Source organism: Mesorhizobium sp. BH1-1-5 (assembly GCF_020165615.1).
Lineage (GTDB): Bacteria > Pseudomonadota > Alphaproteobacteria > Rhizobiales > Rhizobiaceae > Mesorhizobium.
Genome location: NZ_JAIUIM010000005.1, coordinates 282642 through 333334, shown reverse-complemented (window position 1 = coordinate 333334; position 50693 = coordinate 282642). Strand labels below are relative to the sequence as shown.

General features: G+C 64.1%; 48 protein-coding genes (1 of these 48 only partly in view). 26 read left to right on the top strand and 22 right to left on the bottom strand.

The genetic code is table 11. The annotated features are described in order from the left end of the window. The 3 genes from LB572_RS09535 to LB572_RS09525 form a co-directional block, all read right to left on the bottom strand. On the bottom strand, positions 1 to 804 hold an 804-nt coding region (locus tag LB572_RS09535), incomplete at its 3' end, for a homocysteine S-methyltransferase family protein (RefSeq protein WP_224667552.1). Further along, on the bottom strand, positions 801 to 3254 hold the full coding sequence (locus LB572_RS09530; RefSeq protein WP_224667551.1) for a GcvT family protein: 2454 nt from the start codon (positions 3252 to 3254) through the stop codon (positions 801 to 803). The genes LB572_RS09535 and LB572_RS09530, both read right to left, overlap by 4 nt. Positions 3255 to 3353: 99 nt before the next feature. Then, entirely contained in the window at positions 3354 to 3896 is a 543-nt protein-coding gene (locus LB572_RS09525) for a helix-turn-helix domain-containing protein (protein WP_412033548.1), read from the bottom strand. 280 nt (positions 3897 to 4176) lie between these two features. Here LB572_RS09525 and LB572_RS09520 point away from each other — a divergent pair, with 280 nt between their 5' ends. Then, on the top strand, positions 4177 to 4881 hold the full coding sequence (locus LB572_RS09520; protein WP_224667549.1) for a nitroreductase: 705 nt from the start codon (positions 4177 to 4179) through the stop codon (positions 4879 to 4881). 7 nt (positions 4882 to 4888) lie between these two features. Here the strand turns inward: LB572_RS09520 and LB572_RS09515 are convergent, their stop codons facing one another. From LB572_RS09515 to LB572_RS09495, 5 genes are all read right to left on the bottom strand, one after another. Continuing rightward, positions 4889 to 6331, bottom strand: coding sequence for an MFS transporter (locus LB572_RS09515; protein ID WP_224667548.1), 1443 nt, complete (start codon positions 6329 to 6331; stop codon positions 4889 to 4891). A 291-nt stretch (positions 6332 to 6622) separates the two neighbouring features. After that, entirely contained in the window at positions 6623 to 7210 is a 588-nt protein-coding gene (gene soxG, locus LB572_RS09510; RefSeq protein ID WP_140801738.1) for a sarcosine oxidase subunit gamma family protein, read from the bottom strand. 7 nt (positions 7211 to 7217) lie between these two features. Continuing rightward, positions 7218 to 10226 (bottom strand): sarcosine oxidase subunit alpha, encoded by a 3009-nt coding sequence (locus tag LB572_RS09505; RefSeq protein WP_224667546.1) that lies wholly within the window; start codon positions 10224 to 10226, stop codon positions 7218 to 7220. Further along, positions 10223 to 10501: a sarcosine oxidase subunit delta gene (locus LB572_RS09500; protein WP_140801669.1), complete on the bottom strand. Its 279-nt coding sequence runs from the start codon at positions 10499 to 10501 to the stop codon at positions 10223 to 10225. Before LB572_RS09500 ends, LB572_RS09505 begins: the two co-directional genes overlap by 4 nt. Before the next feature lie 14 nt (positions 10502 to 10515). After that, positions 10516 to 11775, bottom strand: coding sequence for a sarcosine oxidase subunit beta (locus LB572_RS09495; RefSeq protein ID WP_140801668.1), 1260 nt, complete (start codon positions 11773 to 11775; stop codon positions 10516 to 10518). A 192-nt stretch (positions 11776 to 11967) separates the two neighbouring features. On the opposite strand from LB572_RS09495, the gene LB572_RS09490 reads away from it, so the two are divergent. The 16 genes from LB572_RS09490 to LB572_RS09415 all read left to right on the top strand — a co-directional run bounded on the left by LB572_RS09490 (position 11968) and on the right by LB572_RS09415 (position 31364). Then, a complete protein-coding gene (locus LB572_RS09490; RefSeq protein ID WP_224667545.1) occupies positions 11968 to 14457 on the top strand; it encodes a mechanosensitive ion channel family protein in 2490 nt (829 codons plus the stop codon). A 291-nt stretch (positions 14458 to 14748) separates the two neighbouring features. Further along, positions 14749 to 15012, top strand: a complete 264-nt coding sequence (locus LB572_RS09485) for a hypothetical protein (RefSeq protein WP_095764911.1) — start codon at positions 14749 to 14751, stop codon at positions 15010 to 15012. A gap of 246 nt (positions 15013 to 15258) precedes the next feature. Continuing rightward, positions 15259 to 16692, top strand: a complete 1434-nt coding sequence (locus LB572_RS09480; protein ID WP_224667544.1) for a UbiA family prenyltransferase — start codon at positions 15259 to 15261, stop codon at positions 16690 to 16692. Further along, a complete protein-coding gene (locus tag LB572_RS09475) occupies positions 16692 to 18044 on the top strand; it encodes an FAD-binding oxidoreductase (protein ID WP_224667543.1) in 1353 nt (450 codons plus the stop codon). The genes LB572_RS09480 and LB572_RS09475 overlap by 1 nt, the downstream gene beginning before the upstream one ends. Positions 18045 to 18167: 123 nt before the next feature. Then, a complete protein-coding gene (locus LB572_RS09470) occupies positions 18168 to 18602 on the top strand; it encodes an EamA family transporter (RefSeq protein ID WP_140801663.1) in 435 nt (144 codons plus the stop codon). After that, the gene (locus LB572_RS09465) at positions 18599 to 19606 is read left to right on the top strand and encodes an NAD-dependent epimerase/dehydratase family protein (RefSeq protein ID WP_224667542.1); all 1008 of its coding nucleotides are present in this window, start codon (positions 18599 to 18601) and stop codon (positions 19604 to 19606) included. Before LB572_RS09470 ends, LB572_RS09465 begins: the two co-directional genes overlap by 4 nt. Positions 19607 to 19628: 22 nt before the next feature. Beyond that, entirely contained in the window at positions 19629 to 21104 is a 1476-nt protein-coding gene (locus tag LB572_RS09460; RefSeq protein ID WP_224667541.1) for an aspartate aminotransferase family protein, read from the top strand. A gap of 12 nt (positions 21105 to 21116) precedes the next feature. After that, positions 21117 to 22349 (top strand): hypothetical protein, encoded by a 1233-nt coding sequence (locus tag LB572_RS09455; protein ID WP_224667540.1) that lies wholly within the window; start codon positions 21117 to 21119, stop codon positions 22347 to 22349. Beyond that, complete coding sequence (locus LB572_RS09450) at positions 22346 to 23104, top strand: FkbM family methyltransferase (protein ID WP_224667539.1); 759 nt, start codon at positions 22346 to 22348, stop codon at positions 23102 to 23104. Before LB572_RS09455 ends, LB572_RS09450 begins: the two co-directional genes overlap by 4 nt. Positions 23105 to 23258: 154 nt before the next feature. Beyond that, positions 23259 to 25820, top strand: a complete 2562-nt coding sequence (locus tag LB572_RS09445) for a GcvT family protein (protein ID WP_224667538.1) — start codon at positions 23259 to 23261, stop codon at positions 25818 to 25820. A gap of 166 nt (positions 25821 to 25986) precedes the next feature. Continuing rightward, positions 25987 to 26751, top strand: a complete 765-nt coding sequence (locus LB572_RS09440; protein WP_224667537.1) for a site-2 protease family protein — start codon at positions 25987 to 25989, stop codon at positions 26749 to 26751. A 60-nt stretch (positions 26752 to 26811) separates the two neighbouring features. Then, positions 26812 to 27753, top strand: a complete 942-nt coding sequence (locus LB572_RS09435) for a phosphoribosylaminoimidazolesuccinocarboxamide synthase (protein ID WP_224667536.1) — start codon at positions 26812 to 26814, stop codon at positions 27751 to 27753. Positions 27754 to 27832: 79 nt separating this feature from the next. Then, positions 27833 to 28675: a DUF1194 domain-containing protein gene (locus tag LB572_RS09430; RefSeq protein WP_140801655.1), complete on the top strand. Its 843-nt coding sequence runs from the start codon at positions 27833 to 27835 to the stop codon at positions 28673 to 28675. 112 nt (positions 28676 to 28787) lie between these two features. Continuing rightward, positions 28788 to 29738, top strand: coding sequence for an ABC transporter substrate-binding protein (locus LB572_RS09425; protein WP_224667535.1), 951 nt, complete (start codon positions 28788 to 28790; stop codon positions 29736 to 29738). Between the two features lie 61 nt (positions 29739 to 29799). Beyond that, positions 29800 to 30576: an ABC transporter permease gene (locus LB572_RS09420; protein WP_224667534.1), complete on the top strand. Its 777-nt coding sequence runs from the start codon at positions 29800 to 29802 to the stop codon at positions 30574 to 30576. Then, on the top strand, positions 30573 to 31364 hold the full coding sequence (locus LB572_RS09415; RefSeq protein WP_140801653.1) for an ABC transporter ATP-binding protein: 792 nt from the start codon (positions 30573 to 30575) through the stop codon (positions 31362 to 31364). The genes LB572_RS09420 and LB572_RS09415 overlap by 4 nt, the downstream gene beginning before the upstream one ends. A gap of 17 nt (positions 31365 to 31381) precedes the next feature. Here the strand turns inward: LB572_RS09415 and LB572_RS09410 are convergent, their stop codons facing one another. The 3 genes from LB572_RS09410 to LB572_RS09405 form a co-directional block, all read right to left on the bottom strand. Then, entirely contained in the window at positions 31382 to 32320 is a 939-nt protein-coding gene (locus LB572_RS09410; RefSeq protein WP_254633786.1) for a GlxA family transcriptional regulator, read from the bottom strand. Positions 32321 to 32630: 310 nt separating this feature from the next. After that, complete coding sequence (locus tag LB572_RS34375) at positions 32631 to 32765, bottom strand: hypothetical protein (RefSeq protein ID WP_112099240.1); 135 nt, start codon at positions 32763 to 32765, stop codon at positions 32631 to 32633. A 350-nt stretch (positions 32766 to 33115) separates the two neighbouring features. After that, positions 33116 to 33301: a hypothetical protein gene (locus tag LB572_RS09405; protein WP_140801651.1), complete on the bottom strand. Its 186-nt coding sequence runs from the start codon at positions 33299 to 33301 to the stop codon at positions 33116 to 33118. A gap of 219 nt (positions 33302 to 33520) precedes the next feature. Here LB572_RS09405 and LB572_RS09400 point away from each other — a divergent pair, with 219 nt between their 5' ends. Continuing rightward, complete coding sequence (locus LB572_RS09400; protein WP_040981895.1) at positions 33521 to 34420, top strand: LysR substrate-binding domain-containing protein; 900 nt, start codon at positions 33521 to 33523, stop codon at positions 34418 to 34420. Position 34421: 1 nt separating this feature from the next. Here the strand turns inward: LB572_RS09400 and LB572_RS09395 are convergent, their stop codons facing one another. Together LB572_RS09395 and LB572_RS09390 are read right to left on the bottom strand one after the other, a co-directional pair. After that, complete coding sequence (locus tag LB572_RS09395; protein ID WP_224667533.1) at positions 34422 to 35384, bottom strand: alpha/beta hydrolase; 963 nt, start codon at positions 35382 to 35384, stop codon at positions 34422 to 34424. Between the two features lie 232 nt (positions 35385 to 35616). Next, positions 35617 to 35802 (bottom strand): hypothetical protein, encoded by a 186-nt coding sequence (locus LB572_RS09390; RefSeq protein WP_224667532.1) that lies wholly within the window; start codon positions 35800 to 35802, stop codon positions 35617 to 35619. A 293-nt stretch (positions 35803 to 36095) separates the two neighbouring features. Between LB572_RS09390 and LB572_RS09385 the strand changes: the two genes are divergently transcribed. After that, positions 36096 to 37118, top strand: coding sequence for an acyltransferase family protein (locus tag LB572_RS09385; protein WP_224667531.1), 1023 nt, complete (start codon positions 36096 to 36098; stop codon positions 37116 to 37118). A 127-nt stretch (positions 37119 to 37245) separates the two neighbouring features. Here the strand turns inward: LB572_RS09385 and LB572_RS09380 are convergent, their stop codons facing one another. Further along, positions 37246 to 39315 carry an ASKHA domain-containing protein gene (locus LB572_RS09380; protein WP_224667530.1) on the bottom strand — a complete coding sequence of 690 codons (2070 nt, stop codon included), beginning with the start codon at positions 39313 to 39315 and terminating at the stop codon, positions 37246 to 37248. Positions 39316 to 39404: 89 nt separating this feature from the next. Between LB572_RS09380 and LB572_RS09375 the strand changes: the two genes are divergently transcribed. Further along, positions 39405 to 39647 (top strand): hypothetical protein, encoded by a 243-nt coding sequence (locus LB572_RS09375; RefSeq protein WP_224667529.1) that lies wholly within the window; start codon positions 39405 to 39407, stop codon positions 39645 to 39647. A gap of 79 nt (positions 39648 to 39726) precedes the next feature. Here LB572_RS09375 and LB572_RS09370 read toward each other — a convergent pair whose 3' ends face one another. The 6 genes from LB572_RS09370 to LB572_RS09345 all read right to left on the bottom strand — a co-directional run bounded on the left by LB572_RS09370 (position 39727) and on the right by LB572_RS09345 (position 44401). Then, positions 39727 to 40701 carry a methyltetrahydrofolate cobalamin methyltransferase gene (locus LB572_RS09370; protein ID WP_140801647.1) on the bottom strand — a complete coding sequence of 325 codons (975 nt, stop codon included), beginning with the start codon at positions 40699 to 40701 and terminating at the stop codon, positions 39727 to 39729. A 142-nt stretch (positions 40702 to 40843) separates the two neighbouring features. Next, on the bottom strand, positions 40844 to 41935 hold the full coding sequence (locus LB572_RS09365; RefSeq protein ID WP_140801646.1) for a methylenetetrahydrofolate reductase: 1092 nt from the start codon (positions 41933 to 41935) through the stop codon (positions 40844 to 40846). Next, positions 41932 to 42522 (bottom strand): methylenetetrahydrofolate reductase C-terminal domain-containing protein, encoded by a 591-nt coding sequence (locus LB572_RS09360; protein WP_224667528.1) that lies wholly within the window; start codon positions 42520 to 42522, stop codon positions 41932 to 41934. Before LB572_RS09360 ends, LB572_RS09365 begins: the two co-directional genes overlap by 4 nt. Beyond that, on the bottom strand, positions 42515 to 42817 hold the full coding sequence (locus LB572_RS09355; protein ID WP_112099163.1) for a virulence factor: 303 nt from the start codon (positions 42815 to 42817) through the stop codon (positions 42515 to 42517). Before LB572_RS09355 ends, LB572_RS09360 begins: the two co-directional genes overlap by 8 nt. Positions 42818 to 42951: 134 nt before the next feature. Then, the gene (locus LB572_RS09350) at positions 42952 to 43734 is read right to left on the bottom strand and encodes a formyl transferase (RefSeq protein ID WP_224667527.1); all 783 of its coding nucleotides are present in this window, start codon (positions 43732 to 43734) and stop codon (positions 42952 to 42954) included. Positions 43735 to 43825: 91 nt separating this feature from the next. Next, positions 43826 to 44401 carry a DUF4893 domain-containing protein gene (locus LB572_RS09345; protein WP_140801643.1) on the bottom strand — a complete coding sequence of 192 codons (576 nt, stop codon included), beginning with the start codon at positions 44399 to 44401 and terminating at the stop codon, positions 43826 to 43828. Positions 44402 to 44527: 126 nt separating this feature from the next. On the opposite strand from LB572_RS09345, the gene LB572_RS09340 reads away from it, so the two are divergent. Then, positions 44528 to 45442 (top strand): NAD-dependent epimerase/dehydratase family protein, encoded by a 915-nt coding sequence (locus LB572_RS09340; RefSeq protein WP_224667526.1) that lies wholly within the window; start codon positions 44528 to 44530, stop codon positions 45440 to 45442. A 5-nt stretch (positions 45443 to 45447) separates the two neighbouring features. Here the strand turns inward: LB572_RS09340 and LB572_RS09335 are convergent, their stop codons facing one another. Then, on the bottom strand, positions 45448 to 46077 hold the full coding sequence (locus LB572_RS09335; RefSeq protein WP_224667525.1) for a DUF1638 domain-containing protein: 630 nt from the start codon (positions 46075 to 46077) through the stop codon (positions 45448 to 45450). Positions 46078 to 46130: 53 nt separating this feature from the next. On the opposite strand from LB572_RS09335, the gene LB572_RS09330 reads away from it, so the two are divergent. After that, complete coding sequence (locus LB572_RS09330; protein WP_041003961.1) at positions 46131 to 46265, top strand: entericidin A/B family lipoprotein; 135 nt, start codon at positions 46131 to 46133, stop codon at positions 46263 to 46265. A gap of 85 nt (positions 46266 to 46350) precedes the next feature. On the opposite strand, the gene LB572_RS09325 is transcribed toward LB572_RS09330, so the two are convergent. Further along, on the bottom strand, positions 46351 to 47049 hold the full coding sequence (locus LB572_RS09325; protein WP_140495658.1) for a corrinoid protein: 699 nt from the start codon (positions 47047 to 47049) through the stop codon (positions 46351 to 46353). Between the two features lie 272 nt (positions 47050 to 47321). Here LB572_RS09325 and LB572_RS09320 point away from each other — a divergent pair, with 272 nt between their 5' ends. The 4 genes from LB572_RS09320 to LB572_RS09305 all read left to right on the top strand — a co-directional run. After that, complete coding sequence (locus LB572_RS09320) at positions 47322 to 48896, top strand: trimethylamine methyltransferase family protein (RefSeq protein WP_224667524.1); 1575 nt, start codon at positions 47322 to 47324, stop codon at positions 48894 to 48896. A gap of 89 nt (positions 48897 to 48985) precedes the next feature. Next, on the top strand, positions 48986 to 49681 hold the full coding sequence (locus LB572_RS09315) for a 4Fe-4S dicluster domain-containing protein (RefSeq protein WP_224667523.1): 696 nt from the start codon (positions 48986 to 48988) through the stop codon (positions 49679 to 49681). An 86-nt stretch (positions 49682 to 49767) separates the two neighbouring features. Further along, the gene (locus LB572_RS09310) at positions 49768 to 50445 is read left to right on the top strand and encodes a FadR/GntR family transcriptional regulator (RefSeq protein ID WP_224667522.1); all 678 of its coding nucleotides are present in this window, start codon (positions 49768 to 49770) and stop codon (positions 50443 to 50445) included. Then, positions 50442 to 50693: the beginning of a CynX/NimT family MFS transporter gene (locus LB572_RS09305; RefSeq protein WP_140801637.1), read on the top strand. 1050 nt of this gene lie beyond the right edge of the window; only the first 252 of its 1302 coding nucleotides appear in the window; it begins with the start codon at positions 50442 to 50444; the stop codon falls past the right edge of the window. The genes LB572_RS09310 and LB572_RS09305 overlap by 4 nt, the downstream gene beginning before the upstream one ends.

Genomic DNA, 50693 nt, shown 5'->3' with positions numbered 1-50693 from the left:
GCCGGCGCCGGCATCGACCCAGCCTATGGCCTGGTCCGCATAGGCTTGCGGATCGAGATCGTGGCGGGCGTGCAGCACATCCACCGTCCCGCCATGCTTCAATGCCGCGACCGCGGTGAAGCCATTGGCATAGGCGCCGACCGGCCCGCCCAGGGCGGCGAGTTCGGGCAATGCGGCGGCGATGGCTTCGGGCCGGCAGCAGTTGAGCAGCCGGGCCGCGACCGGCAGGTCGCCGAGGGCGCCGACCGCATCGGCAATGGTCTCGCCGCTGCGCAGGCGCGGCGCGCCATGGTCGGCGAGCGTCCACGACACCCACACCGGCTTGCCGCTTTCAGAGGCCGCGGTGACCGCAGCCCGCGCCTCGTCGGCGGACGCCATGGTTTCGCAGAGGAACAGGTCGACGCCGTCAGCCTGCTCGGCAACGATGCGGCGATAGATGTCGAGCGTGTCCTCGAACGATATGGTCAGCGCCGGCGCGTAGCTGCCGAACAGAGGCGACAGGCAACCGGCGATCGCGGTGTCGCCGGCCTCGTCACGGGCCTGCTTCGCCAGCTCGATGCCGCGCTTCTGCAAAGGCTTGAACAGGTCCTCCGCCCCTTCGCGCGCCAGGCGCTCCGGTGTCGCCGAATAGGTGTTGATGGTGATGACGCGAGCACCCGCCTGGATGAATTCGACATGCAGGTCGCGCACCAGGTCCGGCTCGTCGATCAACACCCTTGCCGACCAAAGCGGCGTCGGCTCGGACTTGCTGCGCCGGACCAGTTCCTGGCCCATGCCGCCATCGGTAAGGATGACGGAGGTCATGCCCGCAACCTCTCATTCTTCGGATCCCACAGCGGCTCGTCGTTCTGGACGATGGCCTTGAAGCGATCGCCAAAGATTTCGACCTCGATCGCCGTGCCCGGCTGCGTGAGATCGGCGCGCAGCATGCCGAGCGCGATCGACTTGCCGACGCGGTGGCCCCAGCCGCCCGACGTCGTCTCGCCGACGATGCTGCCGCCGTGCCAGAGCGTCGACATATAGGGCGCGTCGCAGTCGCCGGGATTTTCGACGACCAGCGTGACGAAGCGCTTCTTCACGCCCTGTTGCTTTTCATTGAGCAGCGCCGCCTTGCCGCGGAAGTCGGGCTTGTCCCATTTGACGAAGCGCTCCAGGCCGCCCTGCAGGATCGAATAGTCGGTCGAAAGGTCGCCCTTCCAGGCCCGGTAGCCTTTTTCCAGCCGCAGCGAATCCAGCGCATACATGCCGAACGGCTTCAGCCCATGCATCTGGCCGGCGGTCCAGACAGCGTCGAAGACCGCAACTGTGTCAGCGACCTTGGTGTGAATTTCCCAGCCGAGTTCGCCGGCGAAGGAGACGCGCACCAGTTTCGCCCAGCGTCCGGCGACGGTCGTCTCCTGATGCGTCAGCCAGGGCAGCGCAAGATCGGCGCTGCAGACTTCGGCCAGTATCTTGCGCGAGTTCGGACCGGCGAGGATCTGGGTCGAGTATTCCTCCGTCCGGTCGGTCAGCGTGAAACCCGCGTCGGCCGGCATCCGCGATTTCAACCATTCGAAATCGTGCCACTGCGCCACCGCCGCGGTGATCAGCGTCATCTGGTCCTCGCCATGGCGCACGACCGACATTTCGGTGACGATGCGGCCCTTGTCGTCCGAGAAGTAGACAAGGCCGATGCGGCCGGGCTTCGGCACCAGGCCGGTGACCTGCCTTGCGAGCCAATCGGCAGCGCCCGGACCTTCGAGATTGAAGCGCGAGAAGCCGGGCAGGTCGAGGATGCCGGCGGCGTCGCGTACGGCAAGGCACTCCTCGCGCACGGCCCGGTGCCAGGGTCCGCCGCGACGGAAGGTCAGCGTCGATTCCTCCGAAGTATTGTCGCCGGGCTTGGCGTACCAGGTGGCGCGCTCCCAGCCATTATAGGCGTCGAACTGGCCGCCCAGCGCCTTGATGCGGTCATGCAGCGGCGACAGCTTGCGATTACGGCCCTCAGGCCAGGCGTGGCGCGGAAACTGGATGGCGTATTCGTTGCCGTAGATCTCCATGCCCTTGGCAACGCAATAGTCGGGCGCCGACGCAAAGCTGGTGAAACGGCGCGGATCGCAGGACCACATGTCCCATTCGGTCTGGCCCTCGGTGACCCATTCGGCCAGCACCTTGCCGGCGCCACCGCCTTGCGCGATGCCGAAGGTGAAGACGCAGGCCTCGAAGGCGTTCGGCACGCCGGGCATCGGCCCAATCAGCGGGTTGCCGTCCGGCGCGTAAGGGATCGGGCCGTTGATCACCTTGGAGAGGCCGGCGGTGCCGAGGATCGGCACGCGGGCGACGGCGTCGGCGAGATAGTGCTCGAGGCGGTCGAGATCGTCGGGGAACAGCTGGAACGAGAAATCCTCCGGCATCGGATCGTTGTGGGTCGCCCAGTGCGCGCGGCAATTGCGCTCATAGGGGCCGAGATTCATGCCGCTCTTTTCCTGGCGCAGGTAATAGGACGTGTCGACGTCGCGCAGCAGCGGCAGTTTTTTCCCCTGCTCCTTCGTCCAGGCGGCGAGCTCGGGGATTTCCTCGAACAATATGTACTGATGGCTCATCACCATCATCGGCACTTCGCGGCCGAACATCTTGCCGACTTCGGCGGCGCGGTAGCCGGCGGCGTTGATCACGATCTCGCAGCGGATCTCGCCCTGCGGTGTTTCGACCACCCATTCGCCATTCTCGCGGCGGACGCCGTTGACCGGGCAGAAGCGGATGATCTTGGCGCCCATGTCGCGCGCGCCCTTGGCGAGCGCCTGCGTCAGCTGCGCCGGGTCGATGTCGCCGTCGCTCGGGTCATAGAGCGCGCCCTTCAGCTCATGCGTCTCGATGAAGGGGTAGCGGCGCTTGATCTCGTCGAGGCCGACGACGTCGATGTCCATGCCCTGGTAGCGGCCCATGCCCTTGGCGCGCTGGAACTCCTGCATGCGTTCCTTGCTGTGGGCCAACCGGAGTGAGCCGGTGACATGGTAGTTCATCGGATAGTCGACCGCGTCGGCGAGACCCCGGTAAAGCTCGGTCGAGTAGCGCTGCATGTTCATCAGCGACCAGGACGAGGAGAAGGTCGGCACGTTGCCGGCGGCATGCCAGGTCGAGCCGGAGGTCAGCTCGTTCTTTTCCAGAAGCACGCAGTCGGTCCAACCCGCCTTGCACAGATGATAGAGCGATGAGCAGCCGACGACACCGCCTCCGATGATCACCACGCGTGCCGTGGACGGCAAACCCGCCATGTTTCTTCCTCCAAGCGTAAGCGCTTCGCGCTTCGATTTTTGTTTTGATGCATATCGTTATCCCAAAACCGCTTCGCGTTTTTGGGCGACATGCATTGGTCAATAGACAGGCGGTGAGACCACCCAGATGACGATCGCCGGCTCCGCGCCAGGATTGCGCCAGCGGAACGGCTTGCCCTCGAAGCGGAACGAGTCGCCTTCGCTAAGACGATGCCAGACGCCGTCGATCTCGATCTCGAACGTGCCCGACGCCACATAGCCCGCTTCTTCCGTCGGACGGCGCGCTTCTGTCTTCAGCTCCGCGCCCGGCGCGAAGACCGAACGCAGCATCTCGAAGCTACCGCCGAGGTCGGGCGACAGAAGCTCCTCCACCAGGCCGGATTCACTTGTGCCAAGCGAACGGCGGCTGCCGGCGCGCACGATCACGCCGCGCTCCTCTTCGACAGGCACATCGTGACTGAAGAACAGGCTGATCGGAACATCGAAGAGGCTGGCGAATGCCCTGAGGTCGCCGAGCGAGGGGATGGAAAGACCGCGCTCGACCTGGCTGACCCAACCGACCGAACGGCCTAACTTGAGCGCAATTTCAGCGAGCGTGAGGCCGCGCGCCTTGCGGAGCGCGCGAATGTCGCGGGCCAGCAGCCGTTCGCCATTGTCCTGCTCCGATTTGGTCGCGGTCGGGGTCAAAGGTTGCTCGTGAAAAAATCTGGATAAATTTCATGAGAGGGTAAAATCATGAAAAAATCAAGGAGATTTTCATAGTCCACAAGATTTGCTTGCGCGTTTTCGGCTGTTGATGCAAAGGCTCGCGCACGAGCGGCGAGTGGGGCGTCCGGTCGGGACCAGTTTTAGCTTATAGTCTGCGGATGGTCGTTAAGGAAACCGGGTTGCGGGTTTCTGGCCATGCCGAAAGGGACGACCCATGCTTGAGAAGAACATCCGGATCGCGTCGGATGCGGAGATCGTCGATGAGGCGATCGTGTCGCGCCGGTCGGTGCGCGCCTTCCTGCCCGATATGGTCGATGACGATGCGATTCGCGCGATCCTTGCCGTCGCGGCACGCGCGCCGTCGGGCACCAACATGCAGCCTTGGCGTGTCTACGTGACCAAGGGCGAGGTCAAGCAGCGCATCAGCGATGCAATCCTCAATTCCGGCATCCGCGCCGAAAAGGTCGAGTGGGACGAATATCGTTATTATCCCGACCAGTTCTTCGAACCATACCTCACGCGTCGCCGGGCCAACGGCTTCGGGCTTTATGGCGCGCTGGGCATCGGCCGCCGCGAGGTCGACAAGATGCGGGCGCAGCACGACCGCAACTTCGTCTTCTTCGACGCGCCGGTCGGCATGATCTTCACGATCGACCGGAGACTGAACCAGGGCTCGTGGATCGACTACGGCATGTTCCTGCAGAACATCATGGTCGCGGCGCGGGGTAGGGGGCTGCATACCTGCCCGCAGGCGGCCTTCGCGCCCTATCATCGCCAGATCAGGCCGGTGCTCGACATTCCCGACGAGGAGATCGTCGTCTGCGGCATGGCGCTCGGCTACGAGGACACATCGAAGCCGGAGAACGAGTTCCGCACCGACCGCGCGCCGCTCGAGGACTGGGTGAGCTTCGCGGAATAATGCCGGCCTAATCGGTGCTCATATGCGCGCCATGGCCGCTGACATGGGCGCCGTCCTGCGGCGTGAGCCGCAGATAGGCCGACAGCGCGCAAAGCGTGATCAGCCCTTCGATGACGAACAGGATGCGATAGTCGTTGACGCTCGCCTTGCCGCCGCCGGCAAGCAGCGACAACAGCGCCGCCGCCAAGCCGACGCTGACCGCCACCGCGAGCTGCCATAAGATGTAATAGAGCGCGCTGAAGCGCGCGAGCTGCTCGGGCACGATGTCCGAATAGGAGAGATTGCCGGTCGAGGCCCATTGCACCGAGCGGAAGACGCCGAAGGTGAAGATGTAGGCAAGCACGATCCAGGCCGGCAGGCTCTCCTGCATCAGGGCAAAGCCCGCGACCAGCAAGGCGACGATCGGTGTGTTGGTGACCAGCACGCGCTTGAAACCGAAGCGGTTCAACAGGCGCGGCATGAAGAAGCGCATCGCCAACGATCCGATCGCGGCGACGAAGGTCAGCGATCCGGCCTGCACCGCGCTCATGCCGAAGCCGAGCTGGAACATCAGCGGCAAGAGAAAGACCACCGAGCTCAGACCGATCGTGTCCAGTGCGCCGCCGGTGAGGAAAGCAATGCGGAAGGTGCGGATGCGCAGCAGGTTGAGGTCGAGCAGCGGGTTGCGCGCGCGCAGGCAGTAGAAGGCGGCAACCGCCAGGATGACGACCGCCAGCCCGAGCTCCATCGCTATGCTGCTCGCCGCCGCATCCTTGGCGGCGACCGAATCCATGCCGAAGACGAGCAGAGCCATGCCGCTGCCGACCAGCAGGAAGCCCGGAAAATCGAAGGGCGTGCGCACCGGCTTGGTCGTCGTGGGGAACATCGAGGCGGCCAGCAGCGCGGCGGTCAGCGCGATCGGGATGTTGATGTAGAAGATCCAGCGCCAGGAGACGTAGGTGGTCAGCGCGCCGCCGACGAGCGGTCCGACCAGCGGCCCGGACTGACCGGCGAGCGAGATATACATGTTGATCTTCAGCGTACGGTCGCGCGGGAAGCTCGACAGGATCACGACCTGGCCGAGCGTGCCCATCAGCGCGCCGCCGCAGCCCTGCAGGGCGCGCGAGCCGACCAGCATCCAGATGTTTTCCGAAAGGCCGCACAGCGCGGAGGCGCTGGCAAAGACCAGCAGCGCGAAGCAATAGACATTGCGCAGCCCGAAGCGGTCGGCCAACCAGCCGCCGAGCGGCATGGTGACGATGAGGCTCGCGACATAGACGGTGATCAAGAGGCCAAGCTGGCTTGGCGGGCGATCGAGGCTCTCGCCTATGCCCGGAAGTGCCGTCACTACGACATTCTGGTCGAGGCTGGTCATGAACACGCCGCAGGCGACGGTCGCCGGCAACAGCATCGACGGACCGCCCGCTGGAGCAAAGCGGGTCGTGGCCGTCGCCGAAGTCTCAACAGTCATGGAAGGGTATGGTCGAACTGGTTGCCTGAGCGGACGTTTGCCCCTGGCAAACGCCGATGATTCCTTATCTATCATCCCTGCTGGCCCAACGCTCAAGCAGCAGTTGTGGCGGTTCATAATGCCAGAATACCGGCTGGACCAAAGGTGTGTTGATATTCAGGTGAGACCGGCCTGCAAATGCCGGGTTCCTGCACTTCCGGTGCTCACATACTCAAGTACGCTCCGCTCCGGTTCTCGGAACCCGCCATTTTCGGCTCGGCCTGACCTGAATCTCAACACACCTTAGGTGCTCTACTGCACCTCGTAGCCGACTTCCTCCGAGGCGTGGCACAAGGCCTTCCAGAAGGAGCGCGCGAAGGAGCGGAAGACGTAGATGTCGAACTGGTCGGCGCCCGTGCGCTGAATCTGGGCGAAGACGTCGTGATGGTTGGTCGAACGCCCGGCGCCGAGCGGGAAGGCCGGCAAGGTGAAGTCGATGGCGAAGAATTTCGCCATCACCCATTCCGCCTTCGGGCCGGCGATGCGGATCGCGGTGCGGCCATGCGACAGGTCGGTGAGCGTGCCGATGGCCGGCGTGATCGATCCGGCGAAGGCCTGCGCCAGGCCCTCGGCCTCGTCCACCACGGTGAATTTCCCCGGCGCGAAGCCGAAAACGGCGCGGGCGCCGCTGCTCACGCCGCCGCCGGCGCCGTCTGGCAGAGCGAGCCCGGTGACCTTGCGGATGATTTCGATCAGCCGCTTCTCTTCGCCCGGCCAGGCGGCGAGCTGCAAGATCGAGCCCGGGCGCGTCTCGGACAGGATGACATCGACGCCATGTTCGAAATTGCCGTGCGAACCCGGATGGTACTCCGGCTCGAGCGGCGACTGGCGTTCGGGCAACTGGTGCTCAGCCATGCATGCGGCTCCCGTCCGGATCGTAGAAATGGTTGGAAACGATCTCGACCGGCCCGAACCGGTTGCGCAGCGGATCGGAGACGAAGGCGCGGGTCCCGTGACGCGCCTTGCCGCCCTCGACCAGGGCCAGCGCGATGTACTTGCCCAGCGCCGGCGAATAGCAGCAGGCGGTGATGTGGCCGAGCGAGTCGTGCGGATTGGCCTCGTCCAGTTCCTCGACGATATGCCCGCCGCCGTTGAGCGCTCGGTTGTCGAGCGCGATCACCCCGACCAGCTCCAGCCGGTCGGAGCCGATCAGGCCCTCCCGGTCCATCATGGCCGAGCCGATGAAGGGCTTCTTCTTCGACAGCATCCAATCGAGATGGAGGTCGCGCGCGGTGGTGCGGCCGTCGATCTCGGCGCCGGTGACATGACCCTTCTCGATGCGCATCGTGCCCAGTGCCTCGAGTCCGTAGGTGACCAGGCCGAAAGGCTTGCCGGCCTCGATCAAGGCCTCCCAGACGCGGGTGCCGTAGCCGGCGCCCGAATAGACCTCGAACGCCATTTCGCCGGAGAAGGACAGCCGGCAGATCATCACCGGAACGCTGGCGATCCGGCCATGGACGATGCCCATGAAGGGCAGGCTGGCGTTGTCGACTGCGGTGCCGGTGACGCAGGAAGCGAGTATGGCGCGCGCGTTCGGTCCTCCGATCGCCGCACCCGCCCATTCATCGGTGACGGAGGTGACGGTGACCTTCAGCTCCGGCCAGATGACGTCGAGGAAATATTCCAGATGCTGCATCACCTTGCCGGCATTGGCGGTGGTGGTGGTCATCAGGAAGTCCTGTTCGCCGAGCCGCCAGGTGGTGCCGTCGTCGAAGGCAAGCCCGTCCTCGCGCAGCATCAGGCCGTAGCGGGCCTTGCCGACCGCGAGCGTGGAAAACATGTTGGTGTAGACGCGGTCGAGGAACTCGGCCGCGTCCGGTCCCTGCACGGCGATCTTGCCCAGCGTCGACACATCGACGATGCCGGCGCTGTCGCGCGTGGCTCGTGCTTCACGCACATAGGCCTGCTCGACCGTCTCGCCGGCGAGGCCGTAGATCATCGGCCGGTACCAGAGGCCCGCGGAATACATTCTTGCGCCATTGGCGAGGTGCCAGTCATGCATCGGCGTCAGCCGCTCGGGCTTGAGGTCGCCGAAGCGTTCGGCGGCGAGCGAACCGATCGACACCGCCGTGTAGGGCGGGCGGAAGCGCGTCGTGCCGACTTCGGGGATCGGCTTGCCGAGCGCCTCGGCCATGATGGCCAGGCCCGGCACGTTGGAGTTCTTGCCCTGGTCGGTCGCCATGCCAAGCGTGGTGTAGCGCTTCAGATGCTCGACCGAGACGAAGCCTTCGCGATGCGCGAGCCGCACGTCCTCGGCGGTCACATCGTGCTGGAAGTCGACAAAACTCTTGCCCTTGGCCTTGATCTCGAAGACCGGCGCCGGATCGGGGTCGCCGGGGGCCGCCTCGACGACGGGCAGGGGAGCGGATGAAGCCGCGCCGCCAGCCGCCTGAAGGCCGGCCGCGCGGCCTTCGGCGATGGCTTCGGCAGTCGAAAAACTGCCGGTGAAGGCGCCGGCGCCGATCCATTGCTGATTTGGCCTGCGCTGCGTCGGCTTCGGCGGCAGGAAGGCTTGTCTCGCCGGATCCCATTCGGCCTTCGCGCCGACCTGGCTGGCAAGGTGGATGGTCGGCGACCAGCCGCCGGACATCAGAAGGCTGTCGGCATGGATGCTGCGTTCGTCGCCGCTCAGCGCCCCGCCCGTGGCGTCGAAGCGCTGCACCTTGAGGCCGGTGAGGGCCTTGCCGCCTTCGGTCGCGACCACGGCATGGCCGGCGAGCAGCTCGGCTTCCGCATCGCTCGCCAGCCGGCGCATCTCGTTCGAGACGTCGGCGCGGACATCGATGATGGCAACGACCGCGGCGCCGGCCTTCTTCAAGGCGACGGCCGAGCGGTAGGCGCTGTCATTGTTGGTGAAGAGCGCGATGCGCTGCCCAGGCAGCACGCCATATTCAACGGCATAACGTTCGGCCGCATGCGCCAACATGACGCCCGGACGATCGTTGCCCGGGAAGACCAGCGGCCGCTCGAAGGAGCCGGTGGCAAGAACCACCGTGCCGGCGCGGATCGCCCAGTAGCGCTGGCGCGGCTCGCCTTTGGCGGCGACTTCCTTGTGGTCGGTCACCCGTTCCAGCGCGGCCAGCGTGTTGCCGTCGTAATAGCCCCACACCGTGGTGCGCGGCAAAAGGCGGACATTGTCGTTGCCTTCGAGCTGCCCGACGGCGCGCTGAGCCCAGTCGGCGGCATGCATGCCGTCGATGGTTTCGCCCGACCAGTTGGCGGAGCCGCCGAAATTGGCTTCGAGATCGGCGAGAATGACGCGGGCGCCCTGATCGGCGGCGGCCTTCGCCGCCATCAGGCCGGCCGGGCCGGAGCCGACGACCAGGACGTCGCAAAATGCGTTCATGCGCTCGTAGCGCGCTGGGTCATGGGCGGTGCCAGCCTTGCCGAGGCCGGCGGCGCGGCGAATGAAATGCTCGCAGAACATCCAGAAGCGCGTGCCCTTCAGCGGTCCGACCACCGGTCCCATGAAGGTCTTGTAATAGAAGCCGGCCGACAGGATCTTGCCGCCGAGCTGGTTGAGGGCGCCGATGTCCCAGGCGAGCGAAGGCGTGCGGTTCTGGCTGACGGCGACGAGCCCGTCGTAGATCTCGACCATGGTGGCGGCAATGTTGGGCTCGCGCACTTCGCCGCGCAGCACCGTCACCAGCGCGTTCGGCTCCTCGACGCCGGCGGCGAGCAGGCCGCGCGGGCGATGGTATTTGAAGGAGCGGCCGAACAGCGTCATGCCATTGGCGAGCAGCGCCGAGGCCAGCGTGTCGCCGGCATGGCCTGTATAGGGCGAGCCGTCGAAGGTGAAGCGGATGGTGCGCAGCCGGTCGATCCGGCCGCCGGTCTCGGTGCGGCGCGGGCTCACGAGCGGCCCTCCGTCTTGTGGCCGCCACGCGCGAAGGCGGTGCTCAGGATCTCATGCGTTACGGTGTTGCGCACGACCCTCAGATGCGCGCGGCAGCCGCCGGAATGCTGCCAGATCTCATTGTGGTCGCCGGCCGGGTTCAGCCGGTCGTAGACATAGGCATTCCAGGCGTCGAGGTTCTGCGAGGCGGGCTGCGGCCGCTCGCGGTTGCCGTCGCCCTGGTAGGTGAATTCGATGACGTCGCGCGGCCCGCAATAGGGACAGGTGATAAGCATTCTCTTTCAAAACCCTAATGCAGCCGCGGGTTCGCGCCCTGGCCTTTGTCGTCGATGATCAAGCCACGATAAAAGCGGTCGAGCGTGAAGGGCGCGTTGAATTCGTGCGGCTCGTCCTTGGCTATTGTGTAGGCAAAGCACCAGCCGGAGGCGGGTGTCGCCTTGAAGCCGCCGTAACACCAGCCGCAATTGAGATACATGCCCGGCAGCGGACCGGCGGTGATGATCGGCGAGCCGTCCATCGTCATGTCGCACAGTCCGCCCCAGGAGCGCAGCATGCGCACCCGGGCCAGGCCGGGGAACAGCGCCAGCATCTCGCTCATCACCTCATCGACGATCGGCAGGCTGCCGCGCTGGGCGTAGCTGTTGTAGCCGTCGAGGTCGCCGCCATAGACCAGGCCGCCCTTGTCGGACTGCGAAATGTAGAAATGGCCCATGCCGAAGGTGAGAACTGTGTCGACGACGGGCTTCAGCGATTCCGAAACGAAGGCCTGCAGCACATGGCTTTCGATCGGCATGTGCGAAATGCCGGCAAGCTGCATGACCTGACCCGTGCTGCCGGCAACCGCAAGCGCGACCTTCTTGGCGCGGATTTCGCCGCGCGTGGTCGAAACGCCGGTGATGCGGCCGCCATCGCGCAGGAAGCCGGTGACCTCGCAATTCTCGATGATGTCGACGCCGCGCCGGTCGGCGCCGCGCGCATAGCCCCAGGCGACCGCGTCGTGCCGGGCGGTGCCGGCACGCGGCTGCATCAGTCCGCCAAGAACCGGGAAGCGCGCCGAACCCGAGACGTCCAGCGCCGGCACAAGCCGCTTGATCTGGTCGACATTCATCAGTTCGGCGTCGACGCCGAGATGGCGCATGGCGTTGCCGCGCCTTGCATAATCGTCGAGCTGGGCGGGCGTGTGCGCGAGGTTCAGGCAGCCGCGCTGCGAGAACATGACGTTGTAGTTGAGGTCGTGCGAGAGGTTCTCCCACAGCTTCATCGAATGCTCGTAGAAGCGGGTATTCTGCGGCAAAAGATAATTGGAGCGCACAGCGGTGGTGTTGCGGCCGACATTGCCGGAGCCGAGCCAGCCTTTTTCCAGCACCGCGACATTGGTGATGCCGTGTTCCTTGGCAAGGTAATAGGCGGTCGAGAGGCCATGGCCGCCGCCGCCGATGACGATCACGTCATAGGACGCCTTGGGATCCGGCTTGCGCCAGGCGGGCTTCCAATCCTTGTTGCCGGTCAGCGCGTTCTTGAGCAGCGAAAAGGCTGAATATTCCGCCATTCTTTCTATCGTCCTTATGATGCGAGGCGGCAGACTATAGAGCAGGCGGGAGGCGCAAAGCCAAGATTGCGCCATCGCTTTTCGACAGGCCGACTCCCACCGACACGATCGGGACGGCTTGCCGCCCGATATGCCGGTCTTTATCAAGGGCGGAAATTCGAGAATTTTCGGCCGCGAGTCGCCAACAAAGTCATGTCCTTCCGCCTGCTGCGCCTGATCCTGGTCATCATCGTCGCTGTCTTCGGGCAGCCGGCGCTCGAGGCGTCGGCGCAGGCGATCGGCCATGGTTCGTCGCAGCTCATCGCCGATCAGACCAAGGTCATCCAGGACCTGACGGCCAAGACCGATAGCCTGGAGAAGAAACTGAGCGACCCCGACCAGGACGATGCGGGGCTCGTCGACATCCGGTTGCAGCTCGAGGATATTTCGCGAGCGGCGCTGAACAGCGCGCTGGCGTTCCGGCAGCGCCTCACCGACATCAACAATCGTGTCGAGGTGCTCGGCCCGCCGCCGGCCCAAGGGCAGCCCCCTGAGCCGGTGATCGTCAGCAACGAGCGCAGCGCGCTCTCCTCGGAAAAGGCCCAGATCAACGCGGTCATCGCCAGCGCGCAAAACCTGTCGATCCGCGTCAACGGGCTGGTCGACAAGATCGCAGCCATGCGCAGCGAGCTTTTCCGCAGCGTCATCACCAAGCACTACGACCTGACCGAAGCTCTGAGCCCGCAGGCCCTTTCCGACGCGCATGACCAGTTCACGGGCCTCTACAAGGCGGTGTCGTCCTGGTTGAGCTTCGCCGTCAGGTTCAAGTTCCAGGCGATCCTTGCGGCGACGCTCATGGCGTTGGCGCTGGCGGCCGTGCTGTTGATCGGCGGCAGGCGCCTGTTCGGCCGCATATTCGAGGCCGACCCGGCGGTCGAGGATCCGTCCTATCTCAGCCGCCTGTCGGTGGCCTTCTGGTCGACGCTGCTGCCGACCCTGGCGCTCGGCGTCTTCTTCGCCTCGGCTGTGTTCTTCTTCAATTATTACAATGTGCTGCGTGGCGATATCGGCACGTTCCTCAACGCCTTGCTGACGGTGATCGGCATGGTGTTCTGCGTCAACCGGCTGACCAACGCGGCGCTCGAACCGCGGCTGCCCAATTGGCGGCTGATCCCGGTCGCGACCGGTCCCGCGCGCTGGCTCGTCGGGCTAACGACCGCAATGGCGCTGGTGCTCGGGTTCAATTACTTCCTGTCGGTCGTCAACGAGAAGATGGGTTCGCCGCTTTCGCTGACGATCGCCAGGGGCTTTGTCGCCACCATCATCGTCGGGGTCATCCTGATCCTGATGGGACTGCTGCGGCCGTTCAGGGCGGCCGACGGCTCATGGCGCCCCTGGCCGGCATGGCTTCGCTTCCTTGCCATCGGGCTCGGCCTGTTCACCATTGCCGCGGCGCTGCTTGGCTATATCGGCCTTGCGCTTTTCGTCTCGTTCCAGGTCGTGGTGACCGGCACCGTCCTGGTGACCGCCTATATCGGCTTCCTGTCGGCGCGCGCGATCGGGGAGGAGGGCGGCTTTGCCGATACTTCGGTAGGGCGATGGCTTTCGGAAAACTCCAGCTATGAGGATACCGCCCTCGACCAGCTCGGCCTGGTCGTCAGCATCGCCATCAACCTGATGATTGTGCTGGTGTTCCTGCCGTTGATCCTTTTGATGTGGGGCTTCCAGCCCGGCGATATCGAGGCCTGGGCCTACAAGCTGGCTACCGGCGTCGCGATCGGTTCGGTGACCATCTCCTTCCTCGGCATCCTCAGCGGCATCGTCGTCTTCGTCATCGGCTATTTCCTGACGCGCTGGTTCCAGGGCTGGCTGGACGGCTCGGTGATGGCGCGCGGCAAGGTCGATGCCGGCGTGCGAAATTCGATCCGTCTTGGCGTCGGCTATGCCGGCGTGGCGGTTGCCGGCCTAGTCGGCATCTCGGCCGCGGGCATCGATCTTTCCAATCTGGCACTGGTTGCCGGCGCGCTTTCGCTGGGTATCGGCTTCGGCCTGCAGAACGTGGTCTCGAATTTCGTCTCGGGCCTGATCCTGCTTGCCGAGCGACCGTTCAAGGTCGGCGACTGGATCGTCGCGGGCGACGTCAGCGGCACGGTGCGGAAGATCAGCGTGCGCGCCACCGAGATCGAGACCTTCCAGCGCCAGGCGGTGATCCTGCCCAACTCGAACCTGATCAACAATGCGGTCGGCAACTGGACGCATCGCAACAAGCTTGGGCGCATCGACATTAAGGTCGGCGTCGCCTATGGCAGCGAGGTCAAGCGGGTCCATGCCATCCTGATGGATATCGCGCGCGCCCACCCGATGGTGCTGAAGAATCCCGAGCCGTTCGTTCTCTTCGCCAATTTTGGACTTGCCGCGCTCGAATTCGAAATCCGCGTGTTCGTCGCCGACATCATGAACGGCAGCGTCGTGCAGAACGACATCCGCTTCGCCATCTTCGACATCTTCGAGGAGGAGCGGATCGAGATCCCGTCGACGCCCCGGGCGGTTGTCGAGAGCAAGAAGCACGAAGCCTGGCCGATCGACGACGACAAGATCGAGGCCGAATTCGCCGAGCGCCAAAGGCTGGAAGCGGAAGCCGCGGCCGAGCGGGAGCGGCTCGCCAAGCTGAAGCGGAGGGGCCGCAAGCCCGACCCGGGCTGAGGTGCATCGACATTCGGGTGAGGCCGGCCTGCAAATGACGGTTTCCTGCGCTTCCGGTGCTCACATACTTGAAGTACGCTCCGCTCCGGTTCTCGGAACTCGCCATTTTCGACCCGGCCGGCCCGAAGCTCGACACACCTTCGGCGACGTTGTCTGCGATACCGAAACCGATTGTGGCATGAATGCGGCATTCAGTTGCGGTTCAGGTAACATCTCATATAAGCTTCGATGCAAAGGGCGAGAATGCCTTGCAAACTTGAACAGAGGCGGTGTGCAAACACCGGAATTGCAATGTGGAAGTCTGTCGTTGCCGCCATCGCTTTGCTGGCCCTGGGCGGTTCGGCTTTCGCCGCCAGCGCGATCAACAGGGACGCTCAGACGCGGACCCTGGTCGTGACCGAAGGCGGCGCCAAGAGCGAGCTGACGCTTGCCGCCGGCGAGACGGTGGAGTTCTGCTCGAGCGGCTGCTTCGTCACCCTGCCCAATGGCGACCTCGAAGCCCTGACCGGCTCGGAGACGGTCGAAATCTCGGGCGGCGCGGCCCGTATCAAGTAAACTTCACCGCAAGATTGGCAAAGGCCGGACCGATGTCCGGCCTTTTATCGTTTCCGGTAGCCGACGCTTAACGATGACGTCGAAAAACCGGTATGGCAGCGCGCCGCAACCGAGCGTTTTAACGTTCGCTGCGTCATGACCCGCTATATCCGACCCGAGGACGCCGGCATACGGCGTGGGTTGAGTTGGCGCATGATCTTTCCGTGATCGGAATTTCGGGATCCTGCGCTCGATCGGGGCAGGACAATGGACGCGAGGTCGGACAGGAACGCAATTCCGCTTGCGGTCGATCTCGACGGTACGCTGATTGCAACGGACCTTCTGTGGGAAGGCCTGTTCATCCTGCTCAAGAAAAACCCGCTCTATCTCTTTCTCCTGCCTCTGTGGCTGACCGGCGGCCCGGCACGGCTGAAGCAGGAGATCGCCAGGCGCGTCGACATGGACCCGGCCTCGCTGCCTTACCGTCAGGACCTGCTTGACCGGCTGCGCGCCGAGCACCGGGAGGGCCGCAAGATCGTGCTGGCGACGGGAACGCCGCGCAAATTCGCGGAGGCGATCGCGGCGCATCTCGGTATCTTCGATCATGTGTTGGCGACCGACGGCCCGCACAACATGACCTCCGGCAGGAAATGCGCAGCGCTTGTCGCCGCCTATGGCGACGCAGGCTTCGACTATGCCGGCAACAGCCGCCACGATCTCAAAGTGTTCGACGCCGCGCGCAACGCGCTCGTGGTGGCGCCCGACCGCAGCGCGCGGCGCTGGCAGGCGGCGCATCAAGCCGAGGCCATGCCGGCGCCGAAGCCGACGCTGAGGACCTACGTCAAGATGCTGCGCATGCATCAGTGGCTGAAGAACTCGCTGATCGCCGTGCCGATGGTGCTGTCACACGAATATTTCAATCCGGACATGATATGGCAGTGCCTGCTGGCGTTCGTCTCTTTCAGCGCCGTGGCGTCCGCCATCTATATCCTCAACGATTTCTTCGACCTGGCGCTGGACCGCAAGCACCCGACAAAACGCAACCGGCCTTTCGCCAGCGGCGCGCTGTCCATTCCGTTCGGTCTCGGCGCGATCGCCGGGCTGCTTGCGATCGGCATCGCCGCAAGCCTCTTCCTTCCGATCGAGTTCCTCGGCGTGCTTTTGGGCTACATGGCCGTCACCACCGCCTATTCGCTGTCGTTCAAGCGCATGCTGCTCGTCGATGTGCTGACGCTCGCCGGCCTCTACACGATCCGCGTGCTGGCGGGTGCGGCCGCCACCGGCGTCGATGTCTCCTTCTGGCTGCTCGCCTTCTCGATCTTCTTCTTCCTGTCGCTGGCGCTGGTGAAGCGCTTCGTCGAACTGCGCACCACTGCCATTCCTCCAGGCGAGCGCATCGCCGGCCGCGGCTATCGCACCGAGGACCAGGAGATCGTCGCCCAGGCCGGCATGGCGTCGGCTTTCTCGTCGGCGATGGTCCTGGCGCTCTATATGGACAGCCCGGCGGTGCGCGAGCTCTATCCGCATCCGTGGCTGATATGGCCGCTGGCGCCGATCGTGCTTTACCTGACGATGCGCGTCTGGATCCTCGCCCGGCGCGACGAGATGCATGACGACCCGGTCGTCTTCATCATCCGTGACTGGCGCAGCCAGATCGTCGTCGCCATCGGCGCGGTCTTCCTCGTCGCCGGAGGCTGGTGATGGGGCGGGAGCGCTTCGGCAGCTTCGGACTGGCGGCCCCGCCGGCGCGCAAGGCGATCACGGCGGACGAGGCGATCGCCATTCTGAAAAAGGGCGTGGCGACGCCGGAATCGCTGCTCGGCTATGGCAATGGCCGCTCCTATGGCGACAGCTGCCAGAACGATGCCGGCATGGTGGTCGATATGCGGCCGCTCAACCGCATCCGTTCCTTCAACGCCGAGACCGGCGTGCTCGAAGCGGATGCCGGCACGCTGCTTTGCGACATCATCGCTTTTGCCGCACCCCACGGCTTCTTTCCGGCCGTGGTTCCAGGCACGCAGTTCGTGACGCTGGGCGGCGCGATCGCCAATGACGTCCACGGCAAGAACCATCATCGGCGCGGCACCTTCGGCTGCCATGTCGAGGCCTTGACGCTGCTCCGGTCCGACGGACGAACCTATCATTGCTCGGCAACCGACAATGTCCGCCTTTTCGGGGCAACGATCGGCGGCATGGGCCTGACCGGGCTGATCCTGTCGGCATCGATCAAGCTGATGCGGGTGCCCTCGCTCGACATAGCCGAAAAGGCGACGCGGTTTCGCGATCTCGGCGAATTCTTCGATCTTGCCGAGGCGGCCGACCAGGCCAACGAATATGCCGTCGCCTGGATCGACCAGCTTGCCGGCGGCCACGGGCGCGGGCGCGGGCTTTTGTTCACCGGCAATCATGCCGAGCACGGCTCGCACGCCGCCGCCAATGCCGGCAGCCGGCTTTCCGTGCCGGTGCAGCAGCCATTCAATATGCTGAACCGGCCTTTCCTTACCGTCTTCAATGCGGCCTATCGCTGGAAAAAGGGCAAGTCCGAGGCTCCGCGCCAGGCGAGCTATCAGGGCTTCTTCTTTCCGCTCGACGGCGTCCGCGACTGGAACCGGCTCTACGGGCCGCGCGGGCTTTTCCAGCACCAGAGCGTGGTGCCGGACGAAGATGCCCGTCGCATCGTCCCGGCGTTGCTCGAGGCTGCGCGGCGGGCGGGCGAGGGATCGTTCCTGACGGTGCTCAAGCGCTTCGGCGACGTCCGCTCGCCGGCGCTGCTGTCGTTCCCACGGCCGGGTTACACGCTGACGCTCGATTTCCCCAACCGGGGCGAAAGGACGTTGCGGCTGCTCGCCGAGCTCGACCGCATCACGGTCGAGGCGGGCGGGGCGGTGAACCCCTACAAGGACGCCCGGATGGGGCCTGAGATATTCGCCGTGTCGTTCCCTCAATGGCAGCAGCTGGAGGCGCTCCGCGACCCGGCTTTCCTGTCGGGTTTCTGGGCGCGGACGGCGAAAAGACTGGATGTAACGAGAGGAGTTTCGGAAGCTGCGGAATAGATAAAAGTCGAATAAATCGTGGTAAATGAAACGTTGCGCCGTGGTTTACGCAAAACACCGTCCGAGCTTCACGAAATATTTGCAGGTCTATAATAGGACCGCCCAAGGGGCGGGGTAGCAACAATGAAATACATAATCTTCATTCTCTTCACGGTCATGACCAATGCCGCGGCGCAACTGATGCTGAAGCAGGGCATGATGTCGATGGGGCCGATCTCCTTCGAAGGCGTCAATCCGCTCGTCAAGCTCCTGCAGATCGTGTTCAGCCCCTGGGTGTTCCTCGGCCTGTGCACCTTCGTCATCTCGATGGCGTCGCATCTTTATGTGCTGTCCAAGGTCGAGCTCAGCTTCGCCTATCCGTTCCTCAGCCTCGCCTATGTCGCCGTGGCGATCTTTGCCTATTTCGTCTTCCGCGAGGACCTCAATGGCTGGCGCATCGCCGGCATCGCCTGCATCTGCGTCGGCACGGTCCTGATCGCGCAAAGTGGGCGCGGGCATGAGGACAGGACCGCATCCATCAATCCCGACAAGATCGGCACAAGCGAGGTCGTTCGATGAGACATGTGATTTTCGGCGGCGACGGCTTCGTCGGCCGTCACCTTGCCCCCAAGCTCGTCGCCGATGGCGAGACCGTCGTCGTCGCCGATATCGTCAAGAGCGACCTGCCGCATTACCGCTCGCTGCGCTTCATCACCTGCGACGTCACCGATCCCGCCTCGGTCGCGAAGGTGGGGCTCAAGGCCGATGACATGGTCTACAATTTGTCGGCCAAGATGCTGTCGCCGATCCAGGTGCGCGCCAAGCGGCATGATTTCTTCTTCCCGGTGAATTTCCACGGCACCGAGAACATCATGCAGGCGATGGACAAGGCCGGCGCGTCGAAGCTGGTCCACTACACGACCGACATGATCTACGGCCACACGGTGGTGCTGCCGATGACCGAGGACCATCCGGTCTCGCCGCTCGGCGAGTACGGGCTGTCGAAGCTGAAGACCGAGGAGCTCGCCGCCGAATGGCGCAAGCGCGGCATGTCGGTCTCGCTGTTCAGGCCGCGTCTCATCATCGGCCCCGGACGCCTCGGCATCCTGGAAAAGCTGTTCAAGCTGATCGACTGGAATCTTCCGGTGCCAATGATCGGCTCGGGCAGGAATCCCTATCAGTTCATCTCGGTGTTCGACTGCGCGGAGGCCGCCCGCGCGGCCTGGAAAGCCGGCGTGCCGAACGAGGCCTATAATCTCGGCTCGCTCAATCCGCCGCCGGTCAAAAGATTGCTCGGCGACCTGATCCGCCATGCCGGCTCGCGGTCGATCCTGCTGCCGACGCCCGGCTGGGCGGTCAAGCGCACGCTCGACCTGCTTGATCTCGTGAACATGCCGATCATGGATCCGGAACAGTATCTGATCGCCGACGAGGAGTGCGTGCTCGACGTGTCCAAGGCCGAGCGCCAGCTCGGCTGGGTGCCGCAATATCGCGACGAGGACATGCTGATCGCCGCCTACAGCGAATACCGCGCCAAGAAGGACGGCCATGCCGTCGCCACCACACACGTGCCTGCCGAATAAGGCGACGAAGGGAGATTCAGAGATGACCGTCATGGCCAAGCCGGAACAGACAGGCGCGCGCACGCTGGTCGACGCGCCGGCGCTTTCGCCCACCTCCATCGCCAAGCCCGAGCTGATCAGCGTCGAGCAGGCGAAGGCGATGGACGTCGCCCGCATCACCGACCTGTTCAAGGCGCATCTCAACCCTGGACAGCTGCATTTCATGAAGCTGCTCGGCTTCCACAAGGTCAAGATCGAGCGCGCCGAGGGCATGTTCTACATCGACCAGAACGGCCGCAAGATCCTCGACTTCTTCGGCGGCTTCGGCTCGCTCGCCTTCGGCCACAACCATCCGCGCATCCTGGATGCCCGCAAGAAGTTCCAGGAGGAAAAGCGCCAGGAGATCGCCATCGCCTTCATGTCGCAATATGCGGCAGCCCTTGCGCACAACATCGCCAAATGCTCGCCCGGCGACCTCGACATGGTGTTCCTCGGCTCGTCCGGCTCGGAGGCCATGGAAGCGGCGGTGAAGCTCGCCGAGCGCGCCGCCGGCCCGAAGCGGCCGAAGGTCGTCTATGCCGAGAATTCTTTCCACGGCAAGACCAAGGGCGTGCTGGCGATCACCGACGGCCAGCTCTACCGCGCCGACTTCAAGGTGGCGGACAATGTCGTGCGCGTTCCCTTCGCCGACATCGACGCCGTCGAGCGCCTGTTCAAGAGCGACCCCGAGATCGGCGTCATCGTGCTGGAAACCATCCAGGGCGGCGGCGGCATCATCCAGGCGCCAACCGAATATTGGCAGAAGCTGCGTGCGCTCTGCGACCGGCATGGTGTGCTGTGGGTCGCCGATGAGGTGCAGTGCGGCTATGGCCGCTCGGGTCGCTTCTACGCCTTCGAGCACTACGGCGTGGTGCCGGATGTGACGGCGCTGGCGAAGTCGCTTGGCGCCGGCAAGGCGGCGGTCGGCGCCATGATCGCCAGGCGCGACGTCTACATGAAGGCCTATGGCACGCCGAAGACGGCGATGATCCATGCCATGGCGACCTTCGGCGGCATGGGCGAGGCCTGCGTCACCGCGATCGAGGGCATCAATGTGCTCTATGACGAGGGGCTGATCGACAACGCCGCCTCGACCGGCGAGTACCTTTTGCAGCGGCTCAAGGCGCTCAAGGAAAAATATCCGAAGATCATCAAGGACGTGCGCGGCGAGGGCTTTATGATCGGGCTCGAGTTCCACGATTTCTCGCAGACCCTGCCGATGGTGCTCAGACCGGTGGTGAGCGTGCTCGACGACAAGCTGAAGGGCTCCCTGTCGGGTTTCGTCGGATCGCTGCTTCTGCGCGACTACGACGTGCTCGTCGCCTTCACCGAATACAACCGCAACGTCATCCGGCTCGAGCCGCCGCTGATCTGCCAGCCCGAGCATGTCGACCGCTTCGTCGACGCCTTCGACAGCCTGTTGTCGCGCGGCATCGTGGCGATCGTGAAGGATTTCGTGAAAAGCCAGGTCGGCAAGTAGAGGCCGCCGAGCATGCTGACCAGGCCGTCCGCTCCGACCAATCCGCTGGAACGGCTGACCGGCGCCGGCCTGGCGTGGGGCGAGGGGGCTTACGCAAAATGGGGCGCGTCGATCGGCGCGGTCGCCTTCTCGCTCTATATCCTGCTGACCGCCGCGACCGCCTGGTTCATGCCCGACGCCAACTGGGACATGCTGCCCTATCTGGCGATCGCCGAGGAAGGCACCTATCCCGATCCGCAGGCGCTGCACGACTATGCCTACAGCACGGTCAAGACCGGCGTGTCGGCCGGTGACTACAAGACGCTGACCGACGACGGCGGCGGCTTCCGCAGCCACATGTGGGACAGCGCGGCCGACTTCCATTCGCTGCTCGGCATGTACCGGATCAAGTTCCTCTATGCCGAGATCCTGTCCAACCTCAGCCATGTCGTCTCGCCGGTCGAGGCGATGCGGCTGGTGCAGGTGTTCGCGGTGCTTCTGTCCGGCGTCATCACGCTCGCCTGGCTGCGCGCGGAAGGCGCGCTGGCGCTGGCGCCGGTCGTCGGCGCGGTGCTGATCATGGCCGATTTCGGCGATGCGGCGCGGGCCTCGACGCCCGATCTGCTGTGCTCGGCGCTGTTCCTCGGCGGGCTCTTCGCCTATGTGCGCAAGCGCGAGGCGGCGACGGCGATCCTGCTTTTCCTGGCTTTCATGGCCAGGCCCGACAACATCGTCTTCCTCGCCATTTTCGCGGTGCTGCTCGTCGCGTTCCGCGAGAAGGCATGGGGCGCGCTGGTCGGTTTCGTTGCCTCATTCATCGCCTATTTCGCCATTTCGCACTGGGCGCAGCATCCCGGCTGGTGGCCGCATCTATGGTTTTCCAGCATCGAGCAGCACTACAACATGGTCGGCTTCGAGCCGCCATTTTCTCTGGCGGCCTATCTGAAGGCCTTCGCCGCGTCGGTGGTGCGCGCCATCGGCGTCAACAGCTGGGTCGGTGTTTCGGTCCTGGCACTGGCGGGCTGGTTCGGCTTGAACCGTGCTGGCTTCCAACTCGACCGCCGCGCCGGCATTCTGCTGGCGGCGCTGGTGCTCGGCGTGCTGGCGAAGTTCGCCGTCTTCCCGATCCACGACACCCGCATCTATTTCCCCAATCTTCTGCCGCCCTTCCTGCTGCTCGCCGCGCCGCTGATGGCTCTGTGGGCCGCGGCGAGCCAGGGCGGGCGCCGCGCGGCGCCGCAGGTCATTCCCGGAGATAAGTCATGAGCTCGCTTTCCAGCTTCGCGCGCATTCTCCTGTCGCTCGGCCTGCCTGCGGGCCTGCTCGATCGCGGGCCGGCGTTGCACGGCACGAAGTTCCTCGCCAAGGCGGCGCTCCGGGCGCGTTTCGGTGGCAATGGCCGGCCGTTCCAGATGGTCAATGTCGGCGCCTGCGACGGCGCGCTGTTCGATGACGTGACGCCCTGGCTGCACCGGATCCCCGGCGCGCGCGCCATGCTGGTCGAGCCGATCCCCTACAATCAGAAGCGGCTTCGCGCCAATTACCCGGATGCCGGCCGCTTCGTCATCGAGCCGGTGGCGGTGACAAGGACCAAGGGCACGATCACGGTCCACACCTTCGATGCCGCGGCGCTGGAAGCCGGCACGCTGCCGATCGAGTTCATCGGCTGCTCGTCGGTCACCGACACCAATCTGATGTCGGGCAAGAACGCCTGGGGCGCGGCCGACGCCAACTTCAACAAGTTCGCGCCGCATCTGAAGGACATCGAGGTGCCGTCGGAGACCTTGCAGACGCTGCTCGACCGCAACGGCATTGCCCATATCGACGCTTTCCTGGTCGATTGCGAGGGCGCCGACTGGATGGTGTTCGAGCAGCTCGACCTCGAGCGCTACCGTCCCGGCATGATCAAGATCGAGGTCGGCGCGCTGCCGGCCGCCGAGATCGGCCAGGTTGTGGTCAAGCTCAAGACCGCCGGCTACCAGGTCGGCTTCCAGGCCGAGGACGTCTGGGCCTTCGCCTGAGCCAATTCGTCTAGGGTGACTGCTCAGCGCGTTGGGTCGCGCCGCACCTGCGGCGTGTCGCAAACAGGCGGTAGCTCAATCCGCGTCCTCTGCATATTGTGCGCCATTCGAAGGGGCGCAAACGCGCCCGTCTATCGCTTTGGAGTCGCGGGCAATGGCAGAGTTTCCGAAAAAGGCGAAGGTCGTCATCGTCGGCCTGGGCGGTATCGTCGGCGCTTCGGTCGCCCACCACCTGATCGAGCGGGGCTGGGACGACATCGTCGGCATCGACAAGTCGGGCATCCCGACCGATATCGGCTCGACGGCGCATGCCTCGGACTTCTGCTACACGACCAGCCACGATTTCCTGTCGTGCTGGACGACGCTCTACTCCATCGATTTCTACGAGAAAATGGGCCACTACGCGCGCGTCGGCGGCCTCGAAGTGGCGAGGGTCGGCGACGATGCCCGTATGGACGAGATCAGGCGCAAGATCGCCTCGGCCAAATCCTTCGGCACGCGTGCGCGTCTGATCGAGCCGGCCGAGATCAAGGAAAAATTCCCGCTGATCGAGGAGCATCTGGTGCAGGGCGGCCTGTGGGACCCCGACGCCGGCCTCGTCATCCCGCGTTCGCAGACCGTTGCCGGCAAGCTGGTCGACCAGGGTGTCGCCACTGGCAAGCTGCAGGCTTTCGCCAACACTTCGGCCAAGTCGCTGATCGTCGAGAACGGCCGCATCAAGGGCGTGGTGACCGAGCGCGGCACGATCGAGGCCGATTACGTCGTGGTCTGCACTGGCATCTGGGGCCGGCTCACCGCGGCGCTGGTCGGCGAAGACCTGCCGGTCATGCCGATCGACCATCCGCTGACCTTCTTCGGCCCCTACAACGAGTTTGCCGGCACCGGCAAGGAGATCGGCTGGCCGCTGCTGCGCGACCAGGGCAACTCGGCCTATATGCGCGACACCGGCGATCCGAAGACCGCCGAGGGCGGGCAGATCGAATGGGGCTACTACGAGGAAACCAATCCGCGCCTCTGCCACCCGCGCGACCTGCTCGAAAAGGATCAGGCGCGACTGTCGCCGTCGCAGCGCGACCTCGACATGGAGCAGATCATGGCGCCGCTGGAGCGCGCCATGGAGCTGACGCCGATCCTCGGCGAGCTCGGCTACAATGAAGGCCATTCCTTCAATGGCCTGCTGCAGGTGACCACCGACGGCGGCCCGTCGATGGGCGAGAGCCAGAAGGTGAGGGGCCTGTGGTATGCCGTCGCCATCTGGGTCAAGGACGGCCCGGGCATGGGCAAGCTGATCGCCGACTGGATGACCGACGGCCGCACCGAGATCGACCACCACCAGATCGACTATTCACGCTTCTACCCGCATCAGACGCAGGAACAGTTCATCTGGGATCGCTGCACCGAGACGGCGATGAAGGTCTACAATCCGGCGGTCCATCCGCGCGAGCCGTTTTCGAAGGGCCGCAACATCCGCCGCTCGCCCTTCTGGGAACGCGAGAAGGAGCTCGGCGGCTATTTCATGGAGCTGGGCGGCTGGGAGCGCGCGCATGGCTATGCCGCCAACGAGCATCTCCTGGAGAAGTACGGCAACCGCGTGCCGGTGCGCGAGAATGAATGGGACAACCGCCATTTCTGGCGCGTCTCCAACGCCGAGCACCTGGCGATGAGCGAGGATTGCGGCATCGTCAACCTTTCGCACTTCTCGATGTACGACCTCGAAGGGCCCGACCATGTCGCGCTGCTCGAATGGCTGTGCGCGGCCAAGATCGGCGGCGACAACAACATCGGCAAGGGCATCTACACCCACTTCCTCGACGAGGAAGGCATGGTGCGCGCCGACTTCACCGTCATCCGCATGGCCGACCGCTGCCGGGTGATCGACGGCGCCGACGCCGGCCCGCGCGACTTCCGCTACATGCAGCGTACCGCGCAGGACAAAGGCTTCGACGCCGCCGTCACCGATGTGACCGAGAAGTACGTCACCATCGGCATCTGGGGTCCGAACGCGCGCACGACGCTGCAGAAGGTGGTCGAGAATCCGGAAGGCCTTTCAGTCGAGAACTTCCCCTTCGCCGCGATCAAGCCGATCAAGATCGGCGGCAAGGACGTCACCGCCTTCCGCATCTCCTATGTCGGGGAGCAGGGCTGGGAACTGCATATGCGCTACGAGGACGGCCTGGCCGTCTGGGACGCGCTGCGCTCGACCGGCGTCATGCCGTTCGGCGTCGAGACCTATGCCAACACGCGCCGCATGGAAAAGAGCCTGCGGCTGCAGAACGCCGATCTTCTGACCGAGTACAATCTGCTTGAGGCCGACCTTGCCCGTCCGAAGGTCAAGGAGAACGACTTCTGCGGCAAGGCCAAGCATGTGGAATACCGCGCCCGCGAGCACCAGCCGGCGATGCTTTGCACGCTGGTGATGACCGAGAACACCGATTCCAAGGGCGTCGCGCGCTATCCGGTCGGCACCATGCCGGTGCAGGATCCGGCTAGCGGCGAGACGCTGGTCGACGAGCTTGGCCGCCGCTCCTTCACCACCTCGGTCGCCTACGGCCCGACCATCGGCAAGAACATCGCGCTTGCCTATCTGCCCCGGGCCTACTGCCAGGAGGGCCGCAAGCTGCAGGTCGAGTATTTTGGCGAGACCTATCCGGTCGAGGTGGCCGGCGTCGGCTACAAGCCGCTTTACGACCCGGAGAACCTCAAGCCGAGAAGCTGAGGATCGCTGACGCAGAAAGATGCAAGGCCCGGCTTCGGTCGGGCTTTTGCTTTGTGCGGGCCGAGATTCTCGCTCTATCTCTTTGTTTTAGCGCAATTCCGGACGGAAAACCGCTCACACTTTTCCTGGAATTGCTCTAGCGTTGCGCAGGGTGGAGTGAGCAGGCTTGCAACGGTTCGGCTGGGACATGAAGAACGACGCGTTCGTCTTCAGGATGAACGGAGACATTCCCGTTCATGTCAGCTGGACCTTTGCCATTCCAGCCATCCTGCCGTTCCTGCATGAGTGGTCGAGGCGTCCGCAGACCGCGCTGACCCATACCGTCATATTCGCCGTGCTTCTGTTCCTGTCGGTGTTCCTGCATGAACTTGCCCATGTCTGGGCAGCGCGACGGCGCGGCATCGGCACCCAACGGATAGACCTCTACCTCTTCGGCGGAATTGCCTGGTTCAAGCCCGGTATGGCCTCGCCCTATGGCTGGGCGTGGATCGCCTTCGCCGGGCCTTTGCTGAATATCGTCCTGGCGGCGGGCTTTGCCGCTGCCTATTACCTTTTTGCCCGGCCTTTATTGCCTGTCGAGCCGGCTGGTCTTTTCAGTTCGCCGCCTCCCAGGCCGGACACGCTTCTTGCCTGGACGTGTTGGTTTGGCGCCTTGGTGAACGCGGTTCTGGCCATTCTCAACCTCCTTCCGGCCTATCCGCTCGATGGCGGGGCGATCGCCAGGCACCTGCTGGCGCCGCGCTTCGGCGCGGATACCGCTGTGCGGATCGTCGGCTTCTGCGGCGTCTTGCTTTCGATCCTGCGTTTCGCGGTCATTGTGCCTGCGGCCACAGCCGGAATCCTGTTGTGGATTCCACCTTCCTTCAGGCCGAACTGGCGAGCGTTCCGCGCTGCCGGCAATAAGAAGCCCGCTCCGCAGCATCCGGCTTGATGTGCAGGGGGCCAGCGGCTTATGTGGCCGCATCAGAAGCCCGCGAAAGCAACACGCCCCATGCGCATCCTGTCCGACGCCTTCATTCCCGAATTGCCCAATCGCTACAATGGCAAGGTGCGCGAAAACTACGATCTGCCGGACGGCCGCCGCATCATCATCGCCACCGATCGTCTGAGCGCGTTCGACATCATCCTGGCCTCGATCCCGTTCAAGGGAGAGGTGCTCACCCAGACGGCGCGCCATTGGTTCGAGGAAACCGCCGACATCTGCCCCAACCACGTGCTGGAATATCCCGACCCCAATGTCGTCGTCGGCACGCGGCTCGACATGCTGCCGGTCGAGATGGTCGTGCGCGGCTATCTGGCTGGAACCACCAGCACCTCGATCCTGACCAAGTACCGGAAGGGCGAGCGGAGCTTCTACGGCCATACCTTTCCGGACGGGCTGCGCGACAACGGAAAGCTGCCGGAAGCGATCATCACGCCGACCAGCAAGGCCGCAAGCGGCGGCCATGACGAGCCGCTGTCGGAGGCGGAAATCATCGAGCAGGGGCTTCTCACGCAGGCGCAGTGGGACACCGTGTCTCGCCATGCGCTGCAGCTGTTCGCCCGCGGCCAGCAGCGCGCCGCCGAACGCGGCTTGATCCTGGCCGACACCAAGTATGAGTTCGGCACCGCGCCGGACGGCACTATCGTGCTGGCGGACGAAATCCACACGCCCGACAGCAGCCGCTACTGGATCGCCTCGACCTACGACCAGGCGTTCGAAAGCGGCGGGCGGCCGCAGAGTTTCGACAAGGATTTTGTCCGCTCCTGGGTGTCGGCGCGATGCGATCCCTACAAGGACCAGATCCCGCAAATTCCCGACGAGATCGTCAATCAGGCCTCGGCGGTCTATATCCAGGCCTATGAGGCGATCACCGGCGCGAAATTCGTGCCCGACCTTTCCGGCGATACCGTGCTGGAGCGCATTCGTTCGAACCTCGCGCGGTATTTTTAGCAAGGTCCGCGCCGGTGGAAATCCGATGCCCCCGGATTCCCAGCTTTTGCATGCGGCGATTTTCGCCTAACCTTCCCCCATGTCTGCTTATGCCCGCGCAAGGCATATCCTTTCAGGCAGTGCCGCGTTGGCGCTGGCGCTCTGGCTGACACCGGCAGCATCTCCCGCAGAGCCAGTCGATGTCGAACTGGTGCTGGCGGTCGATGTATCGCTCTCCATGTCGCCGGCGGAACTGGAGATCCAGCGTCATGGCTATGCGGCGGCGCTGACGCATGACAACGTGCTGAAGGCCATCGCCGACGGCGCCTATGGCAAGATCGCCGTCACCTATGTCGAATGGGCAGGCACGACCTGGCAGCGCGTCGTCGTGCCATGGACGGTGATCGCCAATCGCGACGATGCCGAGAAGGTGGTGGCTCAGCTCAACGCCCGCCCGCCGGACAGCGCCCGGCGGACCTCGATCTCCGGCGCGCTGACCTTCGGCAGCGACCTGTTCGCCGAGAGCGGTTTTCAGGGCACGAAGCGCGTCATCGACGTCTCGGGCGACGGGCCCAACAACCAGGGCGCGCCCGTCAACCTCACACGCGACGGGGTGGTCAAACAAGGCATCACCATCAACGGCTTGCCGCTGATGACCCGCGGCAGGTTCAGCGGCGCCTTCGATGTGGAAAATCTCGACCGCTATTACAGCGACTGCGTCATCGGCGGGCCGGGCGCCTTCATGATCCCGGTCAATGACTGGACGCAGTTCCCCGAAGCAATCCGCCGCAAGCTGGTGCTCGAGCTTGCTGGCCCCGCCTCGCCGCAATGGGCGGCGGAAGAGGCCGCGCATCCGCCGGTCGTGCTCGCCGACGACAAGCCGGCCGCCGACTGCCTGGCCGGCGAGAAGATGTGGCGCAATCGCGGCTGGGGCATGCCGTGACGGATCGGAAGCGTCGGACTGGACCAAGGTCGAGTGCGGCTTCTGCTTCATTGACAAGCCTTTTGGCGTCTGTGAGACAATCTGCGCTCCACCACAAAAAAGGGGAACCACAATGAACAGAACCTCCATCTTCGCGGCGGCGCTGACGGCGGTCGCGGTGCTCAGCGCGCCCGCGATGGCAGCCACCTCGCTCACCATCGGCATCAGCGGCTGGACCGGCTTCGCGCCGCTGACCTTGGCCAAGCAGGCCGGGCTTTTCGAAAAGCACGGGCTGGACGTGACGCTCAAGAAAGTGCCGCAGGCGAGCCGTCCGCTGGCCATCGCCAGCGGCGACCTGCAATGCGCGGCGACCACGGTCGAGACCTGGATGGTGTGGAACGCCAGCGGCGTCACCACCAAGCAGATCTTCCAGCTCGACAAATCCTATGGCGCCGACGGCATCGTCGTGCGCAACGACATCAAGAGCGTCGCCGATCTCAAGGGCAAGAACGTCGCTTCGTCCGCGCCCGGCACGTCGCCTTACTTCCTGCTCGCCTGGGTGCTCAACAAGAACGGCATGTCGACCAAGGACGTCACCGTCGTCAATCTGGAGCCCGACGCGGCGGCGCAAGCCTTCCTCGCCGGCCAGAACGATGCCGCCGTCACTTACGAGCCCTTCATCTCGGCCGTGCGCGACAAGGCCGACCAGGGCCATATCCTGGCGACCACGCTCGACTATCCGATGGTGATGGATACGGTCGGCTGCACACCGGACTTCCTCAAGGCCAATCCCGACGCGGCCAAGGCGCTCGCCGACAGCTATTTCGACGCGCTCGACATGATCAAGAAGGACCCGCAGAAATCCTATGAGATCATGGGCGCCGACGTGAAGCAGTCGGGCAAGGAGTTCGAGGATTCGGCCAAGTACCTGAAATGGGCCGACAAGGCGGAGAACAAGCAGTTCTTCACCAAGGATTTCCAGGACTTTTCCAAGACGGCTGGCGAGCTGCTGCTGCAGATGGGGCTGATCAAGGAAGCGCCCGATGTGACGACGCTCGCCGACACCAGCGCGGTGGCCAACTGATCGCGTATCACCCGATCGGCGGCACCGCGCCGCCTATCCCTTCTTTCGAGGACAGGGCCTGATGCTGCGTCCCTTGCATCCCGTTGCGCCGGGCACGCGAACCGTGCTCGGCATCGCTTTCTTCGTGCTGTTCGTGGCCTTCTGGGCATGGATCACGCTCGGCGGCCATGTGAACCGGATCTTCCTCGCCGATCCGCTGTCGATGCTGAGGGACGGCTGGCGGCTGCTCGTCGAAGACCGTTTCTGGCTCGATATCCTGATCACCATCTGGCGCGTCTTCGGCGGCTTCGTGCTGGCGTCGATCGTCGCGGTGCCGATCGGCATCGCGATGGGCGCCTGGAAGCCGGTCGAGGCCTTCCTCGAGCCGTTCGTGTCGTTTGCGCGCTACCTGCCGGCATCGGCCTTCATCCCGCTGCTCATCCTGTGGGCCGGCATCGGCGAGCTGGAAAAGCTCCTGGTGATCTTCGTCGGCTCGGTGTTCCAGATCATTCTGATCGTCGCGGTCAAGGTCGGCGGCACGCGCCGCGACCTGGTCGAAGCCGCCTATACGCTGGGGGCTACCGACAACGGCATCGTCAAGCGCGTCATCATGCCGGCCAATGCGCCGGAGATCGCCGAGACGCTGCGGCTGGTGCTCGGCTGGGCCTGGACCTATGTGATCGTCGCCGAGCTGATCGGCTCATCGTCGGGCATCGGCTACATGATCATCAACAGCCAGTCGCGGCTGGCGACAGGGCAGATCATCTTCGGCATCATCGTCATCGGGCTGATCGGGCTTCTGTCCGATTTCGCCTTCAAGGCGCTCAACCGCTGGCTCTATCCATGGAGCCTGGCATGAGCAAGCTGCTGATCGAGGGCGTTTCACGGACCTTTGACGGGGTCAGGGGCGGGCAGCCGGTGCAAGCGCTGCAGCCCGTCGACCTCGCGGTCGCGGCCAATGATTTCATCACCATCCTCGGACCGTCCGGTTGCGGAAAGTCAACGCTGCTCAGGATCGTCGCCGGGCTGGAAGCGCCGAGCACCGGCCGCGTGCTGCTCGACGGCAAGGCGGTCACGAGGCCCGGACCGGACCGCGGCATGGTGTTCCAGTCCTATACGCTGTTTCCCTGGCTGACAGTCGCCGAAAACATCGGCTTCGGCCTGCGCGAGCAAGGCAGGCCAGAGCGCGAGCGCAACGAGATCGTCGCCTCCTATGTCGATCTCGTCGGCCTCAAAGGTTTCGAGAATCATTGGCCGAAGCAGCTGTCGGGCGGCATGCAGCAGCGCACGGCGATCGCGCGCGCCTTGGCCAACGATCCCGCGATCCTCTTGCTCGACGAGCCGTTCGGCGCGCTCGACAACCAGACACGCGGGCTGATGCAGGAATTGCTGCTCGGCATCTGGGAGCGGCGCAAGAAGACGGTGCTGTTCGTCACCCACGACATCGAGGAGGCGATCTTCATGGCGTCGCGGGTGATCGTGATGAGCGCCCGGCCCGGACGCATCAAGTCGGACGTGCCGGTCGACCTGCCGCATCCGCGCCATTACACGCTGAAGACCAGCCCGGAATTCTCGGCGCTCAAGGCGCAGCTTACCGAAGACATCCGCGTCGAGGCGATGCGGACGGCGCAGACGCAATCCGTATAGAGAACCGCGCCTGCCTGTTATGCCGCCAGCAGCTGCTTGCGGTCGACGCGCTCCTGCTGCGGCGAGCGGGCGTAAAGCTCGCGGTAGCATTTGGAGAAATGCGAGGCGGAGACGAAGCCGCAGGCCACCGCCACCTCGACCACCGGCATCGACGACTGGATCAGCAGGTGCCTGGCCCGGTCGAGCCGGATCTCCAGATAGTAGCGGGCGGGCGACCGGCCCATCTCGGTGCGGAACAGGCGCTCGATCTGCCGGCGCGACAGATCGACATGATCGGCGATCTCGATCAGCGACAGCGGCTCGGAAAGATTGGCCTCCATCAGCTCGATGATGGTGAGCACCTTGGAATTCTGCACGCCGAGGCGAGCGCGCAGCGGCAGGCGCTGGCGGTCGGTCGGGCTGCGCACGCGGTCGGTCAGCACCTGCTCGCAGACGCGGTTGACGAGGCTTTCGTCGAAATCGTCGCCGATCAGCTTCAGCATCATGTCGAGCGCTGCGGTGCCGCCGGCGCAGGTGTAGACGTTCTGGTCGACCTCGAAGAGGTCGGCAAAGACATTGGCCTTCGGGAACGCCTCGGAAAAGCCCGGCAGGTTCTCCCAATGGATGGCGCAACGCTTGTTGGACAACAGGCCCGCCGCGGCCAGGATATGCGCGCCGGTGCACAGGCCGCCGACGGCGACGCCGCGATTATACTCCTCGCGCAGCCAGGCGAAGGCCGATTTGTTGTGGTAGCGCTCGACATTGATGCCGCTGCAGACGATCGCCATGTTCGGCCGATCCGGCCCGGCCATCTTCTTGCGCTCTTCCTCGAGCGAGGTGTTCACGGCGCATTCGACGCCGTTCGAGGCGCGCACCGGCTTGCCGTCGATGCTGGCCAGCCGCCAGCGATAGGCCTCGTAGCCGAGCATCCGGTTGGCGGAGCGCAGCGGATCAAGCGCCGTCGCGAAGGCGATCATGGTGAAATCGGGAATGAGGAAGAATACAAACGATCTCTTGATCGCATGCTTTACGGCATTCACGGGGAAACCTCACGCAGCCATGACGCGAACAGGATGTCGCGAACAGCATAGCGACAACAGGAAAAACCATTCCTGTCAATCGGGTAGGCGGCTAAGTGAAGATTATATTTGCGACATGGGTCGCAAATGGGCAATGCGTGCAACCGCAGCGCGCCGCTGCACGGGCGGCAGGTGTCCGCGCTCAAATGAAAACGCCGCCTCGGCGGAGCCGGGCGGCGTTGAATTCAACTTATTGGGCCGGATTGTCTTAGGCAATGAAGCCGAGACGGGCAGCAGCCACGGCACCGGTCTGGCCGGGCATGGTCTTGGCGAGGCGCTGACGCTCCAGGGCGGTCGTCAGGTTCATTTCGCGGCGGGCAAACAGGCGGGCAAAGAGCTTCATCATCATCTCCATTTGGTTGCTCAGACGGGTCGCCTTCGCTTAAGGAGTGGGGCAGCTCGTTTTTGCTGACGCTCATATAGGCCTGCTTCAGCAAAAACTAAATCGCAAAAACGAAGCGCTTGATATGAAAAGCGACATGATTTGCGACGTTATTGTGCAGGCTGCCTAAAATTTCCTATTATCTACAGTGCTTTAATTTGCAAATTAACCCGCTATGCGAGTGGTTCATATGCGTCATGCAGCGGCCGCATGGCTGGAAAAGTTGTTTGAATGCAAACAAAAAGGCTCAAAACGAACAAAAGGCCTGCCGAGCTGACGCGGCAGGCCTTCAGAACTCCATACACACTTGATTACTTCGCTCCGGCCCAGCTTCCGACGCCGAGGCGCAAGCCGGGCTTGGCATCCGCGGCTTCCGGCCAGCCGATATCCTTCTGCAGTTCGATCGGCAGCGCATGGATGGCGCGTTCGGTCTGGTAGCGGGCGCGGGCCGCGCTGAATTCGGTCGCAAGCCGACCAATGGACGACAGGATAGACATTTCTTTCTCCTCTATGCGGGCAGGGAGGCGCCCGTCATTGCGTTAAGTCAGATCTGTTTCAGCTTCATTTCGTGTCGATTGCAGGACTGTGTCGGGGTCGTTTGATGGCTGCTTTTGGCAGCATCCCGCATCGATCGAGTTGACTATGCGCCCGGAGTGATGTTCAATCAAACGAAATGGAATGATGGATTGCATCAGAAAAATTGAAGGCAGCCTGCCATGAACGCCCCGCTCAATCATCCTTTGCCGCTGCTTGATCTCGATGTGCTGCGCACTTTCGTGGCGATCGCCGAGACCGGCAGCTTCACCACCGCCGCCAATGCGGTGTTCCGCACGCCGTCGGCCGTCTCCATGCAAATCAAGAAGCTGGAGGACATCCTCGGCCGTTCCGTCTTCGCGCGCGATGCGCGTTCGGTGACGCTGACCACCGATGGCGAGATGCTGCTCGGCTATGCGCGCCGGCTGTTGTCGATCAACCGCGAAGTGGTGTCGAAGTTCATCATCCCCGACATTGTCGGCGTGGTGCGCCTGGGCTCTCCGGACGACTATGGCGAGCGTGTGCTGCCGCATGTGCTGAAGCGTTTCGCGCAGTCGCATCCCTCGATCGCCGTCGACGTCACCATCGACCAGAGCATCAATCTGCGCCGCCGCATGGACGACCGCGCGCTCGACATCACGCTCCTCACCAATTCCTACAAGACCAGTGCGATCGGCGCCGAGGTGCTTTTGACCGAGCCGATCGTGTGGGCCGGCGCCAAGGGTGGCTGCGCGCATCTGCGTGAACCTCTGCCGGTGTCGCTGTGGGAAGAAGGCTGCGCCTGGCGGGCAGGAGCGCTTGAAGCGCTAGGGCGCGAGGGACGCAACTACCGTATCGCCTATATGAGCGCCCACACGGCCGGCCAGCGCGCCGCGATCATGGCTGACCTCGCGGTGGCGCCGCTGCCGAAGTCGTTCCTCGGCGACGAGATGGTCTCGCTGGGCGCCAAGGACGGCATGCCCGAGATCGGCACCTACAATCTCGCCATGGTGGTGGCGCCGGACGCCAGCGCGCCGGTGAAGGCCGTCGCCGACCACATCCGGGCGACGTTCGAACTGTTCCGCGAAACCGGCAAGTTCTGAACTATTCGGCCGCCGGCGCGGGCCGGGCCGCGAAGGCAGCCTTTGTCCTGCGCCGCGCGCGAGCCCGTCGCGGTGGCGGAGTTGCAAGAAAGTCGACGATGCTGTCGCGCGCGCGGCGTGCTTCAGGCATCTCGATCAGCGGCCAGACGTGGAACATGCCTTCCTCGTAGACCAGGTCGACCTCGACGCCGGCAGCGCGCGCGCGTTCGGCGAAGATGAGATTATCTGGTGTCAGCATGTCGCGTGAACCAGTCAACAGCAGCGTCTTCGGCAGCACGGATAAGTCGCCGTAAAGCGGGCTGATGTGCCAGTCGTTGCGGTCGAAACCGGCGCTGTAGAGCCGCACCGCTTCCAGCCCACCCGGAATACCCAGCCACGGATCATGCCGCTCGGCCTCGAAGACTTCAGGATTTGCAAGCGAAACGTCGAGGCCGGGCGAGATCAGTACATGACGCGACGGCGAGGGCAGGCCCTCCTCGGCCGCCATCATGGTCAGCACGACGGCCATGTTGCCGCCGGCGGAATCGCCCATGAAGACGATGTCCTCGGCGTCGGTGTCTTCGAGCATGCGCCGGTAGACGCCGCCGACCATGCCGAACATGTCATGGAAATCATGCTCGGGCGCGATGGGATAGATCGGCACGGTGATGCCGAAACCGAGACGCTCGGCCATCTCGGCGATCAGCCCCCAATGATAGGACGTGATCTGAAAAACATAGGCGCCGCCATGCATGTAAAGGATGCGCCGGCTCTCGCCCGGTTTCGGGGCGATCTCATAGACGGGAAAGCCGTCGATTTCGGTCTCGGTGATGTCCAACCGTGCCTTGAGCAAGGCCGGCGGATGATAGTCCTCGGTCTTGCGGGCGTAGGCGATCCAGCGCTGGAGGTTCTCGGGACTGGAAAACGCCTTCTTGCGGCTGTGCCGCAGAACGAATGAAACGAGATGGCTTTTCAAACTGGGCATGCGGATACACGGATCTCGGCGGAGCCGACTAAGAGAATTCCCCTGCTATCCGAAGATTGTACCTCAGTTAAAAATTTCAAGGTTCGCCGCTGGCACATCGGTGTGATCCGATGGGGCCAGTGTCAACGCCGCTTCGGCAGCAGCGCCCCGCGCAATTTGTTATCCTCGGTCGCCGAGGCCGCGTCGCGGCCCCGGCGTTTGCCGAGCAGTTTGCATTTGTCGGCGAGGGTCATCAGCGCGGCGTGCCCAGAAGCAGCGCATGGAGGGCTGCCTGCGGGTCGCTTGGCGGCGAAGCCGGCCAGCCGATATCCTTCTGGACATGCGCCGGCAGGCTGTTCAGCGCGCGGATCGCCTTGTTCCTGGCGTGAGCCTGCCTGATGGTCACACCGAAGCGGCTGAGGCTATCGTACATCGACATTTTCATCTCCCTTGAAGACCGGCGACGGCCGCGGATTGTCCGCAGCCGCCGTTCGATGTCCGGTTAAATCGCTCACGCATGTATCGGATCGATTTCGCGAAAACAGCGTTTCGGTTTCCGGATCGCGCGAATCCGGAAACATTTGCATACAAACGAATTGCGAGGCTGCTATGCCGGTTTCTATCCCGATAGCCGCCCTCGGCGGTTGACAGAGGCGAGCGGCTGCTTTGTTATTGTGCAATGCGGCGTGGGGCATGTGCACCGCAACATGATGCGATACGGGTCAGGGCATCGTGACGAGCATTCATAGTGTTCAATATCTGCGCGGCCTTGCCGCGTGCGCAGTCGTTTGCTTCCACGTCAGCGAACAATTCGGCGGCCCGTTCCACGTGGGAGCAGCCGGCGTCGATGTCTTCTTCGTCATCAGCGGCTTCATCATGTGGGTGACGACCGCCGGCAGGCCGGCCAACCCTTGGCGTTTCATGGGGCGCCGCATCACCCGCATCGTGCCTCTCTACTGGATCGTCACGCTGCTGACCGCTGCGGGCATCCTGCTCAAGCCGCAGTTCTTCTACGGTCATTTCTTCAGTGTCCCGAATTTCGTCGGCTCACTGTTCTTCCTGCCGGTCCTGCAGGAGGGCGCGCTGCATCCCATCGTCATACAGGGTTGGACGCTTTGCTATGAAATGATGTTCTATCTCGTTTTCACACTGGTCCTCTTCATGGGCGAGCGCTGGCGGTTCGGTGTCCTTACCGGTGCGCTTGTCGCCATCGTCGCGCTGCATTTCGTCCTTCCCGCGGGATACGCACGGGCCTTCACCGATCCAGTCGTGATCGAGTTCGCGGCCGGCGTCGTCGTGGGACGCTTGTGGCTCCAGGGTGCCAGGCTGCCGCTCGGCGTGGCGCTGGCGATGGCTGGCGCGGGATTCCTTCTGTTTGCGGCCGGCCCGCTGTTCGATGCCGATTTGCCTCGTGCCTTGCGTTGGGGGCCTCCGGCCGCGCTGATCGTGGCAGGCGCGGTCTTTGCCGAGCGGGCACGGCCGTTCAAGCCGGCCGCCTTGCCGAGCTTTCTCGGCGATGCGTCCTATTCGATCTACCTGTGGCACGTCGTGGTCGGCGTCCTGGCGACGGGAGTCGTCCTGAGGACCGGAGTTCCGGCGGCGCTGCAGCCGACGACGATCCTGGTTGCCACGCTCGCGCTCTCGGCGATGCTCTATCTGGTCGTCGAAAAACCATTGATCGGGCTGCTGCACCCGCAACGCCCGAAGGCCGCCATCAAGGCAAGCAATGCCGCGGCCGCAGGGGCCGCGGAATGAACTCGCTGCACGCTTGAACTTGCTTTAAAGCGCGCCGCGATCTTTCAGATTCGCTCCCTGCGCTTTAGGTTTTTGATTTTACGCATGTCCTTATCCGAAACCGGTTCCCGCTTTCGGGAGACATGCTTTAGTCGCGGCCGCGCCGTGCCGCGCGCTCCTCGCGGGAGCGCCGGCGCGGGGTGGCATCGCCGGCGGTGCCGTCCTCGCTCATCGCCTTGCGCGGCGGTAGCTTCACCGCGGCCGACAGCTTGGGGAAGGGATCGACCTTGTTCGGCAGCGCCATGGCGTAGACGAAGTGCTCCTGGAACTTCGGCTCGAGCGCGGTCTCGATCTTCTCGATCCTGCTCACCGTTTCCTCGATCTCGCGGCGGTAGCCGCGATTGAGCAGTGCCATGCGGGCGCCAGCGCCGGCGGCATTGCCGACGGCCGAGACCTTGTCGAGGTCGCAATCCGGGATCAGGCCAAGCACCATGGCGTATTTCGGATCGATGAAGGAACCGAAGGCACCGGCGAAATGGATCCGGTCGACATGGTCGGTGAGCTGCTTTTCCATCAACAGCTTGGTGCCGGCATAGAGTGCCGCCTTGGCGAGCTGGATGGCGCGCACGTCGTTTTGGGTGATGGTGATCTTCGGCTCGCCCTCCTTCAGCACGTAGGAGAAGGTGCGGCCGTTGGCGACGACGCGCGGCGAGCGCATGCTGAGCGATCCGTCGACGACGCCGTCTTCGGAAATGATGCCGGCCAGATACATCTCCGCCACCACCTCGATGATGCCGGAGCCGCAGATGCCGGTGACGCCGGTCGCCTGCACGCTGTCGATGAAGCCGGGCTCGTCCGACCACAGTTCCGAACCGATGACGCGGTATTTCGGCTCCAGCGTGTCCGGGTCGATGCGCACGCGCTCGATGGCGCCGGGCGCGGCACGCTGGCCGCCAGAGATTTCGGCGCCCTCGAAGGCGGGACCGGTGGGCGAGGAGGCCGCGACGACGCGCGTCGAATTGCCGAGCACGATCTCGGCATTGGTGCCGACGTCGACGATCAGCATCATCTCGTCCTGGCGATGCGGGCCTTCCGACAGGGTGACAGCGGCCGCATCGGCGCCGACATGGCCGGCAATGCAGGGCAGCATATAGAGGCGGGCGCCCTGGTTGAGCTTCAGGCCGATGTCGGAGGCCTTGATGCGCACCGCGCCGGAGACGGCAAGGGCGAAGGGCGCGCCGCCGAGCTCGGTCGGATCGATGCCCAGGAACAGATGGTGCATGATCGGATTGCCGACGAAGACGGAATCCAGGATGTCGGCGCGCTGGACGTTGCCTTCGGCGCAGACCTTGTCGACGAGGCCGGAAACCGCCTCGCGCACGGCGACCGTCATGCCTTCGCGGCCGTCGGGGTTCATCATCACATAGGAGACGCGGCTCATCAGATCCTCGCCGAAGCGGATCTGCGGATTGGAGGTGCCGGAAGACGCCGCGACGCGGCCCGACAGCAGCGACACCAGATGCATGGCGATGGTGGTCGAGCCGATGTCGCAAGCGAGGCCGTAAGCCTCGTTCTTGAGGCCGGGCCACAGCGCGATGACGCGCGCAATGTCGCTCTCGGCATCCTTGTGGATAGCGGCGGTGGCAGCCCAATTGCCCTTGCGCAGGATGCCCTGCACCTGCGGCAGCAGATAGAAGTCGAATTCGAGGTTCTTGAGGCCCCAGTCCTTCATCAGGGCGATCTTGAGCCGGTCGAGATCGCCGAGCGGCTTGTGCATGTCGGGCTCTTCGAGCTCGACATAGCACATGCGGATCGCCGTATCGCGGGCGATCACCCTGGTGTCGGCGTCCTTGCGAATGGTCTGGGCGTTGATGACCGTGTCCTGCGGCACGTCGATGACCAGGTCGCCGAGGATCTGCGCCGAGCAGGAGAGGCGACGCCGTTCAGGCAGGCCGCGCACGCGTTCGTAGCGCTCTTCCTTGGCGCCCTTGGGCGAGATGTGGTCTTTGGACGAGACGATCTTGTGCTTGGCGAAATTGCCTTCCTGCACTTCGATCTGGCAGCGCCCGCAGGTGGCGCGGCCGCCGCACACGCTTTCGACATAGACGCCGAGCTGGCGCGCGGCATCGAGGACCGGCGTGCCGACCGGGAACCGGCCGCGCTTGCCCGACGGCATGAACAGCACGAGCGGATCGGTGATGTTGGGGGGAGGATTCATGCTGGCACGTGTCTCGATGGCAATTGCCGATGCCGTTTAACGGATCGTTTTACTATTGGGCGGAGAGTCCGTTGGTCCAGGGGCCAACCATGTCGGATCTGCTGATCTCCGCCGTCCTCACCGCCTTCACCATGGTGCGCGTGATCAAGGGCTCGTGGCTGCGCAATCCGCAATACCTCGCCACCGGGATTGTCGGCGCGATCGTCGGCGCGCTGGTGCTGCACACGTACTGGCCCGCCTATGACGATGATTTCATCGTCGGCGGCGTGACAGGCATCTTCGGATCGTGGGCGGGAATGGCGCTGTTCGACGCCATACTGGGCATGGCCTGAACGCAAAGCAGAGCTGTCCGGCCGCATCCACGATGCGATCGGACAGGCATTGTTTGCGGTGCGGCTCACGATTGCGCGCTTATCCCCTGGCCATGCGGGCTTCACGACCGCCGCGGCGGCGGCCGCCGGCGGCAGCGCCGTCGCCCGGCGCGGTCACCGCGACTGGAGCGGCAACCGGATGGCCGCCTTCGGCCGGCTTGTAGTCCTTGTAGGTGCGGATCCAGTTGGTGCAGTTCTCGTCGGTGCCGTTCAGCACATTGGCGCCGCGCACGGCTTCCATTTCCTGCGGACGGACCGGGTTCATGATGGCGCTGGTCATGCCGGCGCCGATCACCATCGGGATGAAGGCGGCGTTGATGCCGTGGCGGTGCGGCAGGCCGAAGGAGATGTTGGAAAGGCCGCAAGTGGTGTTGACCTTGAGTTCTTCGCGCAACCGCCGCAGCAGCGCGAACACCTGGCGGCCGGCATCGCCCAGCGCGCCGATCGGCATCACCAGCGGATCGACGACGACGTCATACGCCGGGATGCCGAAGTCGGCGCAGCGCTCGACGATCTTCTTGGCGACGGCGAAGCGGACATCCGGGTCCATCGAGATGCCGGTCTCGTCGTTGGAGATGGCGACGACCGGGACGTTGTATTTCTTGACCAGCGGCAGGATGGCTTCGAGCTTTTCTTCCTCGCCGGTGACGGAGTTGACCAGCGGCCGGCCCTTGGCGACCTTCAACCCGGCCTCGATAGCGGCGGTGACGGAAGAGTCGATCGACAGCGGCAGATCGACCAGCCCCTGCACGATCTCCAGCGTCTGGACCAGCAGACCCGGCTCCGTCTCATTCGGGTTGACCGAGGTGACGCCGGCATTGACGTCGAGCATGGTGGCGCCGCAGGCGGCCTGCTCCAGCGCGTCCTTGATGACGGTCTCGAAGTTGCCGGCCACCATCTCGGCGGCCAGCTTCTTGCGGCCGGTCGGGTTGATGCGTTCGCCGATCACGCAGAAGGGCTGATCGAAGCCGATGACGATTTCTCGGGTCGCCGAGGCGACGATGGTGCGGGTCATGCGATCTCTCCGTCGGGATATAAAGACTTCTTTATATCGTTATCTGATCTGGTTCAAGCGAATGCGTTCCGGCAGCGTCCTTAGACTCCAAGTCAATGTATGTCGTTGTCCCAAAACCGTTCCCACTTTTGGGCGACATACATCAATGCGCGGTCTTCACCATATCCACCTGGGTTTCGGTAATCTCGTCGTGCAGAATGTGGCCGAGTCGCTCGGCGACCAGCTGGTCATCGCGGCGGATCTCGCGCTTCCAGGGCTGGCGGCCTTTCAGCACGCCGGATTCATCGACGATCTCGGCGACATATTCCTCCTGGCGGTAGGCCATCACATGGATGCCGGCGACGCCCGGGATTTCCTTCACCTCGTTGATGATGTCGATGCAGAGCTGCTTGCCTTCCTTCTTCTGATCCTGCGCGCCCTCGAGCCGCTTGATCACCGCGTCGGGGATGTGGATGCCCGGCACGTTGGAGCGGATCCATTTCGCCGTCTTGGCGGAAGCGAGCGGACCGACGCCGCAGAGCAGGAAGAGCTTTTCGGTGTGACCGAGGTCTCGGGCCTTCTGCATGAAGGTTTTGAACATCGGCACGTCGAAGCAGTACTGCGTCTGCGCGAATTGCGCGCCGGCTGCGATCTTCTTGCCGAGATGGATCGGGCGGAAATCGTAGGGTGGCGCGAATGGATTGACCGCGCAGCCGAGGAAGATCTGCGGCGGCGTCGTCAGCTTGCGGCCGGACAGGAACTTGCCGTTGTCGCGCATGATGCGGCAGGTCTCAAGCAGCGACATGGAATCGAGGTCGAACACCGGCTTGGCGCCGGGCTGGTCGCCGGCCTGCACGCCGTCGCCTGTGAGGCACAGCATATTGGCCACACCCATCGCGGCGCCGCCCAGCACGTCGCCCTGGATGGCGATGCGGTTCTTGTCGCGGCAGGCGATCTGCATGATCGGCGCATAGCCCATGCGGGTGAGCAGCGCGCAGATGCCGACCGAGGACATGTGGCAGTTGGCGCCCGAGGCATCGACAGCGTTGATAGCGTCGACCCAGCCGTCGAAGATCTTGGCACGGTTGTAGACGTCTTCCGGATCGGCGCTGTCGGGCGGGTTGAGCTCGGTCGTCACCGCGAATTCGCCACGGCGCAGCACGCGCTCCAGCCGGCCGCGCGAAGTGTGACCGGGCAGGGGATCGAGCGGCAGGTGGATGCCGGCCGGGTTCTCGTCGCGCTGGCGGCCGGTCATGCCGAAGCTCCGGGGTTCTGGGTCGTCTCGCGCGCCGCGGCGGATTGCGCGGTCACCCGCAGCCAGGCCGAGGTTTCGCGCAGCGACTGATCGACCGGCTTCTGCACGGTCAGGATCTTGTCGCCATGCACCATGTTGCGCGAACCTTCCCAGGCCTTGACCCAGACGCAGGGCATGTCCGGCTCGACCTCGCAATTGCCGTTGGCGCGCACGCCGCCGCATGGGCCGTTGCGCAGCTGCTTCGGGCAGTTCATCGGGCACGACATGCCGGTGGAGGAGAGCACGCACTGGCCGCACATGCGGCAGTCGAACATGAAGCCCTTGACGCGCTTCTCGACGAATTTCACCGGCGCTTCGACGCGGCCGTAGCCGATGCCTTTCCACAGAGGGTGCAACAGCAGGAAGGCATCGGCGAACCGGCTGTAGAACCATTCGAGCAGTCGCGAATGGCGGATCGACCACAGGCGCACCGCAAAAGTGCGCTGGACGCGCCGCTGCGGCGACACGTCGGCAGGCTTGTAGTCGGATTTCGGCGCTGCCTTCTTGACCAAAGTGGCCTGGGTGACCGCCGGCTCCTTGTCAGACATTTTCTTTCCCGCCAGCCTTGACCAGAGCGACCAGCCGCTCGCGGTCGTATTTCGCGTCGAGTTCCTGAAAAGCCTTCTCGACCTCGGCCTCGATGTCGTCGCCGACCGGGATCGGGTCGGCCTTGCGCCACTCGGCCAGATAGTCGTCGGTGCCGCCGGCGCCCGTGCGCATGGCGCACATGTCGATCGCCTCGGTGAAGCGCAGCGGCAGTTCGCGCTTGGCGTTCTGCCGGCCCTTCTTGACGATGACCTGGGCGGGGATGTCGCGCCAATAGACGACGATCAGATCGGCCATGAAACTCTTGCTCCTTGATGTTGCGAGCATTGCCGCAAGCGCCATGAGGCCGCTTGTTATGGGACGACGCGCGCGCCTTCAAAAGCGACGCTGTCAATGACGCAAGGCGAATGCCGGAATCCGTTGCCGGCTGATCACCAGACGCGCTTCGTCAGGCCGGTCCACAGATAGAACCAGATCGTCGGGTGATACCACTGCTTGGACGGCAGGCCGGGATCGATGATTTCCAGTCTGCCGGCCTGTGCATTGCCGACCGCGTCGACGCAGATATCGCGCGAAAAGGCTGCTTGCCGCAGAGCGTAGCTGGCGATCGTGTCGCCGGTCTTAGGCTTGCCGCGCGATTGCTTCAGCACGCCGCCGGTGTCGACGCCGGCATCGACCAGGTGAACGGTCGTGCCGAAATTCCCTTGATCGCCGGTGGCCAGCGCCCAGTAGCCGCCATTCATGCCGCGATATTTTGGGGCGATGCCGGCGTGATAGTTGAGCACCGGGCAAGGCATCTTGGCCAGCGTATCCTTCGACAGCAGCCTGCAGCCGGCGAGCAGGACGACACCCGGTTTGATATTCGCGATTTCCTTCAGGCATTCCGGCCCATTGGCCGAGGGCACGTGGATGATCGCCTGGCCTTGCCGCGGCTCGGTGTCGAGCTTCTCCTCGGCGATCAGCCGTTCGGTATGGCCGGCCAAGAATCGCTTGCCGAGCCTGGTCAGCACCATCGTGCCGAGCTGGCCGACGGCCGAGACCCAGCCCTGGCGCCGCGCGCGGCCAATCAGCAGGCGCTTTTTGGATTCAGCGGATTCGAGGATGACGCTGACGGGACCGACGCGATCGGCAAGCGCATTTACGATCGCCCAGATATGCGGGCCACCTTCAGTGACGACCACGACCGGTCGCGTATTCGATTCCAACGCTGCCACGGCAAGCCCCACTCTGAAGACCGGCGCATGCTATGCAGCGCGGGTTAATCCTTGGTGTGCCGAAGGCGTTTCAGCCAGCGTCGAAGGCCGTTCAGCGCCTCAATTCCATGATGTCGAGCTTCGATTCGTAATAGGGCGCGGGGAATTCGATGCGCCATTCGGTGGCGCTGTTGCGGAAGGCGTAGCCGACCTGGTCGCTTTCGGGGCCGCTGCCATAGGGCTTGGCCTTGTCGTCATTGACCGAGAACGAGCCGAGATAGATCGAGCGCTTGTCGCCATCGTCGAAGAAGCGGCCGGTTGTGCGTTGCGAGCCGCTGATCTTCGTAAGCCGCCAGCCGGAGCCGTCGTCGGTCACCTTGCATTTGAACCAGCCATAGATGATCAGCGGGCTGATGCCGCCCGCCTTGATGGTGCGGCACTTCCAGTTGCCGGTGAGGTCCTTGTCGGAGAAGGCGACAAGCGGCTTGGCGAGCAGGTCATCCAGTTGCTTGACCTCTGACGGATTGCCGGCCTTGGCCTCCTCGAGGGCTGCCTTGCGCGTTTCGCCATACTTATCCAGTCGGGCCTTGTCGGCGGCGGTGATCAGCTTCTGCACTTCGCCGTCGGCATGGGCGGGCAAGGTGAGGGCGATGAGGCCGAGGGCGGCAAAAAGCAGGCGAGGCGTCATGAAATGTGTCTCCTCAAATCAATGGCTGGAACAGTTTTTTCTATCACTGGCGCACAACTTACCGGTTCGCGATCGCCTGTCATCCGTGCTTAACAGCGTGAGCTCGAAAAAATGGCGGTTCGATCGATGCGGATCTTGCTCACGGGATCGTCCGGCTGGCTGGGCAGCGCGCTCAAGCCAAGGCTCGAAGCGCTCGGCCATGAGGTCATCGGCCTCGATCCGGTCAGTTCGGCGCTTACGCAGGTCGTCGGCTCGATCGCGGATCGCGATCTGGTGCTCAAGACTGTCCGCGAGTATCGCATCGAAGCCATCATCCACAGCGGCGCGCTGCACAAGCCGAATATCGAGCATTTTGAGAACACGGCCTTCGTCGCGACGAATGTGCAAGGCACGCTCAACCTGCTCGACGCGGCGGTTGCCTGCGGCGTCGAGCGCTTCGTCTTCACCTCGACGACATCGCTGATGATCTCGCAGGCGATCCGCGCCGGCTTCCAGGGCGGCGCACGCAAGGCAGCCTGGCTGACCGAGGAGATGTCGCCGGAGCCGCGCAACATCTATGGCGTCACGAAACTTTCGGCCGAGCATTTGTGCCGTCTCTATCATATCGAGCATGGGCTGCCCGTCGTCGTGCTGCGCACGGCGCGCTTCTTTCCCGAAGCGGACGATATGGCGCATGCGATCGAGCAGTCCGACGCCAACACCAAGGCCAACGAATTGCTGTTCCGCCGCCTCACGGTTGAGGATGCGGCGGAGGCGCATGTGGCAGCCTTGCAGAAGGCGCCGCAGCTCGGTTTCGACACCTTCATCATCTCGGCGCCAACACCGTTTCGGCCGGAGGATTGCGCCGAGCTGATCGCCGACGCGCCGCCCGTCGTCGCGCGCTATTTTCCGGCCTACCCGCGCCTTTATGCCAAGCAAGGTTGGACGATGTTCTCGTCGATCGACCGCGTCTACGATCCGTCGCGGGCAAGGCAAAAGCTGGGCTTCGTCTGCAGGACGAGTTTTGCCGATGTGTTGAGGGCGCTCGAAACGGAGGCGTGAAGCCCTCAGGCGCCGGCTGCCGCCCGCGCCAGTTCGCCGGTCAGGTCGCCATAGCCGGTCGAGCGGCGTTCATACACCAGGCCGAGCATAACAGCGGCTTTCTCGGCGACCTTGTCGAGCGCCGGGTCGTCGGTCTGGGCGAGATAGATCAGCTTCTCGTAGTTGCCGAAATAATCCTTGATCAGTTCGGGATGCCTGTCGAGACCGAGCGGCTTGATGAAGAAGGCGTCGAACTGCCGGCAAAGGAAGTCGGTCATGTAGAACGACATCATGTCGTCATCGGCGACCTTCGCATAGGCATCCATGCCCTGGTAGAAGGCAAAGCAATGCGGTCCGGCCATGCGCTCGACGCCGTGCTTCTCGATGACGCGGTCGAGCAGGCCGCCGGTGCCGCAATCGGCATAGCCGACGAAGATGTGCCGGTAGCCTTCGGCCTTGGCCTTTTCGATCGCCTTGTCCATCGCCGGCGCGATGCGGTCCGGATAGAAGTGGAACTCGGCCGGCAGGCAGGTCAGCTCGAGATGGTCGAGCTTTAGCCGTTGCTTGACGGCCAAAACTTCGCGCGCAATCATCCCGCAGGCGATGACGAGCAGCCTGTCTGTTTGATTCGGTTCCGTTTTTTGCGTCTTGACCAAGTCGGGCCGGCTTTCGCTGCGGGGCTTAATATCTGTCGAGGGAGACACCGTCCATGAAACTGCTACGCATCGCGCCGATCGCCATCCTGGCCTGCGCGCTTGCCCTCACGGCCTGCGCCAACACCATCCGGGGCGTCGGCAAGGACGTCAAATCGACGGCGAGGGCGGTCAAAGACACTGTCAACTGATCGGCAGCCTCATCCATCATCTGGGAACAAAAAAGCCGCGCTGCAAGGCGCGGCTTTTCTTGTCGATCCATCCTGATGCCTCGGGTCAGGCGGAAGCGCGAACGTTGTGCTTGCGCTTCATGTAGTCCTTGGCCGTCTCGACCGCGACCGCGGCATCGCGGCAATAGGCGTCGGCGCCGACGGCCTTGCCGAATTCCTCGTTGAGCGGCGCGCCGCCGACCAGCACGACATAATCGTCGCGGATGCCCTTTTCCTTCATCGTGTCGATGACGACCTTCATATAGGGCATGGTGGTGGTGAGCAGCGCCGACATGCCGATGATGTCGGGCTGGTGCTGCTCGATCGCGTCCAGATATTTCTCGACCGCGTTGTTGATGCCGAGGTCGATGACGTCGAAGCCGGCGCCTTCCATCATCATGCCGACAAGGTTCTTGCCGATGTCGTGGATGTCGCCCTTGACGGTGCCGATCACCATCTTGCCCTGCTTCGGCGCGCCGGTGGCGGCGAGCAACGGGCGCAGGATGAACATGCCGGCCTTCATGGCGTTGGCCGACAGCAGCACTTCTGGCACGAACAGGATGCCGTCGCGAAAATCCTCGCCAACGATGCGCATGCCCTCGACCAGCGCCTCGGTCAGCACCTTGTAGGGCGCCCAGCCGCGTTCGAGCAGGATGCGGGTGCCTTCCTCGATCTCTTCCTTCAGCCCGTCATAAAGGTCGTCGTGCATCTGCTGCACGAGCTCGTCGTCGGAAAGCTCGGAAAGGATGATCTCGTCGTCGGACATTTTTTCCTCGGGCTCCTTGCTGCTCGGAATGACCGCCGCAGCCTAAAAATCGATGCGCCAATACCTAACCCGCGAGGGCAAGCTAGCCATAGCTGATTTGCGACTTCCCGCAAAAGGAAAGCGACTGAAAAATTGGCGCTTTTCTTGTCGATTTTGCGACAGGTGTTGGCGCTGGCTGGCCGTTTCCAATAGGGTGCATGGCTACGATCCGGCAAGAAGCGGCGACGATGGGCCGCCCAGCCAATTCAGGCCAAGTTATAGGAAGAACGATCATGAGCGATAACGCGGCAGTCGAGCAGGAAGCGTCAGGCGGACGGCGCGGACGCGGCGCCAGCGGCGGCGCGGCGGCGCGCCGGGCCGCCCGTTCGGGCGGCGGTCCGGGCACGCAGCTCACCTATATCAAGCGCAAGATCAACGTCTACGAGGTCCTCAACGAGGAAGGCCTGGCGCTGATCGAGAAGAACACCGACACGGTGCTGGAAGAGATCGGCATCATCTTCCGTGACGACGCCGAGGCGCTGGCGATGTGGAAAGAGGCTGGCGCCGACGTCAAGGGCGAGCGCGTGCATTTCCCCAAGGGGCTGTGCCGCTCGCTGCTCAAGACCGCGCCTTCCATCTACACCCAGCATGCGCGCAATCCGGAACGTTCGGTGCAGATCGGCGGCAATGCGACCGTGTTCGCGCCGGTCTACGGACCGCCCTTCGTGCGCGACCTCGACGGCAATCGCCGCTACGCGACGATCGAGGATTTCCAGAATTTCGTGAAGCTCGCCTATATGGCGCCGTCGATCCACCATTCGGGCGGCACTGTGTGCGAGCCGGTCGACGTGCCGGTCAACAAGCGCCACCTCGATATGATCTACGCGCATATCCGTTACTCGGACAAGCCGTTCATGGGGTCGGTGACGGCGCCCGAGCGGGCCGAGGACACGGTGGCGATGGCCAAGCTGGTGTTCGGCGACGACTTCGTCGAGAACAACACGGTGCTGACCAGCCTGATCAACGCCAACTCGCCGATGATGTTCGACGAGACCATGTTGGGAGCGCTGAAAGTCTATTCGCGTCACAACCAGGCCTGCATCGTCACGCCCTTCATCCTGGCCGGCGCAATGAGCCCGGTGACGGTCGCCGGCACGCTGACGCAGGTGCTGGCCGAGGTGCTCGCCGGCGCCTCGTTCACGCAGCTGATCAGGCCCGGCGCGCCGGTGCTGTTCGGCACCTTCGCTTCGTCGATCTCGATGCAGTCCGGCGCGCCGACCTTCGGCACGCCCGAGCCGTCGCTTGTCTCTTATGGCGCGGCGCAGCTCGCCCGCCGGCTCGGCCTGCCGTTCCGCACCGGCGGTTCGCTGTGCGCCTCGAAGGTTCCGGATGCACAGGCGGCCTACGAGAGCGCCAACACGCTCAACTCGACGATCCTCGCCGGCACCAATTTCGTGCTGCATTCGGCGGGCTGGCTCGAGGGCGGTCTCGCCTCCTGCTACGAAAAGTTCATGATGGACATCGACCAGCTCGGCATGCAGCAGAAATTCGCCGAGGGCGTCGACCTGTCGGAAAACGGCCAGGCGATGGATGCCATCCGCCAGGTCGGTCCGGGCAGCCATTATCTGGGCTGCGACCACACGCAGGCGAATTTCCAGACCGCCTTCTATCGCTCCAACATCGCCGACAACAATTCCTACGAGCAGTGGCTGGCCGAAGGCGAGAAGACCGCGCCGCAGCGCGCCAACGAGCTCGCCCGCCGCTGGCTGGAGAGCTACGAGGCGCCGCATCTCGATCCGGCCATCGACGAGGCGTTGAACGACTTCATCGCCAAGAAGAAGGGCTCGATGGCCGACGCCTTCACGTGAAAGGAGCCCGATTCAGGCCGGGCTAAAGTCGCCAACATCATTCACAAGGAAGTCTGGCGGAGCGCGTTCTCCGACCCGGACCGGAAGGGATGACTTTTTCCCGCGGCACGGTCGAGGAGATTGCGGCCGTGCTTGCGGCCAGTGGCCTGATCCTTCGCGGCGGTTTCGGCTTCGGCGACGAGGAGGCGGCGCCAGCCGGACCTTCCGGCGCCCCGCCAAAATCGGTGCTGCTGGTCGGGCAGGCAGGCGCGGCGCCATGGCCGCATTTCCAGCGCTGGCTTCGGCAGCAGGCGAGGGACATCGCCAATCCACTCGACACCTGGTCGCGCGAGGTGATCGGCGCCGTCGCGCAGGGCTGCGGTGCGCGCGCTATTTCGCCTTCCGACCGGCCCTATCTGCCGTTCCAGCAATGGGCGATGCGTGCCGAGCGACTGAAGCCGTCGCCGCTCGGCATACTTATGCATCCCCAGTACGGGCTATGGCATGCCTATCGCGGCGCATTGCTGTTCGAGGACGAGATTTCTCTGTCCGAAGCTCATGAGGCGATTCATCTTTGCGACACATGTGTCGCAAAACCTTGCCTTAAATCCTGTCCTGTCGACGCCTATTCTGAACAGGGTTTTGCGTATGAGAGCTGTCTCGGCCATGTGCGCGGCCCTCGTGGGGGATCGTGCCGGAGCGGCGGCTGCCTCGACCGCAACGCCTGCCCCTTTGGCGTGGCCTATCGCTACCCGGCGGAGGTCCAGGCCTTCCATATGGCGAGTTTCGCGCGCGCCGCCACCTGATCGGTCGTCGTTTGTTCGCAAGCGCTTGACGGTGATCAGCTGTCGGCCTATTCATCAAGTCATCAGATGACTTGATGAATAGGCCGATGCAACCCGCCGTCAGAACCAACCTTACCACCAGCGCCACCGAAAGCCTGCGCGCTGAGATCGTCAGCGGCCGCTGGGGTGTCGGCGAGCGCGTGCCCAATGAGGCGGTCCTCAGCGATCTGCTTGCCGTCAGTCGCGGTACCGTGCGCGAGGCGGTGAGGGTGCTGGTCTCGCAAGGGTTGCTGGATACGCGCCAGGGCTCGGGCACCTATGTGCGCTCGACCGTCGACGCGTCCGCGGCTCTCGATCGTGTCAGGCGCACCGGCCTGCGCGATCAATGGGAGGCGCGGGCCGCGCTCGACCTTGAGGCGGCACGGCTTGCCGCCTTGCGCCGCACGCCCGCCGACATCAAGCGGATGCGTCAGCTGCTTGCCGAGCGCGGTAGCGTCGCCGACGGCGGAAGCGAAGCCTTCATCCAGCGTGACCTTGCCTTCCACAAGTCGGTCGTCGCGGCGTCCGGCAACAAGGCGATGATGGAACTCTATGATTTCTTCACCGCCGCCATTACCGAAACCATCCATGCCACGATCGATGGCGAGCTGCCCGAACCGGACCAGCATGCGCACGCGGCCATCCTCGATGCCATCGCCGCGGGCGACCCCGACGGCGCGGTTGCTGCCGTTCACGCCTTCATGGCGCCGGTGCTTGCCCAGTTTGAGAGACTGCTTTCCCAATGAACCAGACATTTCGCCAACCCGACCTGGAGGCGCAATCCCTCGAGGGGCTGAACCTCATCGACGCCGAGGCCGACAGCCTGCCGCCGCCGCAGCCCCCGCAGTTGCGCAGCCGCGCCGCGCGTATCGTGCTCGGCGCCAGCCTTGTGCTGATCGCCTTCAACCTGCGGCCGCTGTTTTCCAGCCTGTCGGTGCTGTTGCCCGAAGTGATGCAGGCGACCGGACTCTCGACGACGGGCGCCAGCCTGCTG

Bases quoted from the DNA above. Each gene is read 5' to 3' on its own strand.
- LB572_RS09530 (WP_224667551.1), bottom strand. From the start codon at position 3,254: ATGGCGGGTTTGCCGTCCACGGCACGCGTGGTGATCATCGGAGGCGGT.
- LB572_RS09520 (WP_224667549.1), top strand. From the start codon at position 4,177: ATGCTTGAGAAGAACATCCGGATCGCGTCGGATGCGGAGATCGTCGAT.
- LB572_RS09515 (WP_224667548.1), bottom strand. From the start codon at position 6,331: ATGACTGTTGAGACTTCGGCGACGGCCACGACCCGCTTTGCTCCAGCG.
- LB572_RS09500 (WP_140801669.1), bottom strand. From the start codon at position 10,501: ATGCTTATCACCTGTCCCTATTGCGGGCCGCGCGACGTCATCGAATTC.
- LB572_RS09495 (WP_140801668.1), bottom strand. From the start codon at position 11,775: ATGGCGGAATATTCAGCCTTTTCGCTGCTCAAGAACGCGCTGACCGGC.
- LB572_RS09490 (WP_224667545.1), top strand. From the start codon at position 11,968: ATGTCCTTCCGCCTGCTGCGCCTGATCCTGGTCATCATCGTCGCTGTC.
- LB572_RS09485 (WP_095764911.1), top strand. From the start codon at position 14,749: ATGTGGAAGTCTGTCGTTGCCGCCATCGCTTTGCTGGCCCTGGGCGGT.
- LB572_RS09480 (WP_224667544.1), top strand. From the start codon at position 15,259: ATGGACGCGAGGTCGGACAGGAACGCAATTCCGCTTGCGGTCGATCTC.
- LB572_RS09475 (WP_224667543.1), top strand. From the start codon at position 16,692: ATGGGGCGGGAGCGCTTCGGCAGCTTCGGACTGGCGGCCCCGCCGGCG.
- LB572_RS09470 (WP_140801663.1), top strand. From the start codon at position 18,168: ATGAAATACATAATCTTCATTCTCTTCACGGTCATGACCAATGCCGCG.
- LB572_RS09465 (WP_224667542.1), top strand. From the start codon at position 18,599: ATGAGACATGTGATTTTCGGCGGCGACGGCTTCGTCGGCCGTCACCTT.
- LB572_RS09460 (WP_224667541.1), top strand. From the start codon at position 19,629: ATGACCGTCATGGCCAAGCCGGAACAGACAGGCGCGCGCACGCTGGTC.
- LB572_RS09455 (WP_224667540.1), top strand. From the start codon at position 21,117: ATGCTGACCAGGCCGTCCGCTCCGACCAATCCGCTGGAACGGCTGACC.
- LB572_RS09450 (WP_224667539.1), top strand. From the start codon at position 22,346: ATGAGCTCGCTTTCCAGCTTCGCGCGCATTCTCCTGTCGCTCGGCCTG.
- LB572_RS09445 (WP_224667538.1), top strand. From the start codon at position 23,259: ATGGCAGAGTTTCCGAAAAAGGCGAAGGTCGTCATCGTCGGCCTGGGC.
- LB572_RS09435 (WP_224667536.1), top strand. From the start codon at position 26,812: ATGCGCATCCTGTCCGACGCCTTCATTCCCGAATTGCCCAATCGCTAC.
- LB572_RS09430 (WP_140801655.1), top strand. From the start codon at position 27,833: ATGTCTGCTTATGCCCGCGCAAGGCATATCCTTTCAGGCAGTGCCGCG.
- LB572_RS09425 (WP_224667535.1), top strand. From the start codon at position 28,788: ATGAACAGAACCTCCATCTTCGCGGCGGCGCTGACGGCGGTCGCGGTG.
- LB572_RS09420 (WP_224667534.1), top strand. From the start codon at position 29,800: ATGCTGCGTCCCTTGCATCCCGTTGCGCCGGGCACGCGAACCGTGCTC.
- LB572_RS09415 (WP_140801653.1), top strand. From the start codon at position 30,573: ATGAGCAAGCTGCTGATCGAGGGCGTTTCACGGACCTTTGACGGGGTC.
- LB572_RS09410 (WP_254633786.1), bottom strand. From the start codon at position 32,320: ATGATCGCCTTCGCGACGGCGCTTGATCCGCTGCGCTCCGCCAACCGG.
- LB572_RS34375 (WP_112099240.1), bottom strand. From the start codon at position 32,765: ATGAAGCTCTTTGCCCGCCTGTTTGCCCGCCGCGAAATGAACCTGACG.
- LB572_RS09405 (WP_140801651.1), bottom strand. From the start codon at position 33,301: ATGTCTATCCTGTCGTCCATTGGTCGGCTTGCGACCGAATTCAGCGCG.
- LB572_RS09400 (WP_040981895.1), top strand. From the start codon at position 33,521: ATGAACGCCCCGCTCAATCATCCTTTGCCGCTGCTTGATCTCGATGTG.
- LB572_RS09395 (WP_224667533.1), bottom strand. From the start codon at position 35,384: ATGCCCAGTTTGAAAAGCCATCTCGTTTCATTCGTTCTGCGGCACAGC.
- LB572_RS09390 (WP_224667532.1), bottom strand. From the start codon at position 35,802: ATGTCGATGTACGATAGCCTCAGCCGCTTCGGTGTGACCATCAGGCAG.
- LB572_RS09380 (WP_224667530.1), bottom strand. From the start codon at position 39,315: ATGAATCCTCCCCCCAACATCACCGATCCGCTCGTGCTGTTCATGCCG.
- LB572_RS09375 (WP_224667529.1), top strand. From the start codon at position 39,405: ATGTCGGATCTGCTGATCTCCGCCGTCCTCACCGCCTTCACCATGGTG.
- LB572_RS09370 (WP_140801647.1), bottom strand. From the start codon at position 40,701: ATGACCCGCACCATCGTCGCCTCGGCGACCCGAGAAATCGTCATCGGC.
- LB572_RS09365 (WP_140801646.1), bottom strand. From the start codon at position 41,935: ATGACCGGCCGCCAGCGCGACGAGAACCCGGCCGGCATCCACCTGCCG.
- LB572_RS09360 (WP_224667528.1), bottom strand. From the start codon at position 42,522: ATGTCTGACAAGGAGCCGGCGGTCACCCAGGCCACTTTGGTCAAGAAG.
- LB572_RS09355 (WP_112099163.1), bottom strand. From the start codon at position 42,817: ATGGCCGATCTGATCGTCGTCTATTGGCGCGACATCCCCGCCCAGGTC.
- LB572_RS09345 (WP_140801643.1), bottom strand. From the start codon at position 44,401: ATGACGCCTCGCCTGCTTTTTGCCGCCCTCGGCCTCATCGCCCTCACC.
- LB572_RS09340 (WP_224667526.1), top strand. From the start codon at position 44,528: ATGCGGATCTTGCTCACGGGATCGTCCGGCTGGCTGGGCAGCGCGCTC.
- LB572_RS09330 (WP_041003961.1), top strand. From the start codon at position 46,131: ATGAAACTGCTACGCATCGCGCCGATCGCCATCCTGGCCTGCGCGCTT.
- LB572_RS09325 (WP_140495658.1), bottom strand. From the start codon at position 47,049: ATGTCCGACGACGAGATCATCCTTTCCGAGCTTTCCGACGACGAGCTC.
- LB572_RS09320 (WP_224667524.1), top strand. From the start codon at position 47,322: ATGAGCGATAACGCGGCAGTCGAGCAGGAAGCGTCAGGCGGACGGCGC.
- LB572_RS09315 (WP_224667523.1), top strand. From the start codon at position 48,986: ATGACTTTTTCCCGCGGCACGGTCGAGGAGATTGCGGCCGTGCTTGCG.
- LB572_RS09310 (WP_224667522.1), top strand. From the start codon at position 49,768: ATGCAACCCGCCGTCAGAACCAACCTTACCACCAGCGCCACCGAAAGC.